This is a genomic window from Streptomyces sp. NPDC031466 (assembly GCF_055581265.1).
This window is the reverse complement of the sequence record NZ_JBVIJT010000006.1, coordinates 240,718-297,309: the sequence shown is the minus strand read 5'-3', so window position 1 is coordinate 297,309 and position 56,592 is coordinate 240,718. Positions and strand designations below refer to the sequence as shown.

Genomic DNA, 56,592 nt, shown 5'->3' with positions numbered 1-56,592 from the left:
TCCGGAACCGCCACGGCCGCCACGTCTTGGGACCCGTGTCGGGCGCGACCGCGGGCGGCGGCACGGCGGGCGCGGCGGGCGCGCCGGCGCCCGGCCCGGCCTGGGGCGAGGCGGAGCGCGACCAGGAGGCGGCGAGCCCGAAGTCACCGGGCACGGCGGCCGCGCGCGCGTCGGCGACCCGGGGTCCGGGCCCGATCGGCACCTTGCCCCCGGCCAGGTGCACGGGCCCCGCGTCGGGCCCGGCGGCGAACGGCGGCCGGGCCGGCGCGGGCGGCGGCTGTTGCGGGGGCGGCGGAGCGGTCACGGGGGCACGGCCGCCGCCGCTGCGGCCCGCCGTGGCCGGGACGCGGGCCGGGGGCCGGCCGCCGCGGCGCGCCTCGATGAGGGCGACGGCCCGCTCGGGCAGCCAGGCGGAGGCCGTGCCGCTGTCGTCGTTGTCGGCGCTCTCGGAGGCGAACAGGTGCGGGGCGAGCTGGGCCTGGAGGTCGGCGGGGCTCGGCCGCAGCGTCGCCTCCATCTGCATGCACGACTCGATCAGCGGGCGCAGCTCGTCGGGCAGCCCTTCGAGGTCCGGCCCTTCCCGCAGCAGCATGAAGACGGTCTCGACGGGGTTGGCGCCGTGGAAGGGGGCGTGCCCGGTGGCGGCGAAGACGAGCGTGGAGCCGAGCGAGAACACGTCGCTGGCGCCGGTGACGCTGCGGGAGTCCTTGGCCTGTTCGGGCGACATGTACGCGGGCGTGCCCACGGCGACGTTCGTCATGGTCAGCCGCGTGTTGGAGACGCCGGACGCGATGCCGAAGTCGATGACGCGCGGCCCGTCCTCGACGACGAGGACGTTGGACGGCTTGAGGTCACGGTGGACGAGGCCCGCGCCGTGGATGGACTCCAGGGCCTCGGCCACGCCCGCCGCCAGCCAGCGCACGGCCTGGGTGGGCAGCGGACCGTGTTCATTCACTATTTCCTCGAGCGAGGGCGCGGGGACGTACGCGGTGGCGAGCCAGGGCACGGCGGCCCGCGGATCGGCGTCCACCACCGCGGCGGTGTAGAAGCCGGACACGGCGCGGGCCGCCTCGACCTCGCGCGTGAAGCGGACGCGGAACAGCTGGTCCTCGGCGAGCTCGGTCCGTACCGTCTTGATCGCCACGCGCCGCCCCGACGCGGAACGCGCGAGATAGACCAGGCCCATGCCGCCGGCGCCCAGCCGGCCGAGGACCTCGAACGGCCCGATCCGCCTCGGATCGTGCTGCGTCAGCTGATCCACCACTTGCCCTGCCACCTCCCCGTACGCGGCCGCCGAAGAAGACAGCCCCGTGCAGCGTCTCACCACCCGAGCCGCTACGGCGGCACGCACCCTGATTCTTCCTGTCCGAGGCGGCCCTGGCGAACCCGGGGCGGGATCGGGGTGTCCCGGGGTGTCTCGGGGTTTCTCGGGGTTTTGCCGGACATGCGCCCACCCGTGCGCATGTCCGGTCGCTCAGTCCTGGAGGACGGCGAAGGTCGCCCCCTGGTTGTCCCGGAGGACCGCGGTCCGCCCGTAGGGGCTGTCGTGGGGCGGCAGCTGGACGCGTCCGCCGAGCCGGGTCACCGCCTGGGCCGTCGCGTCCGCGTCGGTGACCTCGAAGTAGACGAGGAAGTGCGGGGGCGTCTCGGGTCTGCTGTATCCGTCGGTGGCCGGGGACATCAGGCTGCGTCCGCCGATCGCGGTGTCGGGGCCGGCCGGGGCCCCGGCGGGCGACCAGGTGCGGAAGTCGGTGCCGCCGAGGTCGAGGTCGTGGCCGCCGTAGCCGAAGACGTGCTCGTAGAAGGGGTCGACGCGCGTCCTGTCCCGCGAGTACACCTCGCACCAGCAGTACGACCCGGGGCGCCGCCGCCTGCCGAAGCCCTGGTGGGTGCCGGCCTGCCAGAGCCCGAAGACGGCGCCTTCGGGGTCGGCGGCGAGCCCCATCGTCCCAAAGGACCCGACGGTCATGGGCTCGGTGACCATGGATCCGCCCGCCCCCTTGATCCGCCGGGCCAGGGCGGCTACGTCGGGGGTGGCCAGATACACCGTCCACACGGTGGGCATGCGGCCGTCGGCCTTGGCCGCGAGGGCGGCGACGGGCAGCCCTTCGCCGTAGGCCTGCGTGTAATGGGCGTACTGCGGGCCGGCGCCCTCGTCGAAGGTCCACCCGAAGAGCTCACCGTAGAAGCGCTTGCCGCCCTCGACGTCCGGGAGCATCGCGTCGGCCCAGCAGGGCACGCCCTGCGCGTATCCGCCCCCTGTCTCGTTTCCGCCCCCTGTGTCCTGCTCTGCGTAGTCCATGCCAGTCAAGCTAACCGCCCGCCACGGCGCCCGCAGCGCATGAATTCGAACGTCCGCCCTATTCCAAAAAGGTGCGTCTCCCCCGCCCTCCCGCGCCCCAACCCCATTTGCACTCGGCCGAATCGCGCTCCGATCACCCGTCGGTAAGCTGACGGCATGACAGGACAGGTACGTACCGTCGACGGCCGCGTGGCCGGTCGGCGCGGTCAGGCGACGCGTCAAAAGCTGCTCGACTGCCTCAGCGAGATGCTCAGCTCCTCGCCCTACCGGGACGTCAAAGTCATCGACGTCGCCCGCAAGGCCGGGACTTCACCCGCGACCTTCTACCAGTACTTCCCGGACGTCGAGGGCGCCGTCCTGGAGATCGCCGAGCAAATGGCCTCGGAGGGCGCCGAGTTGACCCAGCTGCTCGACGGCCGCTCGTGGGCCGGCAAGGCGGGCTGGCAGACCTCCCAGGACCTGGTCGAGGGCTTCTTGGACTTCTGGCGCAAGAACGACGCGATCCTGCGGGTGGTCGACCTCGGTGCCGCCGAGGGCGACAAGCGCTTCTACAAGCTCCGAATGAAGATCCTCAACTCGGTCAACAACTCCCTCGCGGACACCGTCAAGGAGCTGCAGGCCAAGGGCAAGGTCGACAAGGACATCAGCCCGGCGGCCATGGCGGGCTCCCTGGTCGCGATGCTCGCGGCGGTCGCCTCGCACCAGCGCGGCTTCCAGACGTGGGGCGTCAAGCAGAACGAACTGAAGCCGAATCTGGCGATGTTGGTACATTTGGGCGTCACCGGCAAGAAACCGGCGAAGTGACCGGCACAGCGGCCGGGCGGCTCCGCTCGCACATCGCCCGTTAGGGCACCCATCCCCCCAAGTCCTGTCAACCCGACGGCGGATCACCCCGGTGGTCCGCCGTCGCGGTATCCGCACCCGCCCCCCGCCAGGAATATTTGCGATCGTCATCGACTGAAGCCGTCGTTCGTGTGTTAGAAACGTTCCGGTCGACAACGCTGCACCTGGGGGTGGGGGCATGGGGGAACTTGCCGGCACGGAAGAGCCGTACGCCAAGACGCACGGCATCTCGCTCGCGACGCTCATCGGCGCGGACGAACTCTGCGTCGCCGTCTACCGCGCGGTGATCTCCGAACCGCAGTGGTCCGTGGCCCACGTCGCCGAGCGGCTCGGCGCCACGGAAGAGCGGGTACGGGAGTGCCTGGACCGCCTGGCGGAGCTGTCGATGCTCCATCTCCCCGAGGACGACGTGAGTCCCCTCCCCGTCCACCCCGAGGTCGGGTTCTCCGCCCACATACACCGGTGGGAGGCGCAGATCCACACCCAGCAGCTCGAACTGGCGGCGGTGCGGGCGGCCACCGCCGAACTGGCCGCCGCCTACGCGGCCCATCAGGCCAGCCGCAGCAACGCCGGCCTGGAGCGCCTCTACGGGGTCGACGAGGTGCGCGGTCGCCTCGCCGAGATGAGCCAGCTCGCGAAGACGGAACTGCTGGCGTTCGTGCCGGGCGGATCGATGAGCCCGGCGGCGCTGGACGCCAGCCGGCCGCTGGACGAGCGGAGCCTGGCCGCCGGGGTGCGGCTGAAGACGATCTACCTGGACAGCGTGCGCAACGACCGGGGGACCACGGAGTACGCCCGCTGGCTCTTCGAGCGGGGCGGTGAGGTCAGGACGCTCCCCTCACTTCCGCTGCGCATGCTGGTGGTCGACCGCACCAGCGCGGTGCTGCCCCTCGACCCGGAGAACTCCCGCCTGGGCGCCGTGGTCGTGCGCTCGTCGAGCGTGGTCGCCGCCCTGCTGGCACTGTTCGAGATGTCCTGGGACCGCGCCGTACCGCTGGGCGGACAGCAGGTCCCGGAGGAGACCGACGCCCCGAGCCCGCAGGAGGACGCCCTGCTCAAGCTGCTCGCCCAGGGACACACCGACGAGGTGGCCGCGCGCAAGCTCGGGCTCTCCCTGCGGACGGTGCGGCGGATGATGGCCAATGTGGCCGCCCGGCTCGGCGCCCGCAGCCGCTTCGAGGCCGGCGTCCTCGCGTCCCGGTGCGGGTGGCTCTGACCAGGGCCGCGGCGCCCGCCGGCCCCGGCGCGCGGCGTGCGCTCCGCCCCTGGGCCGCCGTCCGCTTCCTGCCACGGCCTCAAGCTGCCCGCGCATAATCCGCACGGCCCGTGATCGTCTCTGGGATTCTCCTCCTGTGTACGCCATTCACATCGAGGTGTCTCCCCCTGGCCCCGGTCCCGCCCTCTTCGGGCTGGAACAGCTGACCGCCGAGGCGTCCCGCGTACCCGGCTGCGTGGTGGAGCACTTCTACCAGCCGGCCCAACCCCATCGCGGACGCCTGGGCGTCCTCTTCGTGTCCGCCGCCTCCGCCGAGGCGGCGGGCAGTTGTGTTCTCGCGGCCGCCCGGACCTTGCTCCGTGAGCCGACCGACAAGACACAGGCCTCGCTCCGGATTCCGCCGCCCGGAATGCCCTCCCGCATGTGCCACGGTGTCGTTTCCGTGCCCGCCGGGGACCGCGAATAGCCCTGTCCCCTTGCTGCCTCTGCACCTTGGTGCCAGCCAACTCCCTTGAACGGTCGCTTTCCGGCCAGCGAATATGAACACGTCGCCGACACCGCAGTTCGGCCGCGCTGATCCACTCATCGCATTCAGGGGCACCAAGAATTCTCGGAGGCGTTTCAATGGGCCGCAGACTTCCCACCCTTATGGCCGCCTGTGCCATAGCACTCTCGGTCTTCGCCCTGGGTGGGTCCGAGCACCCCGCGCCGGCCCGCACCCTCGCCGACAGCACGACCGCGTCGCCGCTCACCTGGGGCTGGGACTGAGCGCGGGCGAGCACGGGGCCCGACCGGCCAAGACCGTTGTTCCAGCTGTTCCACCAGTACAGAGCGTCCAAGGAGGACACGTGAGCGCGCAAACGACGGAGAAAGTCTCCCTCTCGGCCCCCGGTACCTGGCGTGACCCGGACTCGCACTTCGAGATCGCGCTGACGCACCCGTGGTACCGGATGCTGCTCCAGCTGACCGACGTCATGCAGCGGGCCACGGCGGAATTCTGGGCTCAGCGGAACGTCCGTGCGGCCTATCTCCCCGTGACGACCGGGTCCATATCCAGCCCCATGGGCCTCGGCAGCGACTCGTCGCCGGTCCGCATCGAACTGGAGGGCGTGCCCACCTATCTGGCCGATTCCATGCAGTTCCTCCTGGAATACGGATGCAGAATGTGGGAGCAGGGCTGCTATTACGTCATGCCCTCGTTCCGCGGCGAGGCACCGGACTCCACGCACCTGTGCCAGTTCTACCACTCGGAAGCCGAGCTTCCGGGCGATGTGGACGCGGTGATGGAGACCGTGGAGGCGTATGTACGCCACCTCGCCGGCGCCTTTCTCAAGGAAATGGGGCCGACGATCGCCGAAGTGGCGGGAGACACCGCACACATCGAGCGGATGCTGTCCCTCGGCGCTTTCCCCCGCGTCTCCTTCTCCGACGCCGTCACACTCCTCGGTGATTCGCCGGAATACGTGACGGAATTGGCGGAAGGCGCCAGGGGCCTGACCCGCAAGGCCGAGCATGCCCTGATGGACAAGTACGGCGAGTTCGTCTGGGTGACCCAGTTCGATCACCTCTCCGTCCCCTTCTACCAGGCCTTCGAGCCGGGCGACCCCTCCCGCGCCCGCAACGGCGACCTGCTGTTCGGCGTGGGGGAGACGGTCGGCTGCGGCGAGCGCCACACCACCGCCGAGGAGGCCCGCGAGGCGCTGGCCATGCACATGGTCCCCGAAGAGGACTACTCCTGGTACCTGCGGATGCGGGAGCTGCGTCCGATGAAGACCTCCGGCTTCGGCCTGGGTGTCGAGCGCTTCTTCCTGTGGCTGCTGAAGCACGACGAGATCCGCGACCTGCAGATGCTGCACCGGGTGAACGGCCGGCAGATCAACCCCTGACGGCGAACCGGCAGTCGCGGGCCGCGGCCCGCAGTCACCCCAGGAGAGTGCACCATCGACGTCGTCCTCGTGTCCGGCCTCGGGCCGACACTGAAGAATTCCGACTACCTCGCGGGCAGCATGCTCGACCGCCAGCACGGGGCGCAGAACACGGCGAAGTACCTGCGGGGCACCCGACTCGAGCAGTTCGGCCTCGACCGGCTCGGCTTCCGGCACAACGGCGCCGACTACCCCTTGCTGCGCCCCCGTTACTACAACGTCCCCCACCTGACGACCTTCGCCGTCCAGGAGATCCTGGAGCGGGCCGGGCACCGCACCGACACCTACGACACCACCAACCTGTGGGCACAGGGCGCTGTCTCCCCCGCGCCCCAGGGGTCGTACCGGGCGGCCCTCCTGTCGACCAGCTTCATCTGGACCGAGCGCGACCTGCGGCATGCCGTCCACTGGATCGCCGAGACGTATCCGGGCATCCCCATCATCCTCGGCGGCCAGTACAGCAACCTCAAGTACGGCTCCCTGATGCGGGCGATCCCCGAGATCGACTACATCGTCCGCGGTGACGGGGAAGAGGCGCTGCCCGCCCTGCTGGACATGCTGGAGAACGGCGGATCACCGGAGGCGGTCCCCAATCTCGTCTACCGGCACTCCCGCGAGCTGCTCGGCCACCGGATGAGCCCCTTCCGCTACCTGGACCTCGACGCGTTCCCCTCCCCCATGCCGAAGGGCAAGTGGCGCGTCATTCCCTACGAGTCCATGCGGGGCTGTCCGTTCAGCTGCAAGTTCTGCTCCTTCCCCGCGGCCAGTCCCAAGTGGCGCTACAAATCCGCCCAGAAGATCGCGGACGACTGGCGGCGCTACGCGGAGGAGAGCGGGGCCTCGTACATCTCCGCCATGGACAGCACGTTCACGGTGCCCCCGACCCGGCTGCGGGAGCTGCTGAAGCTCCTGCCCGACGTCGGCATCGGCTGGGAGGCGTACAGCAGGGCGAACGTGCTCAAGTCGGCCGAGCTGATCGACGCGATCGCGGCGACCCACTGCCAGTTCCTGTCCATCGGCTTCGAGTCGATGAGCGACAGCACGCTGCGCCACATGAACAAGAAGGTCACGAGGAAGGACAACCTGCGCGCCTTCCGCCTCCTGAACGAAGGCGGCCTCGGCTACCGCTGCTCCTTCATGGCCGGCTACCCGGGGGAGACGCCCGCGGACTTCTCCGAGACGCGGGACTTCCTGTCACAGGAGTACGCGGGGCACTTCATGCTCAGCGTGTTCAGCATCTCCGACGAGACCATGCCGCTGTGGGAGGACAAGGAGGCGCTGCGCATCGAGGTGCACGACCCGGAGGACCCGGACTACTCCTGGTCGCACATCGGCATGGACGTGCACACCGCCCGCTCGCTGAACCACACGACCCTCGACCTGGTCCGCCGCGTCAACGACCGTGCGGTGCTGCGCCTTTGGCAGGCCGACTACCAGCACCTGCTCATGCCGCAGCTGGGCCGCTGGGAGAACATCGCGGTCGAGAAGGCCGTGGAGCGCATCGGCATGGCGCCGCGCGACTACACCGACGCCGGCGCGGCGGTGGCCTACATCCAGCAGCAGCTCGACGTCCTCGCGCGGTACGGCGTCTCCCTCTACCCGGACACCGGCGCCTTCACCGACCAGCCGCTCTTCCACTTCTGAGAAGGTCCTGAGCCTGTCATGAGCAGCATGAAGACACTGCGCCTGCTGCCCGCCCCGGCACGGCGGCTGATCGCGATCAACGCGGTCAACGCGGCGGGCACCGGCCTCGTCGTGCCCCTCCTGGTCGTGTACCTCCACGAGATGCGGGGCCTGTCGTTGGCGACGGCGACGGGCGCGGTCGCGGCGACCTCGCTGGGAGCGCTGGTCGGCGGGCCGCTCGCCGGGTGGGTCTCGGACCGCTTCGGCCGGGCCCCGGCGGTCTGGGCGGCACTCGTGTGCGCGGCGCTGGGAGCCGTCGGCTTCGTGGTGTCCGGCACGCCCGAGGCGGCTCTGGCGTCCGGGCTCGTCCAGGGCCTGGGCATCGGGGGCGCGATCACCTGGAACGCGCTGATCGCCGACCAGGTCCCCCGGGAGCACTGGTCGGTGGTCTTCTCGACCGACTTCGCGGTGGTCAACGCGGTGATGGGCCTCGGCGGCCTGGTCGGCGGCCTGGTGGCGGGGCTGACCGACTCCCTCCTGGTCTTCCAGCTGCTGTACGGGCTCGACGCGCTCTCCTTCCTCGCGACCGGGTTCCTGGTCTCCCGGCAGCTGCGGGGCACGGGTCGGACGCGGGAGGAGACGGGCGGGGAGCGGAACACCCAAGCGGCCCGGGCGGCCCAGGCAGGCCCTGCGCCCGCCTCCTACCGTGCCGTCCTGCGCAACCGCAAGCTGGTCGCCCTGCTGCTCGTCGTCCTGACCCTGTTCACGCTCGGGTACTCGCAGCTGAACTCCGGCATGCCCGCGATCCTGCTGGCCGACAGCACGCTGGGCCCCACCGCGCTCGGCGTGATGTTCGCCGTGAACACCGGTGCGGTGGTGCTCGTCCAGGTCACGCTCATGCACCGGTTCAAGGACCTCACCCCGCGTACGGCGCTGGCGCTGCTCGCCGGGAGCTGGGCGTTCTTCTGGCTCCTGATCCTCGCGGTCACCGGGATCGGCGGCGGCGCGTACGCCCTGCTCACCGGGGCGGCGGCGATGGCCGTCTTCGCCGTCGGCGAGTCCCTGCTGGCCGCGACCGGCCCGACGCTGGTCAACAGCTGGGCGGACGACTCCAACCGCGGCCGCTACAACGCCGCCTACGGGTTCGTGTGTTCGCTCGGTTTCACCGTCGGACCGCTGCTGTCGGGCCGGCTGGTGGAGGACGGGCACGTGGTGCTGGTGACCGTGGGGGCCGCGCTGGCCCTGGCCGCGCTGGGGCTCGTCCTGCGCGGGTCGCACCTCCTGCCGTCCACTCCCCTGTCCGGACTCGATGACGAGCCCCGGCCGGTCGTGGAGCCGGCCGAGTCCTGACCCGCTCCCCCCTCCGTGTCCGCGTACCCCCGTACCCGCGTACCCGCACGTTTTTCAAGCACAAGGAGACCGCCGATGAGCACCAAGATCCTCGTCTGCCGCTGGGACCCGTACATCCTCTCCGCCCTGCGTGAGGAGGGAGCGGAAGTGGCGCTGCTCTTCGACACGTTCGAGGCCGCCCACTTCCATGTCGACGAGGAGGTCCTGAAGACCCTGCCGTACGTCTTCCGCATCAACAGCTTCGACGACATGGACGAACTGGGCCAGGTCGCCACGGAGCTGAAGGGCGACGGCTGGATCCCGGACCGGGTGGTGAGCCTCTCCGAGTTCAGCCAGTTCGGCGCCGGATACCTCGCCCAGCTCCTGGGCTGCCCGCAGCCCACCCTGGAGATGGCCCTCAAGACCCGCGACAAGCGGGCGATGAAGCAGGCCGTGCGCGCGGCCGGCGTCGCCGTCACGGACTTCGTCCCGCTGCGCACCTCCGAGGTGGCGCGGGGCGTGCGCCGCACCGCCGACGAGCTGGGCTTCCCCGTCGTCGTCAAGCCCGCCGCCGGACTCGGCACGCTGGGCACGAGCTGGGTGCACTCCGAGGAGGCGCTGAGCACCCTGCTCCAGGAGGCGGGCGGCGACAACACCGAGCACTTCCTGCTGGCCGAACAGCCGGTGCGGGGCGACGAGTTCCACGTGGACGCCATCTGGGTCGACGGGGTCTGCAAGGCGCTCGGCATCATGCGCTACCTGCGGCCGCGCCTCGCGATCGAGACGGCCGGGGTGGGCAACGGCTCCGTCCTGCTGCCGCGCGAGGAGTGGGCCGAACTCTACGCCGACGTGGAGGACATGCACCGGCGCGTGAACGGCGCGCTCGGCATCCGGGACGGCATCACCCACCTGGAGTTCTTCAAGGAGCCCGGTGAGCGGCGCATCGTCTTCTCGGAGATCGCCAGCCGGTTCGCCGGGGGCGGGATCACCCAGACCTGGCGCGCCCTCGGCGACGACCTGCGCATCGCGTGGATCAAGTCGGTCGTCGACCCGGGCCGGGCGGCCCCGTACGCGGACGGCGAGCCCAGCCGCTACGTGGGCTGGATCAACCTCGCCCCGAGCGAGGAGGGCAAGATCGTCGCCGAGCCGTCCCAGGCCGACATCGACGCCTTCGACTACGTCCTGGAGACGGTCCGCCAGCACGGTGTGGGCGACGAGTACGGCGAGCCGCACCCCTCCGCCTGGTGCCTCTTCCTCATCTACGGAGCCGACTCCCTGGAGCAGTTCGAGGAGCGGGGCCAAGAGTTGGAGAAGGCCCTGAACGGCAGCTTCCGCACCGAGCGGGCCTCGGCCTGACCACCGCCGCCCCCGGGGCCCGGCCTCGCCGGGACGGCAGCAGCAATCCGCACCCTCTCAAGTCACCTGCGAGCGAGGAACACCATGACCGAACTTCAGTACGACCAGGCAGTCAAGGGCTACTTCTCCGAGAAGGCGGAGGCCTACGACGACGTGGACCTCCAGCCCTACTGGATGCTCTCCGACCGCCTGCTCGCGACGGCCCTGCGCGAGGACGTGCTGGCGCGCCTGCCCGAGGACTTCGCGTTCCTCGACGCGGGCGGCGGCACCGGCCGCTGGACCTCGTTCTTCGCGGAGGAGGCGCCCAAGAGCACGGGCGTGCTGTTCGACCTCACCCGCGAGATGATCCAGGTCGCCGAGGCCAAGGCCGAGCGCCGGGGCTTCGCGGACCGCGTCGAGTTCCGGCAGGGCGACCTGGCCGAGGTCGGCCAGGCCCTGCAGGGGCGCAGCTTCGACCTGGCGTTCAACTTCCACAACGTCCTGGGCTTCGTCGCCGACCCCGAGCAGACGATCAAGGACGTGGCCGCGCTGCTGAAGCCCGGCGGTCTGCTGGTGTCGTTCCTGCCCAGCGTCTGGCACGCGGCGTTCTTCAACGTCGGCATCGGGCGCCTCGACGAGGCGGAGAAGGCGCTGGCCGGCCGGGGCCGCTTCACCGACACCATGCCGGACATGCACCTCTACGACGTCGAGCGCATCGAGAAGATGCACGCCGCCGCGGGCCTGGAGCTGGACGTCCTCAGCGGCTTCCCGAACCTGATCTACCCCGGCTACCAGGAGACCCAGCTGCACGGCTCCACGGACCAGCTCGTGGACATCCTGGCGGGCGAGAACTTCGACCGGATCTTCGCCATGGAGAACAAGGTCCGCTCGGCCCCCGGGATCGCGGGCCGCGGCAACAACCTCTTCACCGTCGCCCGCCGCCCGGCCTGATGACCGCGGCCCAGACCGCGTCCGCGGACCCGTCGTCGTCCGTGGACCTGATGGCGGACTCCTTCGCACGCGACCCGCACCCGCAGTACGCCGTGCTGCGCCGCACCGCCCCCGTGTGGTGGGACGCGGCGACGGCCTGCTGGTACGTCACCGCGTACGAGGACGTCAACACGCTCCTGAGGGACGGCCGGCTGTCCGCGCGGATCGGCGCCGCCTTCCTCGGCGACCACGACCCGGCGACGCTGGAGGAGGTCGCCGACGTCACGCGGTTCTTCGACGCCTGGCCGATGTTCACCGACCCGCCGGACCACACCGCCGTGCGCTCCGCGGTCGGCCCGTCCTACCGCCCGGCCGTCGTACGCCCCTTGCGTACGGCGATCGCCGAGCGGGCGGACGCGCTCCTGAAGCCGCTGGACCCGGCGTCCGCCGATCTCCTCGCGGACTTCGTGCAACCGCTCGCGGTCGGTGTGACCTGCGATCTGCTGGGCATCGCGGCCGAGCACCGGGACGATCTGCTGGCCTGGTCGGCGGACATCATCGGTTTCATCGGGGTGCCCCGGCTCGACCCGGGCCGGGCCCCCCGGGCGCGGCACGCCATCTCCCGGTTGCGGGAGCACATCACCTCCGTGACGCTGCCCGACGCGCGGGCGGGCCGGGGCCCCGCCCAGCTCGCGGCGTTCCTGAGGATCGACGAGGACCGGGCGGTCGCCCTGTTCGCGCAGATCCTCACCGGTGGCATCGAGCCCGTGGTGGCCTGCCTGGGGTCGGCGCTCACGCACCTGCTCGGCCCGCGGCGGCCGCTGCTCGACCAGGTCCGGCGCGGGGAGCTGGACGTCACCCGGCTCGTGGAGGAGGCGCTGCGGCTCGAAGCGCCCTTCCACTTCGTGCCGAGGACCGCGGTGCGGCCCGTCGAGGTGCGGGGGCGGGTGATCGAGGCGGGGCAGCGGGTGGCGCTGGTCGTCGCGGCCGCCAACCGGGACCCGGAGGTGTTCGCCGAGCCGGACCGCTTCCGCCTGCCCCCGCCGGACCAGGGCGACCGCCCGCAGCTGGCGTTCGGGGCCGGGCACCACTTCTGTCTGGGGGCGGGCCTGGCACGGCTGACCCTGGCCGAGGCGATCCGCGCGGTGGCCGACTGGGTCGGGTCCGGCGAGGTCGGCGAGGTCGGCGCGGAGCGGGCACCGGCCTTCGGGCACACCGTGTGGCGTCGTATGGGAGTGGGGTACTGATCCGGTGCTGTGGACTCCGCGCATGGAATGGGACGCGCTGCCCGGCGGGCTGCGCCGACGCGTCGAGGAGCGTCTCGGCTCGCCGGTGCTGCGCGTGGACGCGATCACCGGGGGCTTCTCGGCGGGCTTCGCGGGCATCGTCCGCACCGCCCGGCGGTCCCTGTTCGTCAAGGCCACCTCGGAGGCGGTGAACAGCCACGGCCGGGGTCTCTACCGCCAGGAGTGGCTCGCCTGTGAGCACCTGGCGAAGGACGCCCTGGACCCCGGCTTCGCCTGGGCGTTCGACTGGGACGACTGGACGGTGCTCGCCTTCCGGGCCGTCGACGGCCGCATCTGCTCCCCCGAGTGGCCGGCCGGGCAGCTGGCGGAGGTGCTGCGGCACCTGGGCGCGCACAGGACGGCGGCGCCGCCCGGGCTGCCGCCGCTGGACGCCTACTTCGGGGACGCGTTCGCCGCCTGGGCCGCCCTCGACGTGGACCCCTCCTTCGACGCCTGGCCCACCGACGACACGGGCGGCGCCCTGCTCCCCGTACGGGAGTGGGTGGCCCTGTCGGAACACGCCCGCGGCGCCTTCGCGGGCGACGAACTGCTCCACGCCGATCTGCGCGCCGACAACATCCTGTGGACCGGCGGCGCCCCGGTGGTCGTCGACTGGGCGTACGCCTGCCGCGGCGCGGCGGTGTTCGATCCGCTGTACCTGCTCCTGGAGGTGGCCTGCCGGTGGGCGGCGCCGCCTCAGGAGGCGCTGGCCGGGGTGCTGAAGGAGTACGGCCGCTCCGCCGAGGACGCCACCGCCCTGCTCGCGGTCTTCGCCGGATGGTTCACCTGGATGTCCCGGATGCCTCCCCCGCCGGGGCTGCCGACGCTGCGGGCGTTCCAGCGCGGCATGGCGGACGCGGCACTCGGCTGGTTCGCCCTCCGGACGGGGCGCACCCATGGATCACGACAGCACGGAAGGACGACACTGACATGACGGAGACCGCCCCGGGGCCGGCGCCCACCCTCGATCCCGGGATACGGGAGCGGCTGTTCGACACCGCGAGTTCCGTCGGGGACAGCCCCGCGACCCGCGACGTGGTCCTCGGGTTCCTGGAGACGCTGACCGGGCGCGGCTACCGGCTGACGCCACCGGTCTCCCTCGTCGAGGCCGACGCCACCGTCGCCTTCGTCAACGCCACCGTCACGCCGTACAAGGACACCCTCGCGGCCGGCCGCAGCATCGGCCGGATCTGCCACTACCAGCCGTGTTTCCGCGCCCACGGCGAACACCCCTGGCTGTTCGCCTTCGGTATGACCGGCCTGCTCGCCGACATCGACAGCGACGACGACCTGCGGCGCGTCACGGTGGACAGCCACCTCGCCACCCTCGCCGCGCTCCCCGACCACCGCGCCGACCGCCTCCACGTCCTCGTCGACTCCCAGGACGCGGACCTGGCCGAGCAGGTGGCGGCGGCCGTCGCCGAGCACGGCGGCCGGCTCCACGTGCTCGACGCCCCCCAGGTGTCCACCCGCTGGGAGTACGGCGAGGGCTACGCCCTGCGCGGCCGCGGCATCACCTACTACTACCGGCGCCCCGATGTCGGCTGTGCCACGGAGTGCCGGCCCGACTGCCGGTGCGCACGCTGGCAGCCGCTGTCCAACCTGATCCTCGTCGAGGCCGCCGAGCGCCGCTACGCCGAGGTCGGGTTCGGCGTGGAGATCACCGCCGCGATCCCCTTCGGCCCGAACGCCTACTCCCTGCCCGAGATCGCCGGGCGCGTCGAGGCCGCCGAGGAGGCGGGCCTGACCCGGGAGCAGGCGGCCGACGCCGTCAACCTCTACCGGGCGCTCGCCCTGCTGATCGAGAACGGCGCCCGCCCGGCGGGCAAGGGGCCGGGCTCCGTCGTACGCAAGTTCGTGCTGCGGCTCATGGAGCTGCTCGCGCCCTTGACCGCCCGGCAGGCCGAGGCGCTCCTCGGCCGGTTCGGTGCATCCGCCGACTTCCGTGCCGCGCTGAGCGCCGAGGCGGAGCGCCGGGCCCGCGTCATGGCGCGCAACCTCAGGACGGCGGCGGCCGTACTGGACCGGAACCCGCGCACCCCCGACGCCGATCTCCGCGCCACCTACGGCCTCTCCGAGGCCCAGACGCGCACCCTGCGCGAGGCGCGGCTGCGCCCGCCGCGGCTGCGCGAGGGCGACGCGGTCACCGTGGTGTCGCCGTCGTGGCAGGGAGCGGCGGTCTTCCCCGACCGCGCCGCCCGGGGCCTGCAGGACCTGTCCGCCCGCACGGGCCTGCGGGTGTCCCAGGCGCCGCCCGTGGCCGGGCCCGAGCCGGGGTCGCGGCACGCGCGGGCGCGGGAGTTCAACGCGGCGCTGCGGGACCCGGACGTCAAGGGCGTCCTGTGGATGATCGGCGGCCTCAACGCCACGGAGCTGCTCGACCTGATCGACTACGACGCGTTCGCCGCGCACCCCAAGGTCCTGTGCGGCTACTCCGACGCCACCGTGCTGCACCACGCGCTGTACGCCCGCACCGGAGCGACCACGTTCTACGGACCGGCCGTCCTGTCGGAGTTCGCCGAGACCGGGGGGACGCCGGAGTTCACGCTGCGCTCGTTCCTCGACGTCACCACGCGCGGCTGGACCGGGTCGTTCCCCCGCTCCCCCGAGGTGCTCGACGAGTTCGTGGACTGGGCGGGCGAGGACCGGGCGCGGGTGGCCGAAGCGGCGCCCGCGCGGACCGTGCTGCGGCCCGGCACGGGCCAGGGACCGCTGCTGGCCGGTTGCGTCCCGAGCCTCCTGCAGCTCCTCGGCACCCCCTGGCTGCCCGATTACGCGGGGCACGTACTGGCGTTGGAACTCACCACCGACGACGGCTACGGTCCCGCGCACGCCGCCCGTGACCTGTGGCAGATGCGCCACGCGGGGCTGCTCGACCGGGCCGCCGGGCTCGTCCTCGGCAGGCCCCGGCTCTGGACGGCCGAGCAGCGGGCGCAGCTGGACCGCGCGCTGCTGGAGGTCTGTCACGGACTCGCCTTCCCGATCGTGACGGAGTTCGAGTTCGGGCACACCGATCCCGTCCTGACCCTGCCGGTCGGTGTCCCCGTCGAACTGGACGGGGACGACCTGCGCCTGCTGGAACCGGCTGTCCGCTGACCGAAGGAGGAGAACTCATGCGTCTGTCGTCCGTCGGCACCAAGCTGGCCGGCCTCTCCGGTCTGCGGAGCATCATGGAGGACGTCGCCTCCAGCACCGCGGGCTCGGCGGAGGGGGAGTGGCTGAACCTGAGCGTGGGGAACCCCGCCGTGATCCCCGAGGCCCGGGAGATGTGGCGGGAGGCTCTGTCGACGGCGCTGGCGCAGGACTTCGACCAGGTCAGCTGCCGCTACGGCGCCTCCCGAGGGAACGCCGCGCTCGTGGCGGCCATAGCCGACTACTTCCGCGCGGCGTACGGCTGGGATCTCGGCCCGGAGAACATCGTCGTCGGCCCGGGCAGCCAGATGGTGTGCTTCGCGGCGGCGGCGCTGTTCGCGGGGCCGGGCACGACCGCCGACTCCGGTTCCGGTTCCGGTGCCGAGGTGATGCGCCGCCTGGTGCTGCCCCTGACTCCGGACTACACCGGTTATCAGGGCCTGTGCATGCACGAGGACGGCGTGGTGGGCCTCGCGCCCCGGGTCGGGACGGAGGGAACCCATCGGTTCCGCTACTCCCTGGATCTCGACGCCCTCGCGCGCCGGCGGGACATCGGGATGCTGCTCATCTCCAGCCCCGGCAACCCCACCGGCAGATCCATCGACCAGGCCGATCTGGACGGCCTGATCGCCGTCGCCGCGGAACGCGACGTACCGCTCTTCGTCGACCACGCCTACGGCGCTCCGTTCCCGAGGATCGCCGACGTACGGGTCGAGCCGGTGTGGCACGAGAACGTCGTCAACTGCTTCTCCGTCTCGAAGGCCGGGCTCCCCGGTGAACGGGTCGGCTTCGCGATCGGCTCACCCCGGTACGTGGGCGCGCTGGCGGCCTTCATGTCCAACTCCGTGCTGCACGCGCCGCAGCTGCCCCAGGCCGCCGTGGCGCACGTGCTGCGCAGCGGGCGGCTGGACGAGGTCACGCGGGAGGCCATCGCCCCGCACTACCGCGAGAAGAAGCGGTTCATGGCCGAACTGCTCGAAGAGCAGCTGCCGAGCGGCCTGAACTGGCGGCTGCACTCCGGGGCCGGGGGGATGTTCGCCTGGGTGTGGATCGACCATCCGTGGTTCGACGACATGGAGCTGTACCGGCGCCTCAAGGAGAAGCGGGTTTTCGTCGTCCCCGGCCGGCACTTCTTCGTGGGCGCACCGTCCGACCCCCTCCCGGAGGGCCACGCCACGCGCTGCTTCCGCATGAGCGTGAGCGCCCCCGAGAAGGTGATCGTCGAAGGCGTGCAGCGCCTGGCGGACACGCTGGAGGAGATGCGCGCGGAGGCGGGCGACGCCTGAGGCCGGGCTTCGCGGGGTGTCTCCTGTGCTTCGCGGAACCCGGACGGGGGCCTACGGGGCCGGGGCCGCCACCCCCTCGGCGCCGAACAGCTCCGCCCGGTCGGCCGCACGCGACCGGAGGCGGTGCGGGGGTCCGAAGAGCAGCTCGTCCCCGGCCGCGCGCTTGAAGTACAGGTGCGCCTCGTGCTCCCACGTGAAGCCGATGCCGCCGTGCAGCTGCACGGCCTCCGAGGCGGCGAGACGCAGCGCGTCGAGCCCTTGCGCGAGCGCGAGCCCGCCGGCCCGCTCGACGCCCCGCCCCGTTGGCCCGGCGGCCTGCGCCCCCGCCGCCCACGCCGCGTAGGAGGCGGCCGAGCGGGCGGCCTGGACCTGCACGTACACCTCGGCGAGGCGGTGCTTCACGGCCTGGAAGGAGCCGATCGGCCGCCCGAACTGTTCCCGTCGGCGCACGTGGTCCAGGGTGCGCTCCAGCGCGCGCTCGGCCGCCCCGACGGCCTCGGCGGCCAGGACGGTGGCGGCGGCGTCCCCGACGACGGCGAGCACACCCGGTACGTCACCGTCGTCGTCCCCCAGCAACTCGGCGGGCACGTCCCGCAGTTCGACGCGCGCCTGGGCGCGGGTCTCGTCCAGTGAGATCCGGCGCGTCCGTGCCATGCCGGGCGCCCCTTCCCGTACGAGGAAGAGGAGCGTCCGGGACCGGGCGAAGCCGCCCGCGTGCGCGGCGACGACCAGCAGCCCCGCGCTGTGCCCGTCGAGCACCTGCTCGGCCTGCCCGTACAGCCGCCACCGCCCGTCGCGGATCCGGGCCTGGACACCGCCCGCGCGGCCGCCGCCCGCCCAGTCGCCGCGGTTGTCGCCGACGAGGCCGAGCGCGGTCGCGTGCCGGGCGCCGGGCACGGCGAGGGTCGCGGTCAGCTCGCCCGCCGCGATCCGGGGCAGCAGCGCGGCGCGCTGCTCGTCGGTGCCGAGGGCGAGGACGAGCGGGGCGGCGAGGACGGCGGTGGCGAACAGCGGCGACGGAGCCAGGGCGCGCCCCATCTCCTCGCCGGCAAGAGCGAGTTCCGCCACCGCGCAGCCCACGCCGCCGTACGCCTCCGGGAGCGCGAGGCCGGGCAGACCGAGCTGTTCGGCGAGGGCGGCCCACAGGGCGGCGTCATGACCGGCGGGGGTGCGCACGGCGGCCTTGACCTCGTCGGGGCCGCAGCGTTCGGCGAGGAGGTCGCGAAGGGTGCGGCGGATCTCGTCCTGCTCGGCGCTGAAAGCGGCGTCCATCGGCGGGCTCCTCCCCGGGCCCGGCAGCGACCGGACCGCGACTGACGGGCATCTGCCGGGATGCCCGACGGTGGAACTGACGGCGCGTCATATTAGGACCGCGCCGCCCAGTTGCCCAGAGCGGCGGCCCATCGACCGCCGACGGCACCCTCCTCCCGAAAGCCGTATCTGATGTACCGTCAGGTTTATGGCCACCACCCTCCGCCGCTCCACCTCCCGCAAGGTCGCCGCCGTCGGGGTCGCCCTCTCGGACTGCGGCCGGGTCGAGGAGGCCACCCCCTACGCCCTGCACGCCCAGGCGGCCCGCCGCGCCCTCGCCGACTGCGGCCTGGGCCGCGAGGTCGTCGACGGCGTCGCCTCGGCGGGGCTCGGCACCCTGGCGCCCGTGGAGGTCGCCGAGTACCTCGGCCTGGCACCCCGCTGGGTGGACTCCACCTCGGTGGGCGGCGCCACCTGGGAGGTCATGGCGGCGCACGCGGCGGACGCGATAGCGGCGGGGCGGGCGAACGCCGTCCTCCTCGTGTACGGCTCGACGGCCCGCGCGGACATCAAGGCGGGGCGCCGCACGTCGAACCTCTCCTTCGGCGCGCGCGGCCCCTCGCAGTTCGAGGTCCCCTACGGGCACTCCCTGATCGCCAAGTACGCGATGGCCGCGCGCCGCCACCTGCACCAGTACGGGACGACCCTGGAGCAGCTCGCCTCGGTGGCCGTGCAGGCGCGGGCCAACGCGGCGACCAACCCGGACGCGATGTTCCGCGACCCGATCACGGTGGACGACGTCCTGGCCGGCCCGGTGATCGCGGACCCGTTCACCAAACTGCACTGCTGCGTACGGTCCGACGGCGGCTGCGCGGTGCTGCTCGCCGCGGAGGAGTACGTGGCGGACTGCGCGTCCGAGCCGGTGTGGATCCTCGGCACCGGCGAGCACGTCTCCCACACGACGATGTCCGAGTGGGCCGACTTCACGGTCTCCCCGGCGGCGGTCAGCGGCGCCCTCGCCTTCGCACGGGCGGGCGTACGGCCGCGGGACGTGGACGTGGCCCAGATCTACGACGCCTTCACGTACATGACGCTGGTGACGCTGGAGGACCTCGGTTTCTGCGCCAAGGGCGAGGGCGGGGCGTTCGTGGAGAACGGCCGCCTGCTGCGTACCGGCGCCCTGCCGACCAACACCGACGGCGGCGGCCTGTCCGCCCAGCATCCGGGCATGCGGGGCCTGTTCCTCCTGGTCGAGGCGGTACGACAGCTCCGCGGCGACGCGGGCGCCGGCCAGGTCCGACGCCCCGACGGCACCCTCCCGGAGGTGGCGGTGGCCTCGGGGACGGGCGGCTGGTTCTGCTCGTCGGGCACGGTGGTGCTGGGGCGGGGGTGAGGCGACGGGGGTTCCGCCCCACTTGCCGCCCGGCACTCGCCGCCCTTCGCCCCGCGTCTCGCGCCCCGCGCCCCGCGCCCCGCGCCCCTCACCCCGCGTCTCGCGCCCCTCACCCCGCGTCTCGCGCCCCGCGTCTCGCGCCCCGCGTCTCGCGCCCCGCGTCTCGCGCCCCGCGTCTCGCGCCCCGCGTCTGGCGCCCCTCGCCCCGCGTCTCGCGTCACAATCGGCGTATGAGCACTTCCGGAGCAGGATCGTCGCGGGGCTCCGCGCAGGGGGCCGCGCCCCATTTGTTCGATGGCCAGGGGAGCGCGCCTTCGGCGGCCGCGTTCCAGGAGTTGCTGCGGGGCCGGCGCGTCTGGGACGTCGACTTGCCGGCGTTCGACCCGGGCGCGGCGCCCGCCGCGCCGCTGCCCCTCTTCCGCGCGTGGTTCGCGGAGGCGGTGGCCGCCGGACAGGCCGAGCCGCACACCATGGGCCTGGCGACGGTCGCCGAGGACGGCGGTCCCGACGTGCGCACCGTGATGCTGCACGGCGCCGACGACCACGGCTGGCACTTCGCCTCGCACGCCGGCAGCGCGAAGGGCCGCCAGCTCGCCGCCCGCCCGGAGGCCGCCCTGCACTTCTACTGGGCCTCGCAGGGCCGCCAGATCCGGATCAGGGGCAGGGTCACCACGGCCCCGCACGCCGAGAGCCTCGCCGATCTGCACGCCCGCTCGACCGGCGCGTTGGCCGCCGCCCTGGTGGGCCGGCAGAGCGACGTCCTGCGTACGTACGCGGACTTGGAGCACGCCTCCGACGCCGCCTGGGAGCGCGCGCGGGCGGAACCGGACGCGGACGCGCCGACGTGGACGCTGTATGCGCTGGACCCCCTGGAGGCGGAGTTCTTCCAGGGGGACGCACGGCGCCGGCACGTGCGCCTGCGCTACCGCAGGGCGCGGACCGACGACAGCTGGACCCGGGAGCTGCTCTGGCCGTAGAGCCGCAGAGCCATGCCGCATCCGTAGCCGCATCCGTACTCGTGGCCGAAGCCGGGCGGTCGGACGGCGCGCGCTCCCGTCTCAGCGGCCGAAGTCGTACTGCGCGAAGTCCCGCACGGGCCGGTATCCGATCCGCTGATAGAGCCCGTTGCTGGTCGGGTTGGCGAGGTCCGTGAAGAGCAGGACCTCGTCGGCGCCCGCGTCGAGGGCGGCGCGGGTGACGGCGACCGTCGCGGCACCGCCGTAGCCGCGGCCGCGCAGGGCGGCCGGGGTGTAGACGGGGGCGACGCGGACCTGCCCGGCGGTCCGGCGGGTGACGCCGGCCATCGCGGCGGGCGTGCCGTCGGGGGTCTCCCAGAGGATGACGCCTCCGTAGGCGAGACGGGCGCTCACCCAGGCGCCGGAGTCCATGGCGGGCGGCTCGCCGACGGCCTCGCCGAACTCCCGGTGCCATCGCGCCAACAGCTCCCGGTCGCGTTCGCCGGCGACCCTGGCACGGCCGGGCGGCGCGGGCTCGGGCGGGGTGAGAGTGCCGAGCCGGTAGAGCCGCTGGCGGAAGCCGGGCGTCGCGGTGGCGCCCGTGTGCTTCGCCCAGGCCTGGGCGAAGGCCCGCGCGGTGTCCTGGTCGGCACCGACGCCCGGCAGGTCGCCGGTGACGTCGGCGAGCTGCCGGGCGAGGGCGTCGGCGGCTTCGACGGTGACGGGGCTGACCATCAGCCGGTGCGGCGGCGTACGGAGGAAGGCGCCCTGGACGCGGCCCGCGTCATCGGCGTACGTACCGAAGAGGGGCGCCTCTCCCCCGTACGCCCGGAGCCCCGACTCGCGCAGGGTGTCGGTGACGCTCAGGAGGGCGGTGTGCAGGGCGGGCGCGGAGTGCAGGAACTCCTCGGCGCGCCCGTGAAAGACGCCGAGGTCGCCGGTCAACTGCCAGTGGGCACGCGCGTGGTGGGACATGCCCCATGATCGCTCCGACCGGTCCGCACGCGCAAAGCCTTTCCCGGCCCGGACGGCCCCACCGGGAGGCGCTCGAACCTGCCAGCCGGTGGCCGACAGCCGGTACTCGGCCTACCCGCCCGCCCCGGCACTCACCCGGAAGACCGGAACGGCGAACCCCTCGGCCCCGTCCGCCCCGGCCCCGCCCCCCTGGGCCCCGCCCCCGTCCGCCCCGGGCCCCAGGAACCGGAACGCCACCTCCAGCGCCATGCCGATCCGCAGCCGTTCGGTCGCCCCGGGGCCGACCAGTTCCGTCATCATCCGGGGGCCCTCCGCGAGGTCGACGACCGCGGCGACGTAGGGGACGCGCGCGCCGAACGGCGGCAGGTCGTTCCGGTGCACCACCGACCAGGTGTAGAGCGTGGCGCGGCCACTCGCCCGCTCCCAGGTGACGTCCTCGCTCCAGCACCGCGGGCAGAACTCGCGCGGATAGTGGTGCGCCGCCCCGCACGCCCCGCAGCGCCGGATCAGCAGCCGCCCCTCGGCGGCCGCGTCCCAGTAGGGCCGGGTGAACGCATCCGGCTCCGGAAGATCGAACCGCGGCTGCTCCTCGGCCCGCGCCCCGGCCGCGCCGCCCCCGCTCACCGGCCCGCCCCCGCTCACCGGAAGAGCCCGATCGCGTGGTCGAGGGACCATGTCTGCCAGGACATGGCGAAGAGGGCGACCAGCGAGATGAGCGCCATCATCGCGTTCTGCCCCTGCTCGGCCCAGTCGTGGATCATGAGGACGAGGTAGAGCAGGTTGAGGAGCAGCCCGCCGACCAGGGCGACCGGGGTGAGGAACCCGAGGACCAGCCCCAGTCCGAGGGCGAGTTCGGCATGGACGACGACGTACGCGATCACCTTGGGGCGCGGCGCGACGACGGTGGCGAAGCCGCCGCGGACCACGTTCCACCGGTGCTCGGCGGCGACGTCGGCCGCCCACGCGATCCCCGTGCCCCGTTCGAGCCAGCCCTTCTTGTCCTTGTGGCGCCAGCTCTCCAGCCACCACAGGCCGAGCCCTGTGCGCAGCACGGCGACCCACTCGGCACCGCTGAGCCAGATCGAGTCCATGCCGCGCGACCTCTCCCCCTCGCCCACACCAACGCCCCCGCCAACGTCCACGCCGATGTCCGCACCGATGTTTCTGACGGCACGTCAGTTCAGCGCACCGGCGCCACGAGCGCAAGAGGGGCGCCGGGTGAGCAGGGGGTGTGGCGCGGTGGGACCCGGCGCTCCCGTGATCGATTCGCAACCGATTCCGGACTTGTCCGTCACCCGTCAAGTAAGCACGCGGTTACTCTCCAGTCATGGCCGACCCGACTGCCCCGCCGACGACCCGCCCGAAGCGCCGCCACCCCGTGTACGTCATCGGTGGCGGGCCCGGCGGCCTGGCCGTCGCCGCGGCGCTGCGCGCGCGAGGCGTCCGCGCGGTCGTCCTGGAGAAGTCCGGGCACGTCGGCGCCTCCTGGCGCGGTCACTACGACCGCCTCCACCTGCACACGACCCGCCGCCTCTCCGCCCTGCCCGGCCTCGCCATGCCCCGGGCGTTCGGCCGCTGGGTGTCACGGGACAACCTGATCCGCTACCTGGAGAAGTACGCCGAGCACCACCGCCTCGACGTCGTCACCGGGGTCGAGGTGACCGGCCTGGAACGCACCGCCGACGGCACCGGCTGGCTGCTGCGCGCCACCGGTGGCCGGGAGCTGACCGGCAGCGCGGTCGTGGTCGCCACCGGCCACAACCACACGCCCCGCCTCCCCGACTGGCCGGGCCGCGACACCTACCGCGGCGAACTGCTGCACGCCGCCGACTACCGCGCCCCGGCACCCTTCGCCGGCAAGGACGTCCTGGTCGTCGGCGTCGGCAACACCGGCGCGGAGATAGCCGTCGACCTGGTCGAGGGCGGCGCCGCCCGGGTCCGCCTCGCGGTGCGCACCGCCCCGCACATCGTGCGCCGCTCCACGGCCGGCTGGCCCGCCCAGCTCACCGGCATCCTGTGCCGCAGGCTGCCGGCCGCGCTGGTCGACCGGCTCGCCGTGCCGTTCGCCAGGATCTCCGTCCCCGACCTGTCGGCGCGCGGGCTGCCGCGACCGGACACCGGGCTCTACTCCCGCGCCAGGCAGGGCGCGATCCCCGTGCAGGACGTCGGACTGATCGACGCCGTGCGCAAGGGCCGGGTCGAGCCCGTCGCCGCCGTGGAGTCCTTCGAGGACGGCAAGGTCGTCCTGGCGGACGGCAGCAGGATCGAGCCGGACGCCGTCATCGCCGCGACCGGCTACCGGCGCGCCCTGGAGGGCCTGGTCGGCGACCTCGGCGTCCTCGACGCACGCGGGCGCCCCACCGCGCACGGCCGCCGCGCCCCGAAGCGGGCCCCCGGCCTGTACTTCACCGGCTTCACCAACCCCATCAGCGGAATGCTCCGCGAACTGTCCCGCGACGCCGAGAAGATCGCGAAAGCGATAGCCCGCCACAGCCGCAAGGCGACCCCTTAAGGGGCGCGAGGATCGGCACGAGCGTCCGCATGCACACGCGTACGTACGCGAAGACCCGCCACCCCGGCCGATTCCCTCCCTTGGCAGCAAGGGGATTCCACGCTTCCGTGGACGGCGGAGCACGAAACCACCTCCGCCCCACGCCCCCACCGTCCCGCCGGCCCACCGCCAAGGGCACCAGCCTTTGCCTGCAACACCATTCCTGACGGGGCGTCAGTTCAGTAATCTGACTGTGCGTCAGTAAGTGCTGTCACACAGGAGCGGGTGGACCGATGCTTGGATCGACTCACGGCACCTTCACCACCGACCCCCGCCGCGCCCATGTCGTGGCCTGCGGCGAACTCCCGGGCACCGCCGTCCACGGCAGGGCCACCACGGCGGGCGACCTGGACGTCAGCGGCCGGCCGCTGCACGCCGACGTGCCCGACCTGGACCGCTTCTTCCGGCCCGAGTCCGTCGCCGTCGTCGGCGCCTCGGACACCGAGGGGCGGGCAGGCGCCGGCATCACCCGCCGGCTCATCGCCTGGGCCGAGCGGACCGGCGCGCGCCTGCACCCCGTGCACCCCACCCGTCGGTCGGTCTTCGGCATCCCCTGTTCCCCTTCCGTCGCCGACCTTCCCGAACCGGTCGACCTCGCCGTACTGCTCGTCGCCGATCCGCTGCCCGTGATCGAGCAGCTCGCCGAGGAGAAGGTGCGGTTCGCCGTGGCCTTCGCCGCCGGTTTCGCCGAGACCGGTGACCAGGGCGCGGCCGCCCAGGCCCGCCTCGGCGCCGCCGTACGCCGCTCGGGCCTGCGGCTGCTCGGCCCCAACACCAACCTCAACGCCTTCGAGCAGTTCCGCGACGACCTCGAAGGCCCGGCCATCGCGCTCATCACCCAGTCCGGCCACCAGGGCCGCCCCCTCTTCGCCCTGCAAGAGCTCGGCATCCGCCTCTCCCACTGGGCGCCCACCGGCAACGAGGCCGACCTGGAGACCTCCGACTTCATCTCCTACTTCGCCGAACGCCCCGAGGTCGGCGCCATCGCCTGCTACGTCGAGGGGCTCAAGGACGGCCGCGCCTTCCTGCTCGCCGCCGACCGGGCCGCCCGGCGGGGCGTGCCCGTCGTCGCCGTCAAGGTCGGCCGCACCGAGACCGGCGCCCGCACGGCGGCCTCGCACACCGGCAAGCTGACCGGGGCCGACGCGGTGGTGGACGCGGCCATGCGGCAGTTCGGCGTGATCCGTGTGGACGGGCTCGACGAACTCCAGGACACCGCCGCCCTGTTGGCCCGGGCCCGCGCGCCGCTCGCCGACGGCGTCGTCGTCTATTCGATCTCGGGCGGTACGGGCGCGCACTTCGCGGACCTGGCGACCGAGGCGGGGCTGCGGCTGCCCACGCTCTGCGACGCCAAGCAGGCGGAGCTGCACCAGTGGATACCGCCGTACCTGAACGTCACCAACCCCGTCGACAGCGGCGGCCACCCCGTGGGCGACTGGCGCGGCCGCAGAATCATCGACGCGATCCTGGACGATCCGCAGGTGGGCGTGCTCATCTGCCCCATCACCGGCCCCTTCCCGCCGATGAGCGACCAGCTCGCGCGGGACCTGGTGGACGCGGCCGAGCGGACGGACAAACTGGTGTGCGTGGTGTGGGGCTCGCCGGTCGGCACCGAGGACGCCTACCGCCGTACGCTGCTCGGCTCCTCCCGCGTCGCCACCTTCCGCACCTTCGCCAACTGCATCACGGCGGTGCGCGCCCATCTGGACCACCACCGCTTCACCACCGGCTACCGCTCCCCCTTCGACGAGGCACCGCGCACCCCCTCGCCGTCCTTCCGCAAGGCGCTGGCCCTGATGCGGCCCGGCGAGCAGCTCAGCGAACACGCGGCGAAGCAGCTGCTGCGGGCGTACGGGATCCGCGTACCGCGCGAGCAGTTGGTGACCAGCGCGGCGGCGGCCGTCCGCGCCGCCGGGCTCGTCGGCTATCCGGTCGTCATGAAGGCCTCCGGCGCCCGGATCGCGCACAAGAGCGAGCTGGGCCTGGTGAAGCTCGGGCTGACCTCCGCGAGCCAGGTGCGGGACGCCTATCGGGAGCTGACGGACATCGCCCGCTACGAAGAGGTGGCGCTGGACGGCGTCCTGGTCTGCCAACTGGTCGAACCGGGCGTCGAGATGGTCGTCGGGGCCACCCACGATCCGCTCTTCGGGCCGACCGTGACGGTGGGCCTCGGCGGTGTGCTCGTCGAGGTCCTGCGGGACACGGCGGTGCGGGTGCCGCCCTTCGGGGAGGACCAGGCGAAGGCCATGCTCCACGAGCTGCGCGGGCGCGCCCTGCTGGACGGGGTCCGCGGGGCGCCGCCCGCCGATGTGGACGCGCTCGTGGAAGTGGTGCTGCGGGTCCAGCGGATGGCCCTCGAACTGGGCGACGAACTGGCGGAGCTGGACATCAATCCACTGATGGTGCTGCCCCGGGGGCAGGGCGCCGTCGCCCTCGACGCGTTCGCCACCTGCCGCCCCTGAACGTGCCCCCGCGCCCCCGCCGGCCCGGCCCTCGAAACGGAGCCACTCCCCCATGACAGCCGCCTCCCCCTCAGCGCGAAACGAAGCTCCCGAACCCCCACGTCCCTTGATACGGCACACCACTGACAACGGCGTCTCGTGGATCACGTTCAACCGGCCCGAGGTCCTGAACGCCCTTACCTGGGACCAGCGCGAACGCGTCATCGCCCTGCTCGACGAGGCGTCCGCCGACCCCGCCGTGCGGGCCGTCGTGATCACCGCGGTCGGCAAGGGCTTCTGCGCGGGCGCCGACCTGCGCGCGGCACCCGCCTCAGCCGAGGCGTCCTCACCCGGCGAACGCCAGGCGCCCCCGCCCGCGGAACGCATGGCCGGTGACGTCGCCCGGACCCTCAGGCGGGGCGCCCAGCGCCTGATCTCCGCGGTGCTGGACTGCGAGAAGCCGGTGATCGCCGCCGTGAACGGCACCGCGGCCGGCCTCGGCGCTCATCTCGCCCTCGCCTGCGACCTGGTGATCGCCGCCGAACCGGCCCGGTTCATCGAGGTGTTCGCCCGCCGCGGCCTCGTCCCGGACGGCGGCGGCGCCTATCTGCTGCCGCGCCTGATCGGCCCGCGGCGGGCCAAGGAGCTGATGTTCTTCGGGGACGCCGTGTCCGCCGCCGACGCCGAACGCCTCGGCCTCGTCAACCGCGTCGTACCGGCCGCCGAGCTGGAGAAGACGGCGCGGGAGTGGGCCGAGCGCCTGGCGACCGGGCCGACCCGGGCCCTCGCCCTGACCAAGCGCCTGGTCAACGCCTCCCTGGAATCGGACCGCGCGACGGCCTTCGCGGCGGAGGCGGACGCCCAGGAGATCAACATGACCACCGCGGACGCGCACGAAGGCGTCACCGCCTTCGTGGAACGCCGCGCCCCCACCTACCAAGGCCGCTGACAGCCCCCGGGACCCCTCAAAGCCACTGCCTCAGCCCCTCGCCCTGCCGCACACCACCGCCATGCCCACCCTCCCCCGCCACCGACCGCGACGCCCCCACCACCCACGCCCCACCACCCACGCCCCTCGGCCCCCGCCTCGACGGCCCACTGCCTCACACCCCTCGCCCCCTGCCTCGGGCGCCCCACCACCTCACGCCCCTCGCCCTGCCGCACACCACCGCCGTGCCCACCCTCCCCGCCACCGACCGCGACGCCCCCACCACCCACGCCCCTCGGCCCCCGCCTCGACGGCCCACTGCCTCGCACACCCCGGCCCCCTGCCTCGGCGGCCCCGCCGCCCCACCCTCACCGCCGCACCAGCACCTCGATGTCCGGCGAGTCCGGGTCCCCGAACGCCACGAACAGCTCGGGGCGCGCCTGCGTCCCGCCGACAGTCCACCGCTGGCCGTCCCCGCACGCATCGGCCTCCACCGCCACCGCCGGACGCCGCTCGTAGAGCGCGTCGCCCAGCGTCCACGTGCCGGTGGCATGACAGCGGGACAGCCCGCTACCGTCGTACGAATCGCCCGACTCCCGCTCGAAGGGGGTGCCGTCCAGCACGGCCCGCCCGTCGCCCCGCAGCCGCAGGACCACGCTCTCGTCGTCCTCGCCGCGCCAGGTGCCGGCGAGCTGCGCGGCGGAGAGCCGCGGCGGCTCGTACTCCTTGAGGACGCCCGCCAGCGTGGCCAGGACGGCGGCGCCGAAGACCGCCACGCACAGGCCGAGCGAGGCGAGCCCCGACAGGATCCACACCTTCCGCAGGGGGCGGCCCAGGCGCTTCTCGCGCCGCAGGCAGTACGCGATGTGCAGCACGGGCAGCACACCGCTCGCCGCGCACCACAGCACCGGCGCCACGAAGGTCGCGCCCAACACCACGAACAAGAGGCCCCACACGCCGGCGACCGGCAGCAGGCACAGGAGCGACCAGGCCCACTCGCGGCCCCGGCGAAGGCGCGCGGCGGCCAGGCGGCCGAGGCCGACGGCGGGGAGGGTGAGCACGGCGGCGTGCAGCAGGCCGAGGACCGGCAGCACGAAGGGGCCGAGGAAAAGGGCGCAGGCCAGCCCGAAGGCGGGACCGCCCGCCCCCCGGGCGTCGTCGTCGAGCGTCAGCGTGAAGGCCACCACACCGGCCACCGGCAGCTGCGCCGCGCACGCCGCCGAGGCGGCCCGCAACCGGATGCCGCTCCAGGTCCCCTCAGGGCCCGCTTCCTTGGTGCCCCCGCCGGCGTTCCCCCACTTCATGGGCCTGAAGATACGCGTGGGGCGGGAGTGGCCACGCCCCGCCCTTCCCGCCCCTCCCGGGCTTTCCAACTGACGCCCCGTCAGCTTCAATGGTCGTCGTGATGGGACACGCAGGGATGGCGGCCGCCGCCGTCCGGTACCTCAGGTCGGTCGGGGCGCCCACCACGGGCCCCGCGCCGAGAACGCCTTCGGACGAAGCACTGCCCCGCCCCCGGCTGCGGGCGGTCGGCGACGACGAACGGGCCCCCCTGGACCCGGGCGAGTTCCGCCGCGTCCTCGGGAACTTCGCGACGGGCGTCACCGTGATCACCGCTCCCCCCGGCGAAGAGGGCGCGGGCCCGGCGGGCTTCGCGTGCCAGTCGTTCTCCTCGCTCTCCCTCGACCCGCCACTGGTCTCCTTCATGGTGGCGCGTACGTCCACCACCTGGCCCCGCATCGCCCGCGCCGGCGTCTTCTGCGTGAACGTCCTCGGCGCCGACCAGGGCGAGCTGTGCCGGGGCTTCGCGGTGAGCGGCGCCGACAAGTTCGCCGGGGTGGCCTACGACGCGGCGCCCGTGACCGGCTCCCCGCGCCTGGCCGGCGTCCCCGCCTGGATCGACTGCACGGTCCAAGCGGTGCACCCCGGCGGCGACCACCTCATCGTGGTGGGCAGGGTGGACGCCCTCGGCACCACCGGCACGGGCCCGGCACCGCTGCTCTTCCACCGGGGCCGGTTCGGCCGCTTCACGCCGTGAGGGCCGGCAGGTCCGCCGGGTCGCGCCGCCGGACCACCAGGGCCATCAGCGCCGCCGCCGCGCACAGGGCCCCGGAGGCGTACCAGATCACGTCGTACGACCCGAAGGCGTCCCGCACGACACCGCCGAGGAACGCCACCACGGCGGCACCCACCTGGTGCGAGGCCAGGACCCAGCCGAAGACGATCGCGCTGTCGTCGCCGTAGTGCTCGCGGCACAGGGCGAGGGTCGGCGGGACGGTCGCGACCCAGTCGAGGCCGTAGAAGACGATGAAGAAGAGCATCGGCGGGTGCACGTTCGGGGCGAGCAGGATCGGCAGGAAGAGCAGCGAGACGCCGCGCAGCGCGTAGTACACGGCGAGCAGGCGCCGCACGTCGAAGCGGTCGGTGAGCCAGCCCGAGGCGATGGTCCCGACGACGTCGAAGACGCCGATGACGGCGAGCAGCGAGGCAGCGGCCGTGATGGGCATGCCGTGGTCGTGCGCGGCGGGCACGAAGTGGGTCTGGATCAGGCCGTTCGTCGAGGCCCCGCAGATCGCGAAGCTCCCCGCGAGCAGCCAGAACGGTCCGGTGCGGGCCGCCTTCAGGAGCACGCCCACGGTGCGCCGGGCGGCCCCGGCGACGGGCGGCGGCTTCGGGGCGAACTCCGTGGCGCCGTACGCCTTCAGGCCCACGTCCGCCGGGTGGTCGCGCAGCAGCAGCCAGACGAAGGGGACGACCGCCAGCGCGGCGAGCGCGACCGTCACGGCGGCCGGCCGCCACCGGTAGGTGTCGACGATCCAGGAGAGCAGCGGCAGGAAGATCAGCTGGCCGGATGCGGAGGCGGCCGTGAGGATGCCGGTGACCAGGCCGCGCCGCTCGGTGAACCAGCGGTTGGTGACGGTGGCGGCGAAGGCGAGCGCCATCGAGCCCGAGCCGAGCCCGACGAGCAGCCCCCAGCACAGCAGGAGCTGCCAGGCGGACTCCATCCACACGGTCAGCCCGGAGCCGAGCGCGATGACGATCAGGGCGACCGCGACGACCCTGCGGATGCCGAAGCGGTCCATCAGCGCGGCGGCGAACGGCGCGGTGAGGCCGTACAGCGCGAGGTTGACGGAGACCGCGAGGCCGATGGTCCCGCGCGACCAGCCGAACTCCTGGTGCAGCGGGTCGATGAGCAGGCTCGGCAGGGAGCGGAACGCGGCGGCGCCGATGATCGTCACGAACGCGACGGCGGCGACGAACCACGCACGGTGCACACGGAGCCCGCGGCGGCCCGCACCCTTCGGCTCCTTGGCCCCCTTCGGCCCGCCTGGCTCGTTCAGTTCGTTCGGGCCGCTCGGGCCATGGGGTCCACTCGGCCCGGGGGTCCGTGCGGGCGGCTCGGTTGTCTGGGTCACGTCACCAAGGGTCGGGGACGGGATGGCGCGAAACGAGTGGCCCGAAGGTCACGGTTCGCTAGGATCGGGCCATGCCCGCCTCCGACGGCACTTCTGGCCCGGCCCACCGGCCCGCCCCCGAGACCGCCTCCCGCCACCGCGTGGTCGTCCTCGCCCTCGACGGGGTGATCCCCTTCGAACTGGGCATCCCGCAGCGGATCTTCGGCCGTGCGCGGGATGCCGCGGGCCGCCCGCTGTACGAGGTCGTCACCTGCTCCGTGCGGGCGCCGGGGCCGGTCCGGTCGGACGCCGACTTCGCGATCCTCGTCGAGCACGGACCGCGGGCGCTGGCCACGGCGGACACGGTCGTGATCCCCGCCTCGTACGAACTGGGGCCGGTCTACGAGGAGGGCCGCCTCACCGGTGAACTGGCCGCCGCGCTCGGGCACATCAGGCCGGGCACCCGCCTGATCTCGATCTGCACGGGCAGCTACGTCCTGGCCGCCGCCGGCCTCCTCGACGGCCGCCCGGCGACCACGCACTGGGCCAGCGCCGCCCACTTCCAGCAGCTGTTCCCGCGGGTGGAAGTCGACGCGGACGTGCTGTTCATCGACGACGGCGACGTGCTGACGTCGGCGGGCGTGGCCGCGGGTATCGACCTCTGCGTCCATCTCGTACGCCGCGACCACGGCACCGCGGTCGCCAACGACGTGGCCCGCCGCACGGTCGTACCGCCCCACCGCGACGGCGGCCAGGCCCAGTACATCCAGCGCCCCGTCCCCGAACCGCGGCTGGCGACCACCACGGCGGCGAGGACCTGGGCGCTGGACCGACTCGACCAGCCACTGCGCCTGCGCGACCTGGCCGCGCGGGAGTCCATGTCGGTGCGCACCTTCACCCGCCGCTTCCGCGAGGAGGTCGGCGTCAGCCCCGGCCAGTGGCTGGCCATGCAACGCGTCGACCGCGCGCGGCACCTGCTGGAGTCCAGCGATCTCTCCGTCGACCAGGTGGCGCGCGCGGCGGGCTTCGGCACGGCCCAGTCGATGCGCCAGCACCTACAGACCGCGCTCGGCGTCACCCCCACCACCTACCGCCGTACGTTCCGCGCCGTCACCACCGCCTGACACCACCACCGCCCGCCCCGCCGCCGGCCGCACCTCGCCCAGCACCCCGATCACGGTCAGCACGACGCCGAGCCCGACGCCCGCCAGGATCGCCGTGGACGGCGCGACGACGCTCAGCAGGCCGCCCGCGAGCGACCCGCTCGCCGCGTATCCGGCGCCCACGGCCGCGTACATCACCGAATAGCCCGCGGCGAGGGCGCTGGGCGGCAGCGCCTCCCGCAGCGACAGGTTCCGGGTCAGCATGGCGCCGGCCTGCAGGACGCCCGCCACGCCGAGGACGGCCGCCAGCGGGCCCACGCCCGACGGCAGCACGGCGACGACCGCCAGGCACCCCGAGACGGCGAACATCAACACCATGCTCTGGGTGCGCAGCCGCCCCGGCCAGGACCGCAGCCCGTAGACGAACGACCCGGTCGCGGAACCCACCGCGAGACAGGCCAGCAGCGGTCCCGCCCAGCCCACCCCGATCCCGCGCTGCTCCAGGAGCGCGGGCAGCACCAGCTCGGCCAGGGCCAGCATCGACAGGCTCGCCGCGCCGGTCACGAAGATCGGCCAGGCCCGCGCCAGGATCCGCGCCATGGACTCCCCGCCCCGGTCGTCCGCGTCCGAGCGCCAGCCCGCGGGCAGCAGCCACAGTCCGGCCACGGAGGCGGCCATCAGACCGCCCGCCAGCAGCGGTGGCAGCACCGGCGAGGCGCCGAGCGCGAGCCCGGTCACGGCGGCGGGCGCCACCGCCCAGATGGCGAAGGTCAGCATGGACTCGACGGACAGGGCCTGCGCGACGGCCTTCTCCGGTATGAGGCCGGTCAGCAGCGCGCGCAGCCCGCCGGGCGCGGCGGCGGGCGCGGCACCGGCGACGAAGGCGAACGTGCCCAGCACGCCGGGATGCGCGTGCGGCAGCGCGCCCAGGGCCAGGAACGCGAGCGCCCCCACCGCCAGCCCCACGGCCAGCTGCGGCCGGGCGCGTTCGGGGCGCATCCGCATCCCGAGGAGCGGCGCCCCGACGATCTCCCCGACGACGTACACCGCGGCGAGCACCGCGCCCAGGGCGTAGCCTCCCGGGCGCTCGCGCACCAGGAAGACGAGCGCCAGCGGAGCCGCCGCCACGGGCATACGGGCGGCCACCGCCACGGCTCCCCAACGGACCACGTCCCCTGTCATGACCTCGCGATAGCTCATCCCCCGAACCTAACGGCCCCCACCGACAGGCCGCTTCCCCGTTTCCCCTGGGGCCGTCCGCCCCGCACGGCCCCTCAGAACGTGAGCACCGCCCGCGCCACCCGCCCCGCCCCCGCGTCCGCCGCCGCCTTCGCGAAGTCCTCCACCGGATAGGTCGCCGTCACCAGCTCGTCCAGGAGCAGCCCCCCCTCGCGGTACATCCGCGCGTACAGCGCGAAGTCCCGCTGCGGGCGCGAACTGCCGTACCGGCAGCCGAGTACCGCCTTGTCCAGGAAGAGCGAGGCCACCACGAACGACGCCTCCGCCGTCGCCCCCGGCATGCCGAGCAGGACGGCCTGCCCGTGCCGGTCCAGCAGGTCCACCGCCTCCCGTACGAGCGAGACCCGCCCCACGCACTCGAAGGCGTGGTCGACGCCCCGGGGCAGTACGTCGCGCACCTCGGCGGTCGACGTGAGGAAGTGCGTGGCCCCGAACCGCCGCGCCACCGCCTCCTTGTCGGGGTTCGCGTCGACGGCGACGATCGTCGCGGCGCCCGCGATCCGCGCGCCCTGGAGCACGTTGAGGCCGATGCCGCCCGCGCCGATGACCAGCACGGTGTCGCCGGGGCCGACCTCGGCCCGGTTCAGCACCGCCCCCACGCCCGTCACGACGGCGCATCCGATCAGTGCGGCCGACGTCAGCGGCACGTCGTCGGGGATCCGCACCGCCTGCACGGCCTTGACGAGGGTGCGTTCGGCGAAGGCGGAGGTGGCCGCGAACTGGTACAGCGGCACACCCGCCCGCGAGAACGGCCGTTCCGGCGCCCCGATGGCCTCGCGGCACATGGTCGGCCGGCCCCGCCCGCACTCGGCGCAGACACCGCAGCTGGCGATGGTGGACAGCGCCACGTGGTCCCCGGGGGCCACGTGCCCGACGCCGGGCCCCACCGCCGCCACGACGCCCGCCCCCTCGTGCCCGAGGACCACGGGCGGCGGGAAGGGTATGGTCCCGTCGATCACGGACAGATCGCTGTGGCACAGCCCGGCCGCCGCCACGGCGACCAGCACCTCGCCGGGTCCCGGGTCCCTCACCGCAAGGTCCCGCACCACCTCGGCCCGTTCCCCGTCGAAGACGACACCCCTCACCACGCACCCCTCACCGAGGCCCCCGGGCCTCTCTCGGCAGACCGAGCACCCGCTCGGCGATGATGTCGCGCTGCACCTCGTCCGAGCCGCCGTAGACGGTGTCGGCGCGGCTGAAGAGGAACAGGCGCTGCGCGGCGTCGAGTTCGTACGGCGCCCCCGCCCGCCAGTCCGCGGGGCCGACGGCGCCCGCCGCCCCCCGCACCTGGACGGCCAGCTCACCGAGCCGCTGATGCCACCGCCCCCACAGCAGCTTGGCCACACTGGGGGCGCCGGGCAGGGCCCGCGCCCCGGAGCCGAGCGTGCGCAGCGCGTGCCACCGCATGACCCGCAGCTCGGCCCACAGCCGCTCCAGCCGTTCGCGCACCACGGCGTCCCGCACCGCCCCGGAGGCGACCGCCTCCCGGACGACGTCGGCCAACTCCGCGGCGAAGCCGATCTGTTGCGCGAGGGTGGACACCCCGCGCTCGAAGCCGAGCAGGCCCATGGCGACCCGCCATCCGCCACCGAGACCGCCCACCACGTGCTCGCCGCGCGCGCGGGCGCCGTCGAAGAAGACCTCGTTGAACTCGCTGGTGCCGGTCAGCTGCCGGATGGGCCGTACGTCGACACGGCCTGGCTGGTCCATCGGGACCAGGACGAACGAGAGCCCGCGGTGCCCCCGGGACCCTTCCTCCGTCCGCGCGAGGACGAAGCACCAGTCGGCCTCGCGCGCCAGCGAGGTCCAGATCTTCTGCCCAGTGACGCGCAGCCCGGCACCGTCGCGCACCGCCCGCGTCCGCACCCCCGCCAGGTCCGACCCGGCGTCCGGTTCGCTGTAGCCCTGGCACCACAGCTCCTCGCCCCGCGCGATCGGCGGCAGGAACTGAGCCCGCTGCTCGGCGCTGCCGTACGCCAGGAGGGTCGGCGCGAGGAGGTTCTCGCCGATGTGCCCGCAGCGGGCGGGCGCCCGCGCGCGGGCGTACTCCTCGGCCCAGACGACCTGCTGGGTGAGGGTGGCCCGCCGGTTGCCGTACCCGTCGGCGTCCCAGCCGAGGCCGATCCAGCCGCCGCGCCCCAGTTCCCGCTCCCAGGCCCGGCGCCCCGCCCCGCCCTCGTGCTCGCTGCCGGGCCCGTCACGCCCGCGTACGCGCGCGTGCTCCCCGGTGAGGTGCCCGGCGAGCCAGCCGCGCGCCTCGGCGCGAAAGGCCTCGTCCTCGGGTCCGAAACCGAAATCCACCGCCCGCCCCTTTCCGCCTACGCGTTCGGGCGCGCCCCGTCGGCCGCCGCCCTGGCCATGTCCTCCACCCGCGCCAGCAGCGGCATGGGGTCGGTGCCGACCGTCCCGGGCAGGAAGTCGGCGATCCGCTCCGGCGTCCAGGACCCCTCGGCGTACCCGGCGCGCAGCTCGCGCGGCTGCGCCCACACGGCGATCTTGGGACCGGCGATCGTGTAGACCTGCCCGGTGATCCGCTCCTGCCGGGCCCGGTCGCTCAGCAGGTAGACGACGAGGGCCGCCACGTCCTCCGGTTCGCCGATCTCCGTCAGCTCCATCGGTACGTTCGCCGACATCCGCGTCCGCGCGACGGGCGCCACCGCGTTCGCCGTCACCCCGTACTTGTGCAGGCCGAGGGCCGCGCTGCGCACCAGCGAGATGATCCCGCCCTTGGCCGCGCTGTAGTTGGCCTGGGCGACGGAACCCTGGTGGTTGCCGCTGGTGAAGCCGATCAGGGTGCCGGAGCCCTGTTCGCGCAGCACCGCCGACGCGGCGCGGAAGACGGTGAACGTGCCCTTCAGATGCGTGGCGAGCACCGCGTCCCACTCCTGCTCGGACATGTTGAACAGCATCCGCTCGCGCAGGATCCCGGCCACGCACACCGCCGAGTCGAGGCGTCCGTACGCGGCGAGGGCGACGTCCACGAGCCGCTGCCCGCCCGCCATGGTCGCGATGTCGTCCGCGACGGCGACGGCCTCACCGCCCGCCGCCCGGATCTCCTCGACGACCGCGTCGGCCACTTCGCTGCCCGGCTCGGCGCCCGCCACGGAGACGCCGTGGTCGTTGACGACGACCTTCGCCCCGTTCTCCGCCGCGGCGAGCGCGACGGCCCTGCCGATGCCGCGCCCGGCACCGGTGACGGCCACCACCTTGCCTGCCAAGAAGTTCCCCACGCCGGCCCCTTCCCGCGGTTTCTGACGGCCCGTTAGATTTTATGGCCCCCCGGACACCGGAAGACAAGCCCCGCGGAGGATCCATGTCGCTGCCGCCCGAGTTCCACGACATCGCCGAACGCGTGAACAACTGGGGGCGCTGGGGCTCCGCCGACGAGATCGGCACGCTCAACCTCATCACCGACGACGTCGTGCGGGCGGCCGCCGCCGAGGTCCGCTCCGGACGCCGCGTCCCGCTCGCGCTGCCCCTGAAGGAGGACGGCGTCCAGACGGGTCTGATCCCGGGCCGGGCGAACCCGCTGCACGCCATGGTGCAGATCAACCAGGAGCTCTTCGGCCCCGGCACCGTCGCCACCAGCGACGACGCCGTGACGATGGGCCTGCAGACCGCCACCCACTGGGACGCCCTCACCCACGCCTCGCACTCCGGGAAGATCTACAACGGCCGCCGCGCGGACACCATCACGGCCCACACCGGCGCGCGGTTCAGCGGCATCGACAAGGCACCGCACGTCGTCTCGCGCGGCGTACTGCTCGACGTGGCGCGCGCCAAGGGTGTCGACCGGCTGCCGGGCGGCCACGCGGTGTCGCCCGAAGACCTGGACGAAGCCGCGGAGTTCGGGCGGGTCGCCGTCCGCGCCGGCGACATCGTCCTGGTCCGCACGGGGCAGCTCCAGGTGTATCTGGCGGGCGACAAACACGCGTACGGACATCCGTCGCCCGGCCTGTCGCTGCGCACCCCCGAGTGGTTCCACGCCCGGGACGTGGCCGCCGTCGCCAACGACACCCTGACCTTCGAGATCTTCCCGCCGGAGATCGCGGACCTGTGGCTGCCCGTGCACGCGCTCGACCTGGTGGAGATGGGGATGCTCCAGGGCCAGAACTGGAACCTGGAGAAGTTGTCCACAGCCTGTGCAGAAGTTTCCCGCTACACCTTCCTGCTGTCCGCGATGCCGGAGCCGTTCGTCGGCGGCACGGGGACGCCCGTGGCGCCGGTCGCGGTGCTGTGAGCGGACGCGGCGCCGCTCCCCCGCCGAGCCCCCGCCCCCCCGGGCCCTTTCCCTCCCGGACGGCGGCGCGTCGGCTCCCGCCCCGAGCGCGCCGCCGCGCGCCACCATCCGGCTCGGCGCTCGACACTGCCCCCACCCCCCGGGGGGAGTCCCTCACGGCAGCGAGGGGACCGACGCCGATATCGCGACCCACATCTCGCCGAGGATCTCCGTCACCGAGCACCCTCGACGTCCCCTCGCGGCGAATCGCTGCACACAAGCGTGATCAATCGGACACGTCACGTCAACACCGTGCCGGGGATTCATGGAATATGCCCGAATTATTCCGCCCGCGCACAGGAGCGCGCACCGTGGCACACCACGGCGCACACGGCGCTCGGGCTCAGACGGCCTCGTAGGCCACGTCGGCATCGGTGTCCCCGTAGGACACACCGTCGAACGCCACGGCCGCGACGCCCGGTTCGCACCGGTCCACCTCGCACCAGATGCTCTTGCCGCCGCCCTCGGGCTGCCAGCCCCAGCGGTCGGCGAGACCGTCGACCAGCTCCAGGCCGCGGCCGCCCGTCTCGTCGCCCTGGGCGTGCCGCTGCCGGGGCGGGCGGGTGCTGCGGTCGGCCACCTCGACCCGGACCGTCCCCGGCGTCCGGGCGGGGACACCGGGGAGCAGCATGCGCAGCACGGCCGGACAGCCGGTGTGCACCACCGCGTTGGTGACGAGTTCCGAGATCAGCAGGATCAGCGTCTCGGCCACCGGCTCGTCGACCTCTATCCCGGAACCCGCCAGCCGGGAACGGGCCCATCGCCTGGCCCGTCCCACCTCCGCGGGATCGGCCCCGACCTCCAGCTGAACTTGAAGCACCTGCACCGCTCACACCATCCGAACCGGCGGACACATCGCCTCGCGACTCCACGGGGTCACGGAACGTGATCCCCTTAGGAGACAGCATGATTGACGTTCAGTCACCCCAACAAGCGCTTCGGGCATATTCCAGCGCGAAGGAGTACGCGTGCTGCATACTGTGCGACGCGTACCGCGGGGGGTCGAACAGGCGGGCACGGGGCCCCGTCCTGCGTCGCGAGCGGTGTGCATCGCCGGGTACGGCGCCGCCGCGGGGGCGCCACCGGGATGGCTCAGCCTCAGAACCACTCGCATCTGACACAAGGTACCCGAGCCGGACACCGACTCCGGGCCGTGACGAGTCACGCGTAGGACACAACCCGATATCAACGCTCCGTAGTGTCACTGTCCGCATTCACAGCGCATCGGCAAGCGCTTCCGCCGCCGCGTCCGCGGTCTGCCCCAGCTCCGCGCGCACCCAGGCCCGCTTGAGGTGCAGGTGCACCTCGGCCTCCCAGGTGAAGCCCATGCCGCCGTGCACCTGGAGGCAGTCGCGCGCGTTGCGCACGGCCGCGTCGTCGGCCAGCAGCTTCGCGCCGCAGACCTCCAGCGGGTCGCCGGTCACGGCGGCGGCGTACACGGCGGCACGGGCGACCTCGGCGCGCACGAGCATCTGCGCGCAGAGGTGCTGCACGGCCTGGAAGGCGCCGATGGGCTGTCCGAACTGTGTACGTACGCGGGCATACCGGACGGCCAGCTCACCGGTGCGGGCGGCGCTGCCCAGCTGTTCGGCGGCGTGCAGGAGCGTTCCCCGGCCGGGCGCGGGCGGTCCCGGTACGCGGTGCAGCGGCGTCAGCGGGTCGAGCGAGCGCAGCGCCACCGCGCCGGCCGCGTCCCCCTGGACGACGTCCGCCTCCGCCAGCCAGGGCACCAGCGTCCCGTCGACGGCCGTCACGACGGTGTCCCCCGTCGCGGCGCCCGCCACCTCGCCCGCCGCCAGGAACGTCGCCACGGCGGGCCCCGAGAGCAGCGCCCGCCCCGCCTCCTCGAAGGCCAGTACGGCCTCCGGCGGCCCGAGCCCGACGCCGCCCCGCGCCTCGGGCAGCGTCAGCGAGAAGAATCCGGCCGCGCCCAGTTCCCGCCACAGCCCCCGGTCGAGCCGGCCCGCGCCCTCCGGAGAGGGCTCCCCCTCGCCCGACCGCACGCAGTCCCGGGCGGAGAACCGCCCCTCCAGGAGCTCCCGCACCCCCACCCGCAAGGCCCGCTGGTCATCCGTCAGTTGGAAATCCATACGGAGCCTCACCGCCCCTTCGGGAGGCCGAGGATGCGCTCGGCCACGATGTTCTGCTGGATCTGCGAGGTGCCCGCGGCGATCGTGTACGACAGCGACGACAGCCGCTCCAGGGCCCACGGCCGTTCGAGGTCCAGCGCACCGGCCCCGAGCACCTGCGCGGCGGCGTCGTACAGCTCCTGGCGCGCGTGCGAGTACCGCAGCTTGAAGACCGAACCGCCCACCCCGGGCACGCCCCCCGAGCGCTGCGCCTCGCTCACGTTCCACTGCGTGAGGCGCCACAGCGCCGAGAACTCCGCGGCGAGCCTGCCGAGTCTGCGGCGCAGCGCCACATCGTCCCAGCGGCCGTTCGCGCGCGCCTCGCGCGCGATCTCGCCGAGGACGCGGCGGCAGGCCACCACCTCCCCCACGAAGGCGGTGCCGCGCTCGTAGGAGAGGGTCACCATGGTCACGCGCCAGCCGTCGTCCTGCTGCCCGACGCGGTTCGCGACCGGCACCCGCACGTCGTCCAGGAACACCTCGGCGAACTCGGTGGAGCCGGCCAGGGTGCGCAGCGGGCGCACGGTGACCCCCGGGGCGTCCATCGGCAGGGCGAGCCAGGTGATGCCCCGGTGCTTGGGCACGGCCTCGCTCACCGGAGTGGTACGCACCAGGAGTTCGCACCAGTCGGCGACCTCCGCGTGCGAGGTCCAGATCTTGGACCCGCGTACCACGTAGTGGTCGCCGTCCCGCCACGCGCGCGTGCGCAGCGACGCGAGGTCGGAGCCCGCGTCCGGTTCGCTGAACCCCTGGCACCACACCTCGTCGCCGCGCAGCACGGGCGGCAGCCACCGCTCGCGCTGTTCGGGGGTGCCTTCGGAGGCGATGGTGGGCCCGGCGTGCAGCAGGCCCACGAAGTTGGCGCCCACATAGGGCGCGCCCGCCTTCTCCGTCTCCTCCAGGAAGATCAGTCGCTGCGTGGGGGAGGCGTCCCAGTGCACCTGGCCGTACCCGGCGTCGTGGAGCATGCGCTGCCAGCCGGTGTCGTACGCGCGCCGCCCCGGCCAGTCCCCCGGCGAGGGTGCCGGGGGCAGCTTCGCCAGCGCCGTGGCGAGCCACTCGCGCAGCCCGGCCCGGAAGGCTTCCTCCTGCTCGGTGTACGTGAGGTCCACGCGCGGCCTACTTGTCCAGGTCCAGGCCGAGCATGCGGATGGCGTTGCCGCGCATCAGCTTGTGGATCGTCTCGTCGTCGAGTCCCCGGACGTGGTCGAGGGCGACCTCCTTGGTGTGCGGGAAGGTCGAGTCGACGTGCGGGTAGTCGGTCTCGAAGGTGGCGTTGTCCCGGCCGACGACGTCCAGCGAGGCCACGCCGTGCTTGTCGCGGAAGAAGCAGCAGAACATCTGCCGGTAGTAGTACGTCGAGGGCGGCTCGGGGATCAGGTCCTTCACGCCGCCCCACGCGCGGTGCTCCTCCCACACGTCGTCGGCGCGCTCCAGCGCGTACGGGATCCAGCCCATCTGGCCCTCCGAGTAGGCCAGTTTGAGCGTCGGGAACTTCACGAGGACGCCGCTGAAGAGGAAGTCCATCATCGAGGCCATGGCGTTGTTGAAGGAGAGCGCGGCCTGTACGGCGGGCGGGGCGTCGGGGGAGGCGGCCGGCATCTGGGAGGACGAGCCGATGTGCATGTTGACGACGGTGCCGGTCTCCTGGCAGATCGCGAAGAAGGGGTCCCAGTGGCCGGAGTGGATCGAGGGCAGCCCGAGGTGGGTGGGGATCTCGGAGAAGGTGACGGCCCGCACGCCCCGCGCGGCGTTCCGCTCCACCTCGGCGACCGCGAGGCCGATGTCCCAGAGCGGGATGATGCACAGCGGGATGAGCCGGCCGCCGCTGTCGCCGCACCACTCCTCGACCATCCAGTCGTTGTAGGCGCGGACGCAGGCGAGGGCGACCTCCTTGTCGTGCGCCTCCGCGAAGGTCTGCCCGCAAAAGCGCGGGAAGGTGGGGAAGCACAGGGACGCCTCGACGTGGTTGAGGTCCATGTCCTTCAGCCGGGCGACGGGGTCCCAGCAGCCGCGCCGCATCTCGGCGCGCGTGATGCCCTCCAGGGTCATGTCGTCGCGGTCGAAGCCGACGGCGGCGATGTTGCGCTTGTACGGGAACTTCAGGTCCTCGTAGATCCACCAGTCGGCGGGCGGCCCGTCGGGGTCCATGGTGATCCGGTACTTGCCACCCACGTAGGCGAGTTCGCCGATGCCGGTCGTCAGGGGCCTCGGGCCTCGGTCGCGGTACTTGGCGGGCAGCCAGGTCTCGAAGAGATGCGCGGGCTCGATCACGTGGTCGTCGACGCTGACGATCCGGGGAAGCTCGGTCATGGTCCCTCCTCCGGTCATCCCTCCGGCCCTTCCGGGTAATCTGATGACCCGTCAGAAAGCAGGCTAGCCCCGCGCCTATGGACCGACAAGGCGCCGAGGCCTACGCTCTGCGCACGATCTGACGGGCCATCAGCCCAAGTGACCGCGCGTCCGTTCCTGGCCGACCCGGGGGGATCACATGAGGACCACACGGCACGAGAGCGCGCACGAGCTGGCCGCCTCGCGCACGCTCTGGGAACTGGTCGAGCGCCGCGCCGCCCGCACCCCCGACCGGCCCGTCCTCATCCAGGCCGCCGCCGACCCCGCCGACGACCGCACGCTCACCTTCGGCGCCCTGCGCGAGCGCGCCGAACGCGTCGCCGCCGGGCTGTACGGCATGGGGGTGCGCCCCGGCGCGGTCGTCGCCTGGCAGCTCCCCACCCGCCTGGAGACCGCCCTCCTGACCTGCGCGCTGGCCCGCCTCGGCGCCGTGCAGTCCCCCCTCATCCCCTCCTACCGCGACCGCGAAGTCGGCTTCGCGCTGCGGGAGTCGAAGGCGGAGTTCTTCGCGACACCCGGCGTGTGGCGGGGCTTCGACCACCGCGAGATGGCGCGGCGGCTCGGCGCCAGAGGCGTCTTCGACGCGTACGACGCACTGCCCGACGCCGACCCGACCGTGCTGCCTCCGCCGCCCGCCGAGGGCACCTCGGTGCGCTGGATCTACTGGACCTCGGGCACCACGTCCGACCCCAAGGGCGTGCGGCACACCGACCGTTCGCTGCTCGCCGGCGGCTCCTGCCTGGCCCACGCGCTGCGCCCCACGGAGTCGGACGTCGGGTCGATGGCGTTCCCCTTCGCGCACATCGCGGGCCCCGACTACACGATCATGCTGCTCCTGTACGGCTTCCCGGCCGTCATGTTCGAGCACTTCGCGCTGCCCGACGCGCTCGACGGCTACCGGCGGCACGGCGTGACCGTGGCGGGCGGGTCGACGGCCTTCTACTCCCTGTTCCTCGCCGAGCAGCGCAAGCTGCCGCCGGGCCAGAAGGTCATCCCGACACTGCGGCTCCTGGCGGGCGGCGGCGCGCCCAAGCCCCCGGAGCTCTACCACGCCGTCGTACGGGAGATGGGCTGCCGGCTCACCCACGGGTACGGCATGACCGAGGTCCCGATGATCACCATGGGTGACCCGGACGACACGGCCGACCACCTGGCGACGACGGAGGGCAGACCCCCCGCCGGCATGGAGATCCGCGTCACCGGTCCCGCCGGCGAGCTGCTGCCCACGGGGACGGACGGCGAGATCCGGCTGCGCGGGGAGGCCGTCTGCCGGGGCTATGTGGACCCCGAGCAGGACGCGGCCGCCTTCGACGCCGACGGTTTCCTGCTCACCGGGGACCTCGGCCACCTCACCGCGAGTGGCCACCTGGTCCTCACCGGGCGGGCCAAGGACATCATCATCCGCAAGGGCGAGAACATCTCCGCCAAGGAGATCGAGGACCTGCTGCACCGGCACCCGGCCATCGGCGAGGCGGCGGTCGTCGGGCTGCCCGACCCCGAGCGCGGGGAACGGGTCTGCGCGGTCGTGGAGCGGCAGCCGGGCGCCGCCGAGCCGACCCTGGAGGAGGTCACCTCGTATCTGCGCGGAGAAGGCCTCTCCCCCCACAAGCTGCCGGAGCAGCTGGAGGTCGTCGAGGCGCTCCCCCGCAACGAGACGCTGCGCAAGGTCCTCAAGTACCGCCTGCGGGAGCGCTTCGCCCCGTCCTGAGACCGGTGCGAACCGCCCCCGGCCACGGGGCGGAGGGCTACTCGGAGACCGTGAAGTACTCCGCGACGGCCGCCACGATCTCCTGCTCGGCGACCTTGCCGTCGCCGTCCGTGTCGAGCGCGCGGGCCGCCGCGTCGGCGATCTCCTCGGGCACCTCCAGCGCTTCGAGCGCGCGCTCGATCTCGGCGGGGGCCAGCGATCCGTCGCCGTCCGCGTCGGCGACGGCGAGGGCCGCGTGCAGGAAGGGCCGGGCGATCTCCGCGAACCGCTCGGGGTTGTCCCGCAGCCGCTTCACCGCCCCGCCGATGAACTCGCCCCTGGTGATCCGCTGGTCGCCGTCGCGGTCCGCGATCCCGGCCATCCCCTGCCAGAACGCCTCGGCGCCGATATAGAGGGCCTGCCCCTTGTCGGACCGCGCCGTCGCGCCGAACTCCTTGCACAGGGCGGCCGCCGCCGTGCTGAAGTCCTCCCGGGAGATGTAGCCGTTGCCATCCTGGTCGAAGGTGGCGAACCGGGCCGCGATCCTACGCTCGTACTCGGCACTGTCCATGGTCTTCGGGCTGCCTCACTTCCGCGGTCGGGTGCTCTTGAGGGGATGGGTACCCACCGCGAGCGAGCGTACGTCTTGGAAGCCGCACCGGAGGGTGATGTGCTGCACTGTCACCCGTGGAAGCTGTCGCGGCGAGTGTCATAGCGGTGCTGGGAACCCTGCTGGGCGCGGGCGTCACCCACGTCTTCCAGCGCCGGGCGATCGCGCGGACGGAGGACTTCACGCGCCGCGAGAAGCTCCGACAGGAGCGCGTCGACGCCTACAGCGCCTACGCGGGCGCCCTCGTCAACTACCGGCGGGTGCTGCTCGACCGGTGGTTCAGCAGACACGAGAACCGGCCCGAGGACGGCGTCGAGTCCCGCTTCCGCTCCTACGAGCTGCGCTCCGCGGCGCAGGAGGCGCTGTTCCGGGTGGAGTTGCTCACGGAGGACGACGAACTGGCCGGGCTGGCCCGGCGGGCACTCGACGCGGTCACCGATCTGCACAAGGCCCGCGACCGCGACGAACTGACCGAACGGCGCGTCGTCTCACTGGGCGCGGTCGACGCCTTCGTGTCGGCGGCCAAGCGGCACGTCTGACGCGCGGGGGGTCCACGCGGGGGTCTACGCGGAGAGCGGGGTGGCCTCCTCGTCCAGGGCCGCGCCGACGTCCGGGAAGACCTCGAAGAGCCTGCGGACGCCGAGGGCCGCGAGGACCCGGTTGACGTGGCTGCCGTCGACGGCGCCCTGCGCGGGCAGGATCAGCCGCAACCGGCCCTGGCAGGAGCGGATCAGACGGCGCGTGGCGATCAGCACGCCGACCCCGCTGGAATCGCAGAACAGCACGTCGGACAGGTCCAGGACGACACTGCGGCGGCCGTCCGCCACCGCGTCGTGCACCCGCTGGCGCAGCACGGGCGAGGTCAGCAGGTCCATTTCGCCGCGGACGCGCAGCACGGCCCAGCCGGACTCCTCGTCCACCGTCACCTTGAGCGTCACGCGTCACGCCTCTCGCTCGCCCTGCCCGTCCCGCCTGTCCGGAGTGATCCGGAAGCGGTCCCTACGCTTCGTCCTGCTCGGCTGCCCCACCGCTCTCCTCATGAAACACCAGCGGACCACCGTCAATATCATCCGGGATCAGGCCGAGCGCACGCTTTGCCGCAAACAGGAGTGCGCTGTCAGTGCCGCCGACTACATTCGAGGGGTAGTCGGAAAACTTCAGCACGGTCGGGCAGGGCGAGCGCGAGGGGGCCGCATGCCGAAGGACGCGCCGCGGCGCCGGGACCGCCGGATGCAGCAGCGGCTGGCGCACGGCGAGGCCGCCGCGCTGGGCGAGCTGTACGACCGCTTCGCGCCGCTCGTGCACAGCCTCGCCCACCGCGTCCTCGGCGACGAGGGCGGCGCCGACCGCATCACCCGCGAGGTCTTCGCCCACCTCTGGGAGAACCCCGACGCGTACGACCCCCGCCAGGGCCCCCTGCGCTCCTGGCTCGCCGGGCTCGCCCACCGACGGGCCGTCCACCGGCTGCGGCAGACCGGGTCCGCGGCCCTCGCCCGCGGCGGCGAGGGCACCGCGCAGGACCTGGAGCGCAAGGTGCGGCGCGCCTCGGCCGCCGCCCGCGCGGACTACATCGTCACGGCCATGCCGGCCCCGCTGCGAGCCGCTCTCGAACTCGCGTACTTCCAGCGGCGCGACTACCGCCAGACGGCCGCCGACCTCGGCGTGACGGAGGACGAGGCCCGGCGCAGGCTCCGCCTCGGCCTCCAGCTCCTGTCCACGGCCCACGACACCGCCGACCCCTCGGCGGGCCCGTCCGCCGGCTCCTCGCCCGGCCTCGGGACGGCGCCGTGACCGGCTCCGACCGCCCCGAGCCGTACGAGGACCCCGAGAGCCGCGAGCCGCCCGGGGCACCGCGGCCGGCGGACGCCACCGGGGTGCGGGGCGGCCCGCGCATACCGCTGCCGCGCTCCTCCGCGGAGGACACCGGGCAGGCGCCCCCTGCCGGGCCCGGGCCGCTCGTCCTCGACCACCGCGTCCTGCGGTCCCTGCTGGGTGCCTGGGCGCTGTCCGCGTGCTCCGCGGCGGAGGCCCTCGCCGTCGAGGAGCACCTGGGCGAGTGCGGGCCGTGCGCGCAGGAGGCGCTGCGGCTGCGGGACGCCGTCACCCTGCTGCACGCCGAGGAGAGCCTCGACCTCGACCCGGGCCTGCGCACCCGCGTCCTGGCGAGCTGCCTCGGCCGGCGCCCGCCCCGCATCCCGGTGCCCGAGTGGGCCCTGCCCTACGACGCGGAGAGCGCCCGCCTCGACGCCCTGCTGCGGGACATCGGCGGCCCGGAGTGGCACGCCCCGGTGCGGCTGCGCTGGTTCGAGCAGGACGGCCCGGTGAGCAGGAAGACCACCGTCGCCGGGGTCATCGCGCACCTCCTCGCCGTCGACGGCCTGGTCGCGATCGCCCTCGGCCTCGACGACCCGCTGGGCCCCGAGGAGGCGGGCCCGCGCCACCCGACCCGCCGCACGGAGGCGTACTGGCGCGCCTCGCGCCTGCCGCCCACCCGCGCGGTGCGGGGCCCGTGGCGGGACCAGACGCACGAGATCGTCCGCACGGTGTCGTTCGCGGGCGACGGCTCCGGGCGGCTGCCGGTGCCGTACGGGACGGAGCAGGCGCCGCCCGGCGAAGGGCCGGGACACAAGATCGAACTGCCGCTGCGGGACGCGATGGTGGACCGCGCCTTCGAGTGCTGGATCCACGCGGGCGACATCGCCCGCGCCGTCGACTACCCCTACGACCCGCCCGCGCCCCGGCACCTCCACCGCATGATCGACCTCGCCGCCCGGATGCTCCCCGCCACCCTGGCCGACCGCCGCCGCTCCGGGCTCGCCGCGCCCTCGCGGGACCTGGTCGCCGCGGGCGCGCCGGGCCGCAGCCTGCGCCTGGAGATCGAGGGGGACGGCGGCGGCGAGTGGTTCATCGCGCTCGACTCGCCGGGCGCGCGGGCGTCCGCCGAGCGTGAGGTGGCCCATGTGGCGCTGGACGGCGTGGAGTTCTGCCGCCTGGCCGCGGGCCACGTCTCACCGGTGGAAGCGGCGGCGGGCCAAGGCGGCGACCGCGAGGCCGTCCGCGACGTCCTGTTCGCGGCGGCGTCCCTGAGCAGACTGTGAGCCGACCGGCAGCCGTCGTCCCCGTGCCTGCGCGCGGAGTTACGCGAAGACGACCGTCCGTCGCCCGTTGAGCAGGATCCGGCGCTCGGCGTGCCACTTCACGGCGCGCGCCAGCGCCTGGCACTCCACGTCGCGGCCGATCGCCACCAGCTGGTCGGGCGTCACGCCGTGGCCGACCCGCTCGACCTCCTGCTCGATGATCGGCCCCTCGTCGAGGTCGGCCGTCACATAGTGCGCGGTGGCCCCGATCAGCTTCACGCCGCGCGCGTGCGCCTGGTGGTAGGGCTTGGCGCCCTTGAAGCTCGGCAGGAACGAGTGGTGGATGTTGATGATCCGCCCGCTCAGCTCCCTGCACAGGTCGTCGGAGAGCACCTGCATGTAGCGCGCGAGGACGACCAGCTCGACCTCCTGCGACCGCACGATCTCCAGCAGCCGCGCCTCGGCCTGCGGCTTGGTGTCGCGGGTCACCGGGATGTGGTGGAAGGGCACGTCGTAGGAGGCGACCAGCTCGGCGAAGTCGGTGTGGTTGGAGACGACGGCGGCGATCTCCACCGGCAGCGCGCCGATCCGCGAGCGGAACAGCAGGTCGTTCAGGCAGTGCCCGAACTTCGACACCAGCAGGACGACCCGCATCTTGTCCTCGGCGCGGTGCAGCTGCCAGTCCATGTGGAAGGAGTCGCCGATCGCGGCGAAGCTCGCCCGCAGCTTGTCGACGGTCACCGGGGCCTCGGCGGAGAAGTGGACGCGCATGAAGAACAGTCCGGTGTCGTGGTCGCCGAACTGCTGACTGTCCTCGATGTTGCAGCCGGTCATGAAGAGATAACTCGACACGGCGTGCACGATGCCCTGCTTGTCGGGGCAGGAGAGGGTGAGGACGTACTGCTCAGCGGGCGTGGCGGGGGCGGCGGACTGCTCGTTCATGCGGCCAAGGTTCCCATACGCGCGGGGCCGGCGCGGCAGGCGTTCAGGCGGTTCGCGTCAGGATGCGCAGCACTTCGAGGGTCCGCGGCGGCTCGTCGGGGTCCTCGCCGTCCGCCACGGCCATGCGGACGTGCGCGTCCCGCGCCGCCCGTACCGCGTCGGGCCAGCCCGGGTGCTCCAGGTAGACGGAGACCATCGCGTCCGGCCCGACCTCGTGCATGATGCGCAGGACGCGCAGCACGGCCGTGTCGACGAGGGCCGCCTCCTGCGGGTCCCGGAAGATCGTCCCGACGTACTTCTCCGCGGACCAGTTGTCCAGCCAGGTGTCCTCGACCAGCCGGTACACGGCGTCGGTCACATCCCCGTACTCCTCGCGGCCCGCGAGCCAGCACTCCCGCTGGAACGCGGGGTCGGAGAGCATGTGCAGCGCCGAGCGCACGTTGCTGCGCCAGCGCCACCACGGCATGTCATTGGTCGGCATGCCGCCCATGGTGCTGGAGCGACGGCCGCGACGGGAAGACTTCTCCGAACCTTGCACGGTCATCGATCGTACGTTCCCACCTCATGCACGCGAACCGGCCCCCGCCCGTTCACCTTCATGTCACTGTCCGTTGAAGGCGAGTCACTCCACGGTTGGCCCTCCGACGGCATTGTGCGGGGACATGACCGGCAGGCGACGCACCTTCCTTCCCCGCCCCCTTCGAACCGCGGTCCTCTCCGCGGCCGCCGCGGCGGCGAGTACGTCGCTGGTGGCCGGCTGCGGGGTCATCCCTGGCGCCACGGGGGGTTCCGGGGATGGCCCCATCACCGTCATGACGTGGGCGCCCGAGAAGACCAGGGCCACCAACAAACCCGGCGTCCCGGCCATGGCCCAGGCCTACGCGCGCTGGGTCAACGCGCACGGCGGCCTCGACGGCCGCGAGCTGCGGGTCCTGACCTGCAACGACCACAACGACCCGGTCGGCGCCGCGGACTGCGCGCGCGAGGCGGTCGACCAGGACGTGGCGGCGGTCGTCGGCGCCTACAGCCAGCACGGCGGCGCCGCCCTCGCCCCGCTGGAGGTCGCCGGCATCCCCTACATCGGCGGCTACGGCGTCACCGACGACGAGTTCAGCAGCCCCCTGTCCTATCCCGTGAACGGCGGGGAACCGGCGCTCCTGGCGGGCAACGGCCGCCAGCTCGCCGCGCGCTGCGACCGGGTCTCCCTGGTCCGCCCCGACACCCTCGCCGGCGACGAGCTGCCCAAGCTGCTCAACTCCGGTCTGCGCGACGGCCACCACAAGCCGGTCGCCGACATCCGGGCCCCCGAGGACGGCACCGACCTCACCCCGCAGGCCGAGCAGGCCCTCAAGCACGCGGGCACCAAGGACGGCTGTGTGACGGCGGCGCTCGGGGCCCGCACCGACACCTTCTACGACTCCTTCCGGCGCACCAGCGGCGACTATCCGCCGGTGCGGATCTCCTCCGTGCTGGGCAGCGTCGACCAGTCGCTCGTGGACCGCACCGGCGGCGCGAGCGGCCCCTACGAGGGGGCGTACGTCACCGGCTGGTACCCCGCGTCGGGCGATGCCCGGTGGGCGCACATGCGCGAGGTCATCCGGGAGCAGGCCTTCGGCGACAACCGGGTCGACCCGGCCGACGCGGGCGTCCAGACGACCTGGATCGCGTACACCGTCCTGAAGCGGGCCGTCGAGTCGCTGCACGGCAAGGAGGTCACCGCCCGCACGCTGCGGCGCGCCCTCGACGGCGGGCTGCGGGTCGAGACGGGCGGCCTCACCCCGACGCTGAGCTGGCGCTTCGAGGACCTCATCGCGGCCGGCGAGTATCCGCGCCTGATCAACTCCGGTGTCACGTTCCAGGTCGTGCGCGAGGGGCGGCTCGTCCCGGCGCGCAAGGGGTTCGTGAACGTGGAGCAGACGCTGGAGCAGTCGGCGTAGTCCCCGTCGGGGCGGTCCGCGGGCCGCCCCGACGGGGACTCATGCGGGGACTACAGCTGGGACTTCTCGCGCGTGGTCAGCCCGTACTTACGGGCGATCGCGTTCCAGTGGTCGGCCGCCTGCGCCTTGGCGGCGGTCGCCTCGCCGCTCGCGCGGTTGCCCGCGCCCTGCTGCGGGGTGCTGCGCGCCTGGCCCTTCCTGCACCCCTTCTTGCCGGCCACCTGGTCGGCCCAGGCCGCGTAGTGGTTGTCGGCGGACGCGGAGGCCTTCCACGCCTTGTTGAGGGAGGTCGTCAGCAGGTCGTTGGCCGGGAGCTTGTCGACCTCCAGGGCGGCGAGCCGTCGGACGAGGCCGTTGCGCTGGCGGGCGGCCGCGCGCAGGTCCTTCGCCGACTCGTCCAGGTTCTGGCACCGGCCGACGTTGCGTACGGCGGCGATGACCATGTCGCGGCTGTTGTTGCTGTCGGCCAGCAGCTTGTCCAGGGCGACCGCCTGCTTCTTCGCCGGGTCGGCGGTGGGCGAGGGCCGCTCGTCGGCGGGGGCGGACGCGGAGACGGGCTCGCCCGTGTCCGCCTTGTCGTCCTCGTCGCCGCCGGAGCTGAGGAGTGCGCCCGCGCCGACGCCGAGCACGGCGATACCGACGCCGACGGCCACGATGAGCGGCACCTTCGAGCCGGTGCGGGTGCGGCGGCCGCCGTGGCCCCCGTCGCGTGCCGGGGCCGGGGCCGGGGCGGGAGCGGGCGCGGGCGCGGCGGCCGGGCTCTCGAAGCGGGGCATCTGCTGCGTGGAGGCGGGCCCCTGGTCGGCCTGCGGCTCGGTGCGGAAGAGGCTGTCGAACTCGGCGGGCGGCTGCCGGTCGCCGGGGGCGCCGGGGCGGATGCCGTAGGGCGCGGCGGGCGGCTCGGGCGGCACGGCGTTCCCGCCGGGGACGGGGGCGAGGAACTGGGTGGGCTCGCTGTCGGACGCCGGGCCGGGCGCGGGCGCCTGGGGGTGACCGAGATACCGCGTGGCGTCGGGGGCGGGCGCCTCGGGCGGCAGGGCGCCGGGTCCCACCGGGGGTATGTACTGCGTGGCGCCCTCGTCGACCCCACTCGTGGGCACGGGCGGGATGAACTGCGTGGCGTCGGCGTCACCCCTGGCGGCGGGCGGCAACGGCATGCGCCGGGCGTCGTAGCCGCCCTGTGCGTCGTACCCCTGCTGCTGGGGGTCGTGGCTCTGCTGTCCGCCGTAGCCCTGGCTCTCGTGGGAGTCGCCGTACGCGCCCTGCGGGCTCTGCGAGCCGTAGGAGCCCTGTGAGCCGTACGAGGCGTCCGCGCCGTACCCGGGGTCCGACCCGTACGAGGCGTGCGCACCGTACGCGGGGTCCGATCCGTACGAGGCGTCCGCGCCGTACGCGGGGCCCGAGCCGTACGAGGGGTCCGCGCCGCCGTACGGGGCCTGCGCGCCCTCCGGCGGCAGGGGCATCGCCTGGGGCGTCCCGCCGTCCCAGGACGGGCCCTGGCCGCCCTGCGGCGGGCCCGCCGTGTCGGGTCCCCAGGGCTGGCCCCAGGGCGTGCCGCCCGCCGGGGTGGCCTGGCGGCCCGCGGTGCCGGGCAGCAGCGGCTCGCTGCCGTCCGCGGGCAGCACGACGCCTTCGTGGGCGGGCCGGTCCGCGGGCTGCCGCGGATCGGAGGAAGCAGCGCCCTGACCGCTCTGCTGCGTCACCGGGACTCCTACACATGGGGGACCTACGGAACCGTCGGCTCACGCTACCGGGTCCCCGCAAGCCTCTGCCACGCAGCTCAAAGTTACGGCTCCTGCCCAGCGCCGCGAGTAACAAAACCTCCCGCCCGGACGCTGATAGCATCCGCGCCTCACGCCGCCTGGACGTCGAGGCGCGCCCCGAACTCCCTTACCACCGGCTCCTCCCGGAAGGGATCGAGGCGCTGCTGGAAGTCCTCCAGGTACTCCGCACCGCGGTTGGAGCGCAGGGTGCCGAGGAGCTCGACGGCCCTCAGGCCCGTGTGGCAGGCCTGTTCGACCTCGCGCCGCTGCACCTGTGCCGTGGCGAGCAGGACGAGGCCGATCGCGCGCCGCCGGGCCCGGGTCTCCGGGTGCCCGTCCAGGGACTCCTGGGCGCTGCGCGCCGCCGCGTCGGCCTGGCCGAGGTCCCGGTGACAATGCGCCATTTCATCGGCCAGATACGCGTGGTCGAAGTGCCGGATCCACACCGGGTCGTCGCCGGATTCCCCCTCGCCCGCCGCCCGGTCCATCGCCTCGACCGCGCGTCCCGCCACCGCCTGCGTGGCCCGCGCGTCCCCGAGCAGCGCGTGCCCGCGCGCCTCGGCCGCGTAGAACATCGCCTCCGCGCGAGGCGTGACATGCCCGCGCGCCCCCTCCTGCGCGGCCCGCGCCAGCTGTGCGATCTCGCGCGGGTTGCCGAGCTGGGCGGCGAGGTGGCTCATCGAGGCGGCCAGCACATACCCGCCGTAGCCCCGGTCGTCGGCCGCCTGTGCCAGCCGCAGCGCCTGGATGTAGTACCGCTGGGCGAGGCCGGGCTGGCCGGTGTCCACGGCCATGTAGCCCGCCAGCTCCGTCAACCGGGCGACGGCGGCGAACAGTTCGCGCCCGACCGCCTCCCGGTAGGAGCCGGCGAGCAGCCCGGAGACCACGGAGTTGAGGTAGTGCACGACGACGGGACGCACATGGCCGCTGCCGTACTGGTGGTCGAGGCGGGTCAGCGCCTCCGTCATCGCCTTGACCGCGGCCACGTCCGCCATGCCGACGCGCGGCCCGGCCGTCCGCCCGACCTGGGCGTCCGGCGAGGAGATCAGCCAGTCGCGGCTGGGCTCCACGAGCGCGGAGGCGGCGACGGTCGAGCCGGACAGGAAGTCCCGGCGGCCCACGTCGCTGCGCCACAACTCGCAGACCTGCTCGATGGCGCCGAGAACGGTCGGCGAGAACTGCAGGCCCACGCCCGAGGCGAGGTTCTTGCCGTTCGCCATGCCGATCTCGTCGATGGTGACGGTGCGGCCGAGCTTGCGGCCGAGCGCCTCCGCGATGATGCCGGGCGCCCGGCCGCGCGGCTGCTGCCCGCGCAGCCAGCGGGCCACCGACGTCTTGTCGTAACGCAGATCGAGACCGTGCTCCGCGCCGCACATGTTGACCCTGCGGGCGAGGCCGGCGTTGGAGCAGCCGGCTTCCTGGATGAGCGCTTGCAGCCGTTCGTTGGGCTGCCGCGCGACGAGAGGCCTGGCGGCCATGGCGTACCCCCTGAGTGCACCGTCGACCATCGGGAACGGGGCGGCCGTCGAGACCGCCCCACGACGATCAATGCCCGTGCGGCAAGGCGAAGATGCGCCACGAAAGAGGCATAAGAAGCCATGAAGAACCACAAGTACGACAATGTGCCGACTAGCGGTGCATCGGGCTTCCCCCGGGACCGTCCACCGGCCGTGACCGGCTTCCCGGAGGCCTCCTCCGAGGCGTCTTCCGAGCGCCCTCGGCCTGGCTACCCGCACATGGATGCCATTTCCCCCGCGCGCCCCCGGCCGTGCACCCATGCGCCCCGTCCGCAGGATCGATGCTCCCTCTCCGCCCTCGCGTGCGCCCGTAACCCGTGGTGGTGCGGGGAGTTGAGGTCTGCGTGGAAGAGACCATCGGAGTCACCTCGGCCGCGCGGATCCCGACGCAGCGCGCAGAAGCCTTACCGGACACGGCCGTGCGCTACGCGGAGGAGCGTCACTGGGACATCTTCCCCGGGACCTGGCTGGAGTCCGCCGAGGGCACCGAGCGGTGCTCGTGCGGCGACCCGGCGTGCGCGGCACCCGGCGCGCACCCGGCGCGCGAGGACTGGGCGACCCAGGCCACCGGCAGCGCGACCGTCGCCCGGCGGCTGTGGCAGAAACAGCCCAAGGCGTCGATCCTGCTGCCCACGGGGCGCACGTTCGACGTGATCGACGTGCCCGAGACCGCCGGGTTCCTCGCGCTCGCCCGCATGGAGCGCATGGAGCTGACCCTCGGCCCGGTGACCCGCACCCCGGGCCGGCGCACCCAGTTCTTCGTGCTCCCCGGCGCCGCCGCCAAGGTCCCCGACCTCGTGCGCGGGCTCGGCTGGCCGCCGGCCGCCATCGACCTGGTCGCGCTCGGCGAGGGCGCCTACGTCGCCGCTCCCCCGACCCGCGTCGGCGCCTCGGGCGCGGTCCAGTGGGCCTGCCGCCCGACCGCCGCCAACCGCTGGCTGCCGGACGCGGAGGAGATCATCTCGCCCCTGGCGTACGCGTGCGGCCGGGAAGCCCGGCGCTGACCGCTCCGCGGGGCGCTGCCCCGTACCGCGCGCCGAGAAGGGGGCGCCCCCGTATCGTGCGGCCACGGGACAGTCGGCGACGGAGGGCGGAACGGTGACCGAGGCGGCGGTACGGGTGCAGGGGCTCTGGAAGCGGTTCGGCGGGCAGATCGCGGTGGCCGGGATCGATCTGACCCTGCCCGCGGGCAAGTTCATCGGCCTGGTCGGGCCCAACGGCGCGGGCAAGACCACCACCCTCTCCATGGTCACCGGCCTGCTCAGACCGGACCAGGGCACCGTCGAGGTCGTCGGGCACGACGTGTGGCGCGACCCCGTCGAGGTCAAGGCCCGCATCGGGGTGCTCCCCGAGGGCCTGCGGCTCTTCGAACGCCTCTCGGGGCACGAACTCCTCGCGTACAACGGCAGACTGCGCGGCCTGCCCGGCGCCGAGGTCGACAAGCGCGCCGCCCAGCTGCTCGACGTACTCGACCTGGCCGGCGCCCGGCACAAGCTCGTCGTCGACTACTCCACCGGCATGCGCAAGAAGATCGGCCTGGCCGCGGCACTACTGCACAACCCCGAAGTCCTCTTCCTCGACGAGCCGTTCGAGGGCGTCGACCCCGTCTCCGCCGAGACGATCCGCGGCGTCCTGGAACGCTACACCGCCTCCGGCGCCACCGTCGTCTTCTCCTCCCACGTCATGGAGCTGGTCGAGTCGCTGTGCGACTGGGTCGCCGTCATGGCCGCGGGCCGCATCCGCGCCCAGGGCACCCTCGCCGAGGTGCGCGGCGCGGCGCCCTCGCTCCAGCGGGCGTTCCTCGAACTCGTCGGCGCGCACGGCCGGGACGCGGGCTCCGACCTCGACTGGCTGGGCGGCGGCACCCGATGACGGCCCCCACCGGCGCCTCGGCGATCACCCCCGTCCTCGTACGGCTGAAGCTCTCCCTCCTGCGCAACGGCCTGCGCCAGTCGGCGGGGCGCCGCGCCGCCTACCTCGCCTCGGCCGCCCTGGCCCTGCTCGTCGCCGCCCTCCAGCTCCTCGGCCTGATCGCGCTGCGCGGCGACGCGCACGCCGCCACCGTCTGCGTCCTGCTCGCCGGGGTCCTCGCCCTCGGCTGGGCCGTCATGCCGCTGTTCTTCCCGAGCGGCGACGAGACGCTGGACCCCACCCGCCTGGTGATGCTGCCGCTGCGCCCCCGCGACCTGGTGCGGGGGCTGCTCGTGGCGTCGCTCGTCGGCATCGGGCCCCTCTTCACGCTCTGCCTGGCCCTCGGCGCGACGATCGCGCTCGCCCACGGCGCCGCGGCCGCCGTCACCGGGGTCCTCGCCTGCGCCCTCACGCTCCTCGTCTGCGTGGCCCTGGCCCGCGCGGTCGCCGCCGCCAACATCCGCCTCCTCACCAGCCGCAAGGGCCGCGACCTCGCGGTGCTGAGCGGCCTGGTCATCGCGGTCGGCGCGCAGGCGGTCAACTTCGGCGCGCAGCATCTCGGTTCGGCCGGGCTCGGCACCCTCGACCCGGCGGCGGCCGTGGTGCGCTGGCTCCCCCCGGCGTCGGCGCTCGGCGCGGTCGACTCGGTGAGCGAGGGCTCGTACGCCGCCGGGGCCGCCCAACTGGCCCTCGCCGCGGCCGCGCTGCCGGCGCTGCTGGTCTACTGGCAGCACAGCCTGACCCGCCTGATGACCGCGCCGGACGGCTCCACCCTGGCGGCCGCCGAACCGCGGAAGAGCACCTCGCGCCTCACCGGAGCCCTCGGCGGCCTGCTGCCCGCCGGCCGCACCGGCACCGTCATGGACCGCGGCCTGCGCTACATGTGGCGCGACCCGAAGACGAAGGCGGCCTGGGTGACGTCCCTGGCCATCGGCCTGATCGTGCCGGT

At 73.5% G+C, this 56,592-nt stretch carries 51 protein-coding genes (2 of these 51 cut by a window edge); 28 read left to right on the top strand and 23 right to left on the bottom strand.

Annotated elements, in window-relative coordinates:
• Positions 1-1,264: the 5' portion of a protein serine/threonine kinase AfsK gene (gene afsK, locus ACZ5GP_RS16620; RefSeq protein ID WP_468751518.1), read on the bottom strand. The gene continues 1,103 nt to the left of window position 1, outside the view; only the first 1,264 of its 2,367 coding nucleotides appear in the window; its start codon is at positions 1,262-1,264; the stop codon falls past the left edge of the window.
• Positions 1,265-1,474: 210 nt separating this feature from the next.
• Positions 1,475-2,302, bottom strand: a complete 828-nt coding sequence (gene kbpA, locus ACZ5GP_RS16615) for an AfsK-binding protein KbpA (protein ID WP_468751517.1) — start codon at positions 2,300-2,302, stop codon at positions 1,475-1,477.
• A 156-nt stretch (positions 2,303-2,458) separates the two neighbouring features.
• On the opposite strand from kbpA, the gene ACZ5GP_RS16610 reads away from it, so the two are divergent.
• From ACZ5GP_RS16610 to ACZ5GP_RS16555, 12 genes are all read left to right on the top strand, one after another.
• Positions 2,459-3,106, top strand: coding sequence for a TetR family transcriptional regulator (locus ACZ5GP_RS16610; RefSeq protein WP_468751516.1), 648 nt, complete (start codon positions 2,459-2,461; stop codon positions 3,104-3,106).
• A gap of 217 nt (positions 3,107-3,323) precedes the next feature.
• Positions 3,324-4,361 (top strand): helix-turn-helix transcriptional regulator, encoded by a 1,038-nt coding sequence (locus ACZ5GP_RS16605; RefSeq protein ID WP_468751515.1) that lies wholly within the window; start codon positions 3,324-3,326, stop codon positions 4,359-4,361.
• Between the two features lie 136 nt (positions 4,362-4,497).
• Positions 4,498-4,827, top strand: a complete 330-nt coding sequence (locus ACZ5GP_RS16600) for a hypothetical protein (RefSeq protein ID WP_468751514.1) — start codon at positions 4,498-4,500, stop codon at positions 4,825-4,827.
• A gap of 382 nt (positions 4,828-5,209) precedes the next feature.
• Entirely contained in the window at positions 5,210-6,247 is a 1,038-nt protein-coding gene (locus ACZ5GP_RS16595) for an amino acid--tRNA ligase-related protein (protein WP_468751513.1), read from the top strand.
• A gap of 69 nt (positions 6,248-6,316) precedes the next feature.
• Positions 6,317-7,930 (top strand): B12-binding domain-containing radical SAM protein, encoded by a 1,614-nt coding sequence (locus ACZ5GP_RS16590; protein WP_468751512.1) that lies wholly within the window; start codon positions 6,317-6,319, stop codon positions 7,928-7,930.
• An 18-nt stretch (positions 7,931-7,948) separates the two neighbouring features.
• Positions 7,949-9,259 carry an MFS transporter gene (locus ACZ5GP_RS16585; RefSeq protein WP_468751511.1) on the top strand — a complete coding sequence of 437 codons (1,311 nt, stop codon included), beginning with the start codon at positions 7,949-7,951 and terminating at the stop codon, positions 9,257-9,259.
• A 75-nt stretch (positions 9,260-9,334) separates the two neighbouring features.
• Complete coding sequence (locus ACZ5GP_RS16580; protein WP_468751510.1) at positions 9,335-10,594, top strand: ATP-grasp domain-containing protein; 1,260 nt, start codon at positions 9,335-9,337, stop codon at positions 10,592-10,594.
• An 84-nt stretch (positions 10,595-10,678) separates the two neighbouring features.
• Positions 10,679-11,524 carry a class I SAM-dependent methyltransferase gene (locus ACZ5GP_RS16575; protein ID WP_468751509.1) on the top strand — a complete coding sequence of 282 codons (846 nt, stop codon included), beginning with the start codon at positions 10,679-10,681 and terminating at the stop codon, positions 11,522-11,524.
• Entirely contained in the window at positions 11,524-12,750 is a 1,227-nt protein-coding gene (locus ACZ5GP_RS16570; RefSeq protein ID WP_468751508.1) for a cytochrome P450, read from the top strand. Before ACZ5GP_RS16575 ends, ACZ5GP_RS16570 begins: the two co-directional genes overlap by 1 nt.
• Before the next feature lie 22 nt (positions 12,751-12,772).
• Entirely contained in the window at positions 12,773-13,723 is a 951-nt protein-coding gene (locus tag ACZ5GP_RS16565; RefSeq protein ID WP_468751507.1) for an aminoglycoside phosphotransferase family protein, read from the top strand.
• The gene (locus tag ACZ5GP_RS16560; RefSeq protein WP_468751506.1) at positions 13,720-15,885 is read left to right on the top strand and encodes a S66 peptidase family protein; all 2,166 of its coding nucleotides are present in this window, start codon (positions 13,720-13,722) and stop codon (positions 15,883-15,885) included. The genes ACZ5GP_RS16565 and ACZ5GP_RS16560 overlap by 4 nt, the downstream gene beginning before the upstream one ends.
• Positions 15,886-15,902: 17 nt before the next feature.
• Positions 15,903-17,207, top strand: a complete 1,305-nt coding sequence (locus tag ACZ5GP_RS16555; RefSeq protein WP_468751505.1) for a valine--pyruvate transaminase — start codon at positions 15,903-15,905, stop codon at positions 17,205-17,207.
• A 51-nt stretch (positions 17,208-17,258) separates the two neighbouring features.
• On the opposite strand, the gene ACZ5GP_RS16550 is transcribed toward ACZ5GP_RS16555, so the two are convergent.
• Positions 17,259-18,479 (bottom strand): acyl-CoA dehydrogenase family protein, encoded by a 1,221-nt coding sequence (locus tag ACZ5GP_RS16550; protein WP_468751504.1) that lies wholly within the window; start codon positions 18,477-18,479, stop codon positions 17,259-17,261.
• Positions 18,480-18,666: 187 nt separating this feature from the next.
• Between ACZ5GP_RS16550 and ACZ5GP_RS16545 the strand changes: the two genes are divergently transcribed.
• Positions 18,667-19,851 carry a thiolase C-terminal domain-containing protein gene (locus tag ACZ5GP_RS16545; protein ID WP_468751503.1) on the top strand — a complete coding sequence of 395 codons (1,185 nt, stop codon included), beginning with the start codon at positions 18,667-18,669 and terminating at the stop codon, positions 19,849-19,851.
• A gap of 230 nt (positions 19,852-20,081) precedes the next feature.
• Positions 20,082-20,828 (top strand): pyridoxine/pyridoxamine 5'-phosphate oxidase, encoded by a 747-nt coding sequence (locus ACZ5GP_RS16540; RefSeq protein ID WP_468751502.1) that lies wholly within the window; start codon positions 20,082-20,084, stop codon positions 20,826-20,828.
• Positions 20,829-20,909: 81 nt separating this feature from the next.
• Here the strand turns inward: ACZ5GP_RS16540 and ACZ5GP_RS16535 are convergent, their stop codons facing one another.
• From ACZ5GP_RS16535 to ACZ5GP_RS16525, 3 genes are all read right to left on the bottom strand, one after another.
• Positions 20,910-21,782, bottom strand: a complete 873-nt coding sequence (locus tag ACZ5GP_RS16535) for a GNAT family N-acetyltransferase (protein WP_468751501.1) — start codon at positions 21,780-21,782, stop codon at positions 20,910-20,912.
• 111 nt (positions 21,783-21,893) lie between these two features.
• Positions 21,894-22,457, bottom strand: coding sequence for a Zn-ribbon domain-containing OB-fold protein (locus ACZ5GP_RS16530; RefSeq protein WP_468751500.1), 564 nt, complete (start codon positions 22,455-22,457; stop codon positions 21,894-21,896).
• Complete coding sequence (locus ACZ5GP_RS16525; RefSeq protein WP_468751499.1) at positions 22,421-22,873, bottom strand: DoxX family membrane protein; 453 nt, start codon at positions 22,871-22,873, stop codon at positions 22,421-22,423. The genes ACZ5GP_RS16530 and ACZ5GP_RS16525 overlap by 37 nt, the downstream gene beginning before the upstream one ends.
• Before the next feature lie 236 nt (positions 22,874-23,109).
• On the opposite strand from ACZ5GP_RS16525, the gene ACZ5GP_RS16520 reads away from it, so the two are divergent.
• From ACZ5GP_RS16520 to ACZ5GP_RS16510, 3 genes are all read left to right on the top strand, one after another.
• Positions 23,110-24,294 (top strand): flavin-containing monooxygenase, encoded by a 1,185-nt coding sequence (locus ACZ5GP_RS16520; RefSeq protein WP_468751498.1) that lies wholly within the window; start codon positions 23,110-23,112, stop codon positions 24,292-24,294.
• A 272-nt stretch (positions 24,295-24,566) separates the two neighbouring features.
• On the top strand, positions 24,567-26,795 hold the full coding sequence (locus ACZ5GP_RS16515; protein ID WP_468751497.1) for an acetate--CoA ligase family protein: 2,229 nt from the start codon (positions 24,567-24,569) through the stop codon (positions 26,793-26,795).
• A 106-nt stretch (positions 26,796-26,901) separates the two neighbouring features.
• The gene (locus ACZ5GP_RS16510) at positions 26,902-27,723 is read left to right on the top strand and encodes an enoyl-CoA hydratase/isomerase family protein (protein WP_468751496.1); all 822 of its coding nucleotides are present in this window, start codon (positions 26,902-26,904) and stop codon (positions 27,721-27,723) included.
• 347 nt (positions 27,724-28,070) lie between these two features.
• Here the strand turns inward: ACZ5GP_RS16510 and ACZ5GP_RS16505 are convergent, their stop codons facing one another.
• Positions 28,071-29,006 carry a hypothetical protein gene (locus ACZ5GP_RS16505; protein ID WP_468751495.1) on the bottom strand — a complete coding sequence of 312 codons (936 nt, stop codon included), beginning with the start codon at positions 29,004-29,006 and terminating at the stop codon, positions 28,071-28,073.
• 101 nt (positions 29,007-29,107) lie between these two features.
• On the opposite strand from ACZ5GP_RS16505, the gene ACZ5GP_RS16500 reads away from it, so the two are divergent.
• Entirely contained in the window at positions 29,108-29,740 is a 633-nt protein-coding gene (locus ACZ5GP_RS16500) for a flavin reductase family protein (RefSeq protein WP_468751494.1), read from the top strand.
• On the opposite strand, the gene ACZ5GP_RS16495 is transcribed toward ACZ5GP_RS16500, so the two are convergent.
• Positions 29,730-31,043 carry an MFS transporter gene (locus tag ACZ5GP_RS16495; protein WP_468751776.1) on the bottom strand — a complete coding sequence of 438 codons (1,314 nt, stop codon included), beginning with the start codon at positions 31,041-31,043 and terminating at the stop codon, positions 29,730-29,732. The two genes, ACZ5GP_RS16500 and ACZ5GP_RS16495, sit on opposite strands and share 11 nt — an antisense overlap.
• A 146-nt stretch (positions 31,044-31,189) precedes the next feature.
• Here ACZ5GP_RS16495 and ACZ5GP_RS16490 point away from each other — a divergent pair, with 146 nt between their 5' ends.
• On the top strand, positions 31,190-32,221 hold the full coding sequence (locus ACZ5GP_RS16490; protein ID WP_468751493.1) for a GlxA family transcriptional regulator: 1,032 nt from the start codon (positions 31,190-31,192) through the stop codon (positions 32,219-32,221).
• Here ACZ5GP_RS16490 and ACZ5GP_RS16485 read toward each other — a convergent pair.
• The 4 genes from ACZ5GP_RS16485 to ACZ5GP_RS16470 form a co-directional block, all read right to left on the bottom strand.
• Positions 32,153-33,400 carry an MFS transporter gene (locus tag ACZ5GP_RS16485; protein WP_468751492.1) on the bottom strand — a complete coding sequence of 416 codons (1,248 nt, stop codon included), beginning with the start codon at positions 33,398-33,400 and terminating at the stop codon, positions 32,153-32,155. The genes ACZ5GP_RS16490 and ACZ5GP_RS16485 overlap by 69 nt on opposite strands.
• A 74-nt stretch (positions 33,401-33,474) precedes the next feature.
• Positions 33,475-34,524, bottom strand: a complete 1,050-nt coding sequence (locus ACZ5GP_RS16480; protein ID WP_468751491.1) for an alcohol dehydrogenase catalytic domain-containing protein — start codon at positions 34,522-34,524, stop codon at positions 33,475-33,477.
• 10 nt (positions 34,525-34,534) lie between these two features.
• The gene (locus ACZ5GP_RS16475; protein ID WP_468751490.1) at positions 34,535-35,740 is read right to left on the bottom strand and encodes an acyl-CoA dehydrogenase family protein; all 1,206 of its coding nucleotides are present in this window, start codon (positions 35,738-35,740) and stop codon (positions 34,535-34,537) included.
• Positions 35,741-35,757: 17 nt separating this feature from the next.
• Positions 35,758-36,669 (bottom strand): SDR family NAD(P)-dependent oxidoreductase, encoded by a 912-nt coding sequence (locus tag ACZ5GP_RS16470; RefSeq protein ID WP_468751489.1) that lies wholly within the window; start codon positions 36,667-36,669, stop codon positions 35,758-35,760.
• An 83-nt stretch (positions 36,670-36,752) separates the two neighbouring features.
• Between ACZ5GP_RS16470 and ACZ5GP_RS16465 the strand changes: the two genes are divergently transcribed.
• Positions 36,753-37,679, top strand: a complete 927-nt coding sequence (locus tag ACZ5GP_RS16465) for a cyclase family protein (protein WP_468751488.1) — start codon at positions 36,753-36,755, stop codon at positions 37,677-37,679.
• 382 nt (positions 37,680-38,061) lie between these two features.
• Here the strand turns inward: ACZ5GP_RS16465 and ACZ5GP_RS16460 are convergent, their stop codons facing one another.
• The 4 genes from ACZ5GP_RS16460 to ACZ5GP_RS16445 form a co-directional block, all read right to left on the bottom strand.
• Positions 38,062-38,544, bottom strand: a complete 483-nt coding sequence (locus ACZ5GP_RS16460; protein ID WP_468751487.1) for an ATP-binding protein — start codon at positions 38,542-38,544, stop codon at positions 38,062-38,064.
• 388 nt (positions 38,545-38,932) lie between these two features.
• Positions 38,933-39,808 (bottom strand): acyl-CoA dehydrogenase family protein, encoded by an 876-nt coding sequence (locus ACZ5GP_RS16455; RefSeq protein WP_468751486.1) that lies wholly within the window; start codon positions 39,806-39,808, stop codon positions 38,933-38,935.
• 8 nt (positions 39,809-39,816) lie between these two features.
• Positions 39,817-40,959: an acyl-CoA dehydrogenase family protein gene (locus ACZ5GP_RS16450; protein ID WP_468751485.1), complete on the bottom strand. Its 1,143-nt coding sequence runs from the start codon at positions 40,957-40,959 to the stop codon at positions 39,817-39,819.
• Positions 40,960-40,966: 7 nt separating this feature from the next.
• The gene (locus ACZ5GP_RS16445) at positions 40,967-42,160 is read right to left on the bottom strand and encodes an amidohydrolase family protein (protein WP_468751484.1); all 1,194 of its coding nucleotides are present in this window, start codon (positions 42,158-42,160) and stop codon (positions 40,967-40,969) included.
• A 178-nt stretch (positions 42,161-42,338) separates the two neighbouring features.
• Between ACZ5GP_RS16445 and ACZ5GP_RS16440 the strand changes: the two genes are divergently transcribed.
• The gene (locus ACZ5GP_RS16440) at positions 42,339-43,907 is read left to right on the top strand and encodes a class I adenylate-forming enzyme family protein (protein ID WP_468751483.1); all 1,569 of its coding nucleotides are present in this window, start codon (positions 42,339-42,341) and stop codon (positions 43,905-43,907) included.
• Between the two features lie 37 nt (positions 43,908-43,944).
• Here ACZ5GP_RS16440 and ACZ5GP_RS16435 read toward each other — a convergent pair whose 3' ends face one another.
• On the bottom strand, positions 43,945-44,457 hold the full coding sequence (locus ACZ5GP_RS16435) for an EF-hand domain-containing protein (RefSeq protein ID WP_468751482.1): 513 nt from the start codon (positions 44,455-44,457) through the stop codon (positions 43,945-43,947).
• Between the two features lie 116 nt (positions 44,458-44,573).
• On the opposite strand from ACZ5GP_RS16435, the gene ACZ5GP_RS16430 reads away from it, so the two are divergent.
• On the top strand, positions 44,574-45,035 hold the full coding sequence (locus ACZ5GP_RS16430) for a hypothetical protein (protein WP_468751481.1): 462 nt from the start codon (positions 44,574-44,576) through the stop codon (positions 45,033-45,035).
• Between the two features lie 24 nt (positions 45,036-45,059).
• Here ACZ5GP_RS16430 and ACZ5GP_RS16425 read toward each other — a convergent pair whose 3' ends face one another.
• Positions 45,060-45,434, bottom strand: a complete 375-nt coding sequence (locus ACZ5GP_RS16425) for an STAS domain-containing protein (protein ID WP_468751480.1) — start codon at positions 45,432-45,434, stop codon at positions 45,060-45,062.
• Positions 45,435-45,495: 61 nt separating this feature from the next.
• Complete coding sequence (locus ACZ5GP_RS16420) at positions 45,496-45,660, bottom strand: hypothetical protein (RefSeq protein WP_468751479.1); 165 nt, start codon at positions 45,658-45,660, stop codon at positions 45,496-45,498.
• Between the two features lie 30 nt (positions 45,661-45,690).
• Between ACZ5GP_RS16420 and ACZ5GP_RS16415 the strand changes: the two genes are divergently transcribed.
• Together ACZ5GP_RS16415 and ACZ5GP_RS16410 are read left to right on the top strand one after the other, a co-directional pair.
• Positions 45,691-46,287 carry a sigma-70 family RNA polymerase sigma factor gene (locus ACZ5GP_RS16415; RefSeq protein WP_468751478.1) on the top strand — a complete coding sequence of 199 codons (597 nt, stop codon included), beginning with the start codon at positions 45,691-45,693 and terminating at the stop codon, positions 46,285-46,287.
• Positions 46,284-47,594 carry a zf-HC2 domain-containing protein gene (locus ACZ5GP_RS16410; RefSeq protein ID WP_468751477.1) on the top strand — a complete coding sequence of 437 codons (1,311 nt, stop codon included), beginning with the start codon at positions 46,284-46,286 and terminating at the stop codon, positions 47,592-47,594. Before ACZ5GP_RS16415 ends, ACZ5GP_RS16410 begins: the two co-directional genes overlap by 4 nt.
• Positions 47,595-47,633: 39 nt before the next feature.
• On the opposite strand, the gene purU is transcribed toward ACZ5GP_RS16410, so the two are convergent.
• Both purU and ACZ5GP_RS16400 read right to left on the bottom strand, forming a co-directional pair.
• Positions 47,634-48,515 carry a formyltetrahydrofolate deformylase gene (purU, locus tag ACZ5GP_RS16405; RefSeq protein ID WP_468751476.1) on the bottom strand — a complete coding sequence of 294 codons (882 nt, stop codon included), beginning with the start codon at positions 48,513-48,515 and terminating at the stop codon, positions 47,634-47,636.
• A 43-nt stretch (positions 48,516-48,558) separates the two neighbouring features.
• Positions 48,559-49,059, bottom strand: coding sequence for an SCO4402 family protein (locus ACZ5GP_RS16400; protein WP_468751475.1), 501 nt, complete (start codon positions 49,057-49,059; stop codon positions 48,559-48,561).
• A 118-nt stretch (positions 49,060-49,177) separates the two neighbouring features.
• Between ACZ5GP_RS16400 and ACZ5GP_RS16395 the strand changes: the two genes are divergently transcribed.
• Entirely contained in the window at positions 49,178-50,452 is a 1,275-nt protein-coding gene (locus tag ACZ5GP_RS16395; RefSeq protein WP_468751474.1) for an ABC transporter substrate-binding protein, read from the top strand.
• Positions 50,453-50,502: 50 nt separating this feature from the next.
• Here ACZ5GP_RS16395 and ACZ5GP_RS16390 read toward each other — a convergent pair whose 3' ends face one another.
• Together ACZ5GP_RS16390 and ACZ5GP_RS16385 are read right to left on the bottom strand one after the other, a co-directional pair.
• Positions 50,503-52,155, bottom strand: coding sequence for a hypothetical protein (locus ACZ5GP_RS16390; protein ID WP_468751473.1), 1,653 nt, complete (start codon positions 52,153-52,155; stop codon positions 50,503-50,505).
• Between the two features lie 149 nt (positions 52,156-52,304).
• Positions 52,305-53,693, bottom strand: coding sequence for a transcriptional regulator (locus ACZ5GP_RS16385; protein ID WP_468751472.1), 1,389 nt, complete (start codon positions 53,691-53,693; stop codon positions 52,305-52,307).
• 383 nt (positions 53,694-54,076) lie between these two features.
• Here ACZ5GP_RS16385 and ACZ5GP_RS16380 point away from each other — a divergent pair, with 383 nt between their 5' ends.
• From ACZ5GP_RS16380 to ACZ5GP_RS16370, 3 genes are all read left to right on the top strand, one after another.
• Positions 54,077-54,736, top strand: coding sequence for a bifunctional DNA primase/polymerase (locus ACZ5GP_RS16380; protein WP_468751471.1), 660 nt, complete (start codon positions 54,077-54,079; stop codon positions 54,734-54,736).
• A gap of 94 nt (positions 54,737-54,830) precedes the next feature.
• A complete protein-coding gene (locus ACZ5GP_RS16375) occupies positions 54,831-55,604 on the top strand; it encodes an ABC transporter ATP-binding protein (RefSeq protein ID WP_468751470.1) in 774 nt (257 codons plus the stop codon).
• Positions 55,601-56,592 carry the 5' portion of a transporter gene (locus tag ACZ5GP_RS16370; protein ID WP_468751469.1) on the top strand. 613 nt of this gene lie beyond the right edge of the window, so only the first 992 of its 1,605 coding nucleotides appear in the window; the start codon lies at positions 55,601-55,603; its stop codon lies off the right edge, out of view. The genes ACZ5GP_RS16375 and ACZ5GP_RS16370 overlap by 4 nt, the downstream gene beginning before the upstream one ends.

Coding starts and splice junctions, on each gene's coding strand:
- kbpA (WP_468751517.1), bottom strand. CDS start 2,302: ATGGACTACGCAGAGCAGGACACAGGGGGCGGAAACGAGACAGGGGGC.
- ACZ5GP_RS16610 (WP_468751516.1), top strand. CDS start 2,459: ATGACAGGACAGGTACGTACCGTCGACGGCCGCGTGGCCGGTCGGCGC.
- ACZ5GP_RS16605 (WP_468751515.1), top strand. CDS start 3,324: ATGGGGGAACTTGCCGGCACGGAAGAGCCGTACGCCAAGACGCACGGC.
- ACZ5GP_RS16585 (WP_468751511.1), top strand. CDS start 7,949: ATGAGCAGCATGAAGACACTGCGCCTGCTGCCCGCCCCGGCACGGCGG.
- ACZ5GP_RS16580 (WP_468751510.1), top strand. CDS start 9,335: ATGAGCACCAAGATCCTCGTCTGCCGCTGGGACCCGTACATCCTCTCC.
- ACZ5GP_RS16575 (WP_468751509.1), top strand. CDS start 10,679: ATGACCGAACTTCAGTACGACCAGGCAGTCAAGGGCTACTTCTCCGAG.
- ACZ5GP_RS16570 (WP_468751508.1), top strand. CDS start 11,524: ATGACCGCGGCCCAGACCGCGTCCGCGGACCCGTCGTCGTCCGTGGAC.
- ACZ5GP_RS16565 (WP_468751507.1), top strand. CDS start 12,773: ATGGAATGGGACGCGCTGCCCGGCGGGCTGCGCCGACGCGTCGAGGAG.
- ACZ5GP_RS16560 (WP_468751506.1), top strand. CDS start 13,720: ATGACGGAGACCGCCCCGGGGCCGGCGCCCACCCTCGATCCCGGGATA.
- ACZ5GP_RS16555 (WP_468751505.1), top strand. CDS start 15,903: ATGCGTCTGTCGTCCGTCGGCACCAAGCTGGCCGGCCTCTCCGGTCTG.
- ACZ5GP_RS16550 (WP_468751504.1), bottom strand. CDS start 18,479: ATGGACGCCGCTTTCAGCGCCGAGCAGGACGAGATCCGCCGCACCCTT.
- ACZ5GP_RS16545 (WP_468751503.1), top strand. CDS start 18,667: ATGGCCACCACCCTCCGCCGCTCCACCTCCCGCAAGGTCGCCGCCGTC.
- ACZ5GP_RS16540 (WP_468751502.1), top strand. CDS start 20,082: ATGAGCACTTCCGGAGCAGGATCGTCGCGGGGCTCCGCGCAGGGGGCC.
- ACZ5GP_RS16535 (WP_468751501.1), bottom strand. CDS start 21,782: ATGTCCCACCACGCGCGTGCCCACTGGCAGTTGACCGGCGACCTCGGC.
- ACZ5GP_RS16530 (WP_468751500.1), bottom strand. CDS start 22,457: ATGGTCCCTCGACCACGCGATCGGGCTCTTCCGGTGAGCGGGGGCGGG.
- ACZ5GP_RS16525 (WP_468751499.1), bottom strand. CDS start 22,873: ATGGACTCGATCTGGCTCAGCGGTGCCGAGTGGGTCGCCGTGCTGCGC.
- ACZ5GP_RS16520 (WP_468751498.1), top strand. CDS start 23,110: ATGGCCGACCCGACTGCCCCGCCGACGACCCGCCCGAAGCGCCGCCAC.
- ACZ5GP_RS16515 (WP_468751497.1), top strand. CDS start 24,567: ATGCTTGGATCGACTCACGGCACCTTCACCACCGACCCCCGCCGCGCC.
- ACZ5GP_RS16505 (WP_468751495.1), bottom strand. CDS start 29,006: ATGAAGTGGGGGAACGCCGGCGGGGGCACCAAGGAAGCGGGCCCTGAG.
- ACZ5GP_RS16500 (WP_468751494.1), top strand. CDS start 29,108: ATGGGACACGCAGGGATGGCGGCCGCCGCCGTCCGGTACCTCAGGTCG.
- ACZ5GP_RS16490 (WP_468751493.1), top strand. CDS start 31,190: ATGCCCGCCTCCGACGGCACTTCTGGCCCGGCCCACCGGCCCGCCCCC.
- ACZ5GP_RS16485 (WP_468751492.1), bottom strand. CDS start 33,400: ATGAGCTATCGCGAGGTCATGACAGGGGACGTGGTCCGTTGGGGAGCC.
- ACZ5GP_RS16465 (WP_468751488.1), top strand. CDS start 36,753: ATGTCGCTGCCGCCCGAGTTCCACGACATCGCCGAACGCGTGAACAAC.
- ACZ5GP_RS16455 (WP_468751486.1), bottom strand. CDS start 39,808: ATGGATTTCCAACTGACGGATGACCAGCGGGCCTTGCGGGTGGGGGTG.
- ACZ5GP_RS16445 (WP_468751484.1), bottom strand. CDS start 42,160: ATGACCGAGCTTCCCCGGATCGTCAGCGTCGACGACCACGTGATCGAG.
- ACZ5GP_RS16440 (WP_468751483.1), top strand. CDS start 42,339: ATGAGGACCACACGGCACGAGAGCGCGCACGAGCTGGCCGCCTCGCGC.
- ACZ5GP_RS16435 (WP_468751482.1), bottom strand. CDS start 44,457: ATGGACAGTGCCGAGTACGAGCGTAGGATCGCGGCCCGGTTCGCCACC.
- ACZ5GP_RS16415 (WP_468751478.1), top strand. CDS start 45,691: ATGCCGAAGGACGCGCCGCGGCGCCGGGACCGCCGGATGCAGCAGCGG.
- purU (WP_468751476.1), bottom strand. CDS start 48,515: ATGAACGAGCAGTCCGCCGCCCCCGCCACGCCCGCTGAGCAGTACGTC.
- ACZ5GP_RS16400 (WP_468751475.1), bottom strand. CDS start 49,059: ATGACCGTGCAAGGTTCGGAGAAGTCTTCCCGTCGCGGCCGTCGCTCC.
- ACZ5GP_RS16395 (WP_468751474.1), top strand. CDS start 49,178: ATGACCGGCAGGCGACGCACCTTCCTTCCCCGCCCCCTTCGAACCGCG.
- ACZ5GP_RS16385 (WP_468751472.1), bottom strand. CDS start 53,693: ATGGCCGCCAGGCCTCTCGTCGCGCGGCAGCCCAACGAACGGCTGCAA.